The sequence below is a fragment of the Sediminibacterium sp. GW821-FHT12F12 genome (assembly GCF_058806635.1).
This window is the reverse complement of sequence record NZ_JBXAPW010000008.1, coordinates 38089-95759: the sequence shown is the minus strand read 5'-3', so window position 1 is coordinate 95759 and position 57671 is coordinate 38089. Positions and strand designations below refer to the sequence as shown.

At 39.3% G+C, this 57671-nt stretch carries 40 protein-coding genes (1 of these 40 running past the window's edge); 24 read left to right on the top strand and 16 right to left on the bottom strand.

What is annotated here, in order from left to right:
• From AC1RNB_RS12420 to AC1RNB_RS12395, 6 genes are all read left to right on the top strand, one after another.
• Positions 1 to 468: the 3' portion of a hypothetical protein gene (locus tag AC1RNB_RS12420; RefSeq protein WP_493083222.1), read on the top strand. The gene continues 921 nt to the left of window position 1, outside the view; 468 of the gene's 1389 nt are visible here — the last part of the coding sequence; the start codon falls outside the window, past its left edge; the stop codon is at positions 466 to 468.
• A gap of 34 nt (positions 469 to 502) precedes the next feature.
• Positions 503 to 1351, top strand: a complete 849-nt coding sequence (locus tag AC1RNB_RS12415; RefSeq protein ID WP_493083220.1) for a caspase family protein — start codon at positions 503 to 505, stop codon at positions 1349 to 1351.
• Positions 1352 to 1561: 210 nt separating this feature from the next.
• The gene (locus AC1RNB_RS12410; protein WP_493083218.1) at positions 1562 to 3799 is read left to right on the top strand and encodes a hypothetical protein; all 2238 of its coding nucleotides are present in this window, start codon (positions 1562 to 1564) and stop codon (positions 3797 to 3799) included.
• 18 nt (positions 3800 to 3817) lie between these two features.
• The gene (locus AC1RNB_RS12405) at positions 3818 to 4765 is read left to right on the top strand and encodes an RES domain-containing protein (protein ID WP_493083216.1); all 948 of its coding nucleotides are present in this window, start codon (positions 3818 to 3820) and stop codon (positions 4763 to 4765) included.
• Between the two features lie 19 nt (positions 4766 to 4784).
• Complete coding sequence (locus tag AC1RNB_RS12400) at positions 4785 to 5438, top strand: hypothetical protein (protein ID WP_493083215.1); 654 nt, start codon at positions 4785 to 4787, stop codon at positions 5436 to 5438.
• Between the two features lie 324 nt (positions 5439 to 5762).
• Positions 5763 to 6224: a hypothetical protein gene (locus AC1RNB_RS12395; protein WP_493083214.1), complete on the top strand. Its 462-nt coding sequence runs from the start codon at positions 5763 to 5765 to the stop codon at positions 6222 to 6224.
• A gap of 12 nt (positions 6225 to 6236) precedes the next feature.
• Here AC1RNB_RS12395 and AC1RNB_RS12390 read toward each other — a convergent pair whose 3' ends face one another.
• From AC1RNB_RS12390 to AC1RNB_RS12380, 3 genes are read right to left on the bottom strand one after another with little or no spacing between them, the layout of a single operon-like run.
• Positions 6237 to 7148 (bottom strand): hypothetical protein, encoded by a 912-nt coding sequence (locus AC1RNB_RS12390; RefSeq protein ID WP_493083212.1) that lies wholly within the window; start codon positions 7146 to 7148, stop codon positions 6237 to 6239.
• Between the two features lie 31 nt (positions 7149 to 7179).
• A complete protein-coding gene (locus AC1RNB_RS12385) occupies positions 7180 to 7854 on the bottom strand; it encodes a hypothetical protein (RefSeq protein ID WP_493083210.1) in 675 nt (224 codons plus the stop codon).
• Positions 7855 to 7912: 58 nt separating this feature from the next.
• The gene (locus AC1RNB_RS12380) at positions 7913 to 9256 is read right to left on the bottom strand and encodes a hypothetical protein (RefSeq protein WP_493083209.1); all 1344 of its coding nucleotides are present in this window, start codon (positions 9254 to 9256) and stop codon (positions 7913 to 7915) included.
• A 158-nt stretch (positions 9257 to 9414) separates the two neighbouring features.
• Between AC1RNB_RS12380 and AC1RNB_RS12375 the strand changes: the two genes are divergently transcribed.
• Positions 9415 to 10848, top strand: a complete 1434-nt coding sequence (locus AC1RNB_RS12375) for a hypothetical protein (protein WP_493083208.1) — start codon at positions 9415 to 9417, stop codon at positions 10846 to 10848.
• Positions 10849 to 11114: 266 nt separating this feature from the next.
• Here the strand turns inward: AC1RNB_RS12375 and AC1RNB_RS12370 are convergent, their stop codons facing one another.
• From AC1RNB_RS12370 to AC1RNB_RS12340, 7 genes are all read right to left on the bottom strand, one after another.
• Complete coding sequence (locus AC1RNB_RS12370) at positions 11115 to 11834, bottom strand: hypothetical protein (RefSeq protein WP_493083206.1); 720 nt, start codon at positions 11832 to 11834, stop codon at positions 11115 to 11117.
• A 670-nt stretch (positions 11835 to 12504) separates the two neighbouring features.
• Positions 12505 to 12765, bottom strand: coding sequence for a nucleotidyltransferase domain-containing protein (locus AC1RNB_RS12365; RefSeq protein WP_493083204.1), 261 nt, complete (start codon positions 12763 to 12765; stop codon positions 12505 to 12507).
• A gap of 270 nt (positions 12766 to 13035) precedes the next feature.
• On the bottom strand, positions 13036 to 14448 hold the full coding sequence (locus AC1RNB_RS12360) for a TlpA family protein disulfide reductase (protein ID WP_493083203.1): 1413 nt from the start codon (positions 14446 to 14448) through the stop codon (positions 13036 to 13038).
• 223 nt (positions 14449 to 14671) lie between these two features.
• The gene (locus tag AC1RNB_RS12355) at positions 14672 to 14932 is read right to left on the bottom strand and encodes a hypothetical protein (RefSeq protein WP_493083201.1); all 261 of its coding nucleotides are present in this window, start codon (positions 14930 to 14932) and stop codon (positions 14672 to 14674) included.
• A gap of 171 nt (positions 14933 to 15103) precedes the next feature.
• Entirely contained in the window at positions 15104 to 16543 is a 1440-nt protein-coding gene (locus AC1RNB_RS12350) for a TolC family protein (RefSeq protein ID WP_493083199.1), read from the bottom strand.
• A gap of 78 nt (positions 16544 to 16621) precedes the next feature.
• A complete protein-coding gene (locus AC1RNB_RS12345) occupies positions 16622 to 17932 on the bottom strand; it encodes an HlyD family secretion protein (protein WP_493083197.1) in 1311 nt (436 codons plus the stop codon).
• A 1-nt stretch (position 17933) separates the two neighbouring features.
• Entirely contained in the window at positions 17934 to 20183 is a 2250-nt protein-coding gene (locus AC1RNB_RS12340; RefSeq protein WP_493083196.1) for a peptidase domain-containing ABC transporter, read from the bottom strand.
• Positions 20184 to 20508: 325 nt separating this feature from the next.
• Between AC1RNB_RS12340 and AC1RNB_RS12335 the strand changes: the two genes are divergently transcribed.
• The gene (locus AC1RNB_RS12335) at positions 20509 to 21219 is read left to right on the top strand and encodes a response regulator (RefSeq protein ID WP_493083194.1); all 711 of its coding nucleotides are present in this window, start codon (positions 20509 to 20511) and stop codon (positions 21217 to 21219) included.
• Between the two features lie 351 nt (positions 21220 to 21570).
• On the opposite strand, the gene AC1RNB_RS12330 is transcribed toward AC1RNB_RS12335, so the two are convergent.
• Positions 21571 to 22869, bottom strand: a complete 1299-nt coding sequence (locus AC1RNB_RS12330) for a TlpA family protein disulfide reductase (protein WP_493083192.1) — start codon at positions 22867 to 22869, stop codon at positions 21571 to 21573.
• A gap of 74 nt (positions 22870 to 22943) precedes the next feature.
• Entirely contained in the window at positions 22944 to 23111 is a 168-nt protein-coding gene (locus AC1RNB_RS12325; protein WP_493083191.1) for a hypothetical protein, read from the bottom strand.
• Between the two features lie 607 nt (positions 23112 to 23718).
• Here AC1RNB_RS12325 and AC1RNB_RS12320 point away from each other — a divergent pair.
• Positions 23719 to 23943: a LuxR C-terminal-related transcriptional regulator gene (locus AC1RNB_RS12320; RefSeq protein ID WP_493083363.1), complete on the top strand. Its 225-nt coding sequence runs from the start codon at positions 23719 to 23721 to the stop codon at positions 23941 to 23943.
• A gap of 45 nt (positions 23944 to 23988) precedes the next feature.
• On the opposite strand, the gene AC1RNB_RS12315 is transcribed toward AC1RNB_RS12320, so the two are convergent.
• Positions 23989 to 25617 (bottom strand): vitamin K epoxide reductase family protein, encoded by a 1629-nt coding sequence (locus AC1RNB_RS12315; protein ID WP_493083190.1) that lies wholly within the window; start codon positions 25615 to 25617, stop codon positions 23989 to 23991.
• 567 nt (positions 25618 to 26184) lie between these two features.
• Between AC1RNB_RS12315 and AC1RNB_RS12310 the strand changes: the two genes are divergently transcribed.
• From AC1RNB_RS12310 to AC1RNB_RS12275, 8 genes are all read left to right on the top strand, one after another.
• Entirely contained in the window at positions 26185 to 26451 is a 267-nt protein-coding gene (locus AC1RNB_RS12310; protein WP_493083188.1) for a hypothetical protein, read from the top strand.
• A gap of 166 nt (positions 26452 to 26617) precedes the next feature.
• A complete protein-coding gene (locus AC1RNB_RS12305) occupies positions 26618 to 27808 on the top strand; it encodes a TlpA family protein disulfide reductase (RefSeq protein ID WP_493083187.1) in 1191 nt (396 codons plus the stop codon).
• Positions 27809 to 28094: 286 nt separating this feature from the next.
• Positions 28095 to 29702, top strand: coding sequence for a vitamin K epoxide reductase family protein (locus AC1RNB_RS12300; RefSeq protein ID WP_493083186.1), 1608 nt, complete (start codon positions 28095 to 28097; stop codon positions 29700 to 29702).
• 200 nt (positions 29703 to 29902) lie between these two features.
• Positions 29903 to 30307 carry an RteC domain-containing protein gene (locus tag AC1RNB_RS12295; protein ID WP_493083185.1) on the top strand — a complete coding sequence of 135 codons (405 nt, stop codon included), beginning with the start codon at positions 29903 to 29905 and terminating at the stop codon, positions 30305 to 30307.
• A gap of 90 nt (positions 30308 to 30397) precedes the next feature.
• Positions 30398 to 30907, top strand: a complete 510-nt coding sequence (locus AC1RNB_RS12290) for a hypothetical protein (RefSeq protein WP_493083183.1) — start codon at positions 30398 to 30400, stop codon at positions 30905 to 30907.
• A 25-nt stretch (positions 30908 to 30932) separates the two neighbouring features.
• Positions 30933 to 31322 carry a hypothetical protein gene (locus tag AC1RNB_RS12285; protein ID WP_493083182.1) on the top strand — a complete coding sequence of 130 codons (390 nt, stop codon included), beginning with the start codon at positions 30933 to 30935 and terminating at the stop codon, positions 31320 to 31322.
• Between the two features lie 856 nt (positions 31323 to 32178).
• Complete coding sequence (locus tag AC1RNB_RS12280; protein WP_493083181.1) at positions 32179 to 32916, top strand: sensor histidine kinase; 738 nt, start codon at positions 32179 to 32181, stop codon at positions 32914 to 32916.
• 254 nt (positions 32917 to 33170) lie between these two features.
• Positions 33171 to 33803 carry a response regulator transcription factor gene (locus AC1RNB_RS12275; protein WP_493083180.1) on the top strand — a complete coding sequence of 211 codons (633 nt, stop codon included), beginning with the start codon at positions 33171 to 33173 and terminating at the stop codon, positions 33801 to 33803.
• A 41-nt stretch (positions 33804 to 33844) separates the two neighbouring features.
• Here AC1RNB_RS12275 and AC1RNB_RS12270 read toward each other — a convergent pair whose 3' ends face one another.
• Positions 33845 to 34702, bottom strand: coding sequence for a sensor histidine kinase (locus AC1RNB_RS12270; RefSeq protein WP_493083178.1), 858 nt, complete (start codon positions 34700 to 34702; stop codon positions 33845 to 33847).
• A 1040-nt stretch (positions 34703 to 35742) separates the two neighbouring features.
• On the opposite strand from AC1RNB_RS12270, the gene AC1RNB_RS12265 reads away from it, so the two are divergent.
• The 7 genes from AC1RNB_RS12265 to AC1RNB_RS12235 all read left to right on the top strand — a co-directional run bounded on the left by AC1RNB_RS12265 (position 35743) and on the right by AC1RNB_RS12235 (position 54618).
• Positions 35743 to 47751 (top strand): DUF8696 domain-containing protein, encoded by a 12009-nt coding sequence (locus tag AC1RNB_RS12265; RefSeq protein WP_493083176.1) that lies wholly within the window; start codon positions 35743 to 35745, stop codon positions 47749 to 47751.
• Between the two features lie 5 nt (positions 47752 to 47756).
• A complete protein-coding gene (locus tag AC1RNB_RS12260; RefSeq protein WP_493083174.1) occupies positions 47757 to 48680 on the top strand; it encodes a type IX secretion system membrane protein PorP/SprF in 924 nt (307 codons plus the stop codon).
• 2 nt (positions 48681 to 48682) lie between these two features.
• Positions 48683 to 49336, top strand: a complete 654-nt coding sequence (locus tag AC1RNB_RS12255; protein WP_493083172.1) for a GldL-related protein — start codon at positions 48683 to 48685, stop codon at positions 49334 to 49336.
• Between the two features lie 2 nt (positions 49337 to 49338).
• Positions 49339 to 50760, top strand: coding sequence for a hypothetical protein (locus AC1RNB_RS12250; RefSeq protein ID WP_493083170.1), 1422 nt, complete (start codon positions 49339 to 49341; stop codon positions 50758 to 50760).
• A gap of 2 nt (positions 50761 to 50762) precedes the next feature.
• Positions 50763 to 52955: a DUF6089 family protein gene (locus tag AC1RNB_RS12245; protein ID WP_493083168.1), complete on the top strand. Its 2193-nt coding sequence runs from the start codon at positions 50763 to 50765 to the stop codon at positions 52953 to 52955.
• Between the two features lie 115 nt (positions 52956 to 53070).
• Positions 53071 to 53715: a response regulator transcription factor gene (locus AC1RNB_RS12240; protein ID WP_493083166.1), complete on the top strand. Its 645-nt coding sequence runs from the start codon at positions 53071 to 53073 to the stop codon at positions 53713 to 53715.
• 171 nt (positions 53716 to 53886) lie between these two features.
• Positions 53887 to 54618: a sensor histidine kinase gene (locus AC1RNB_RS12235; protein WP_493083164.1), complete on the top strand. Its 732-nt coding sequence runs from the start codon at positions 53887 to 53889 to the stop codon at positions 54616 to 54618.
• Between the two features lie 167 nt (positions 54619 to 54785).
• On the opposite strand, the gene AC1RNB_RS12230 is transcribed toward AC1RNB_RS12235, so the two are convergent.
• Positions 54786 to 56282, bottom strand: coding sequence for an FG-GAP-like repeat-containing protein (locus tag AC1RNB_RS12230; RefSeq protein WP_493083162.1), 1497 nt, complete (start codon positions 56280 to 56282; stop codon positions 54786 to 54788).
• Positions 56283 to 56314: 32 nt separating this feature from the next.
• Positions 56315 to 57671, bottom strand: a 1357-nt coding sequence (locus AC1RNB_RS12225; RefSeq protein WP_493083160.1) for a beta strand repeat-containing protein, incomplete at its 5' end; no start/stop codon positions are given.

Genomic DNA, 57671 nt, shown 5'->3' with positions numbered 1-57671 from the left:
ACCCTATATTTTGAAATGCTCGGAGATCCTATAGGCATAGTTGACTGGTCAAGGTTTGGATATGAATCAGCCATCAACCAACATTCATTGGGAAAATTAACCGTTGATAAATCAAAAATTCAATTGATTACTGAAAATAACAGCGATCAATTCTTTCCGGCCTTATTACTTCCGTATCGTGATAAAGACGAGTTTACAATGCCGGCTTCTCACCACGACAACATGATTGGTTACCTTTTTCACATTGAAACAATTTTTATCATTGGATGGAAAGGAAACGAAGCGGCCTTTAACCGTGTACTTATAAAGTATGGAACAAATATCAAAAAAATAGTAATTGCTGATCCCAACCCCGATGCAATAAAAAAGAATCTGCAACCACTTCTATTAAAAAATAATATTGAGGTAAAAGTTTATAATGATTTTGAGGATTTTGTACTCAACGGTTTGGAAGAAGAGATAAAATAATATTTTAAGTAAATTACAATCATAAAAACCATTCATGTATCAGCCGATCAGGAAAGTCCTATTAATAGGTGCACCGGGAACAGGAAATAATAACCTGCCCGGCGTACCCTATGATTTGTATAACATGCGTGATTTCCTGCAATCTCCACGCGGTGGTGCCTGGTATCCAAATGAAATAGATATACTGGATAATCCTGCTACTTTAACCGTTCAGAATGCCATTGGTGCTGCAATTGCTGATTATGTATTTATTTATTTTTCCGGGCATGGGTATATGGACAACTGGAACAATAATGTATTGTCCCTGAAAGATTATGGCATCTTCGATTATTCACTATTCAATGCCGTTAGTCCAAGACAATTAATTATTGTTGATGCCTGCCGCGCATATTTGCCTACGATCAGCGGCATACCGGATGAAATTGAAAAATGGCAATATGCAGATGGTTATTCAGAAGCAAGGGCACTCTTTGACAGGTATATCATCAGTTCTCTTCCCGGAAAATTAATTATGCATTCTACTTCCGGGGGACAGTTTGCCTATGATGCAAGAAATGGCAGAGGCGGGGAATTTACGCTTGCATTGCTAAAATCCATTTTTGCAGCAAAAGCTTACCGTGGTTATTTTCCACTTTCGGTTGATATGGCTTTGCAGGATACGAAAAGACATTTATCAGAATCTGACGAACAGCAAGTACCCTGCATCACTTACCGGGAAGGAAATTTGGAAGTACCGCTGGCTATTGTCTCTGCTGATTTTCTACCTGTGGCCAATATCGAGCGGCAGTCACCATCACCTCCAAAACTCCGAAACAGTAACCTTGAAAATGCCGGAGCAGCCGCCTTGCTTCTGCTCTTTTTAGGTGCCTGCCTTTCAGATTGAGTAAACCATCAATTCATTTTGTTCAATAATTACTTAATACTCAGCAGATAAGGAAAACCTGTTTGAACTACTAAATATTTTAGTAATATTACAGTCTCATTACCTTTTATGATCTCATCCGCAAAAACCTACATAAAAACAACCTGCAGACACAATAGGTTGCTGATATTGGTAAGGGATGATATTGCCAGGGATAAGCTAATCTCTATCATGGAAGCTAATCAGCATATCTGGGGAGGAAGGTATAATCCGATTGTGCCGGTAACTGATGGAAAGATTCCAGATGAATGGCAAACGATGATCAGGCATTATGACCCTGATTATGTTTCATATCCGCGTGATCTAAACATAGATGCGATTAAAGAATTGTCATTTTTACATCCAAAGGAATTTATTGATTACCCGTCTGATATATTAAAGGATTGGTTTGCAGGAGTAAATATTCATTGCCTTATGCACCATGCTATGGGTCGGCAGTTGAGCGTTGACAAATTGTGTGTGCTGAAAAATAAAATGAATTGGAAAACGCCGGTAATAGCCAAGTCATTTTACACAATGAACCTTGGTTTCCAGGACTTATATATGGGAGAAGATAAGTGGTTGAAAGATATTCCGCAGGTTTCCGTCACTGATAAGACCGCGCATTTGATCAATCAGATAATAAATGAGAAAGCGCCGTTTTTTAAAAATATACTTTCTGCAACTCATATTACAACATGTTTACTTGATACAGGTTCAAGCTACCAGATGGAACAGTTCGAGTGGATTGTTTATAATGAAGAGAATTATCTAAATGACCTGCTATACTATTGGAACCGCCAGCAATATCTAAAACCGGATGACCGCATACAACAAATCATTTCAACAACAGGAGAACTTGATCTATTGATTAAAGATTCCTATTTCTTTGGAACACTCGGACATTTGGCATATACAAGTTCATTCTCTCTCGTTTCAAGAAGTCTTCCTGAAGCAGAACTAAAAGAATTAAGCGATGCAATAAAAGAGAAAAACCCAAGATTCGATCTGCGCAGGCTTGTGGTCAACGAATTTCCATTTACACCTTTCCGGCTAAATCATATTTCGGCAAAATATTTTTCACCAGTAAATAATTTGATAGTTGGATCAGAGGACTTTCTGAAATTTCAGCCGCTATCGTTTGAAAGTGGAAGGCCTGTTAACGAAGGGGTATATGCTATTGATACTATCATCCAAAGAACAGGCGAGGAATCCAATGAAATTAAATTCCCTTTTGAAACGCCGCTTCATCATCTTCTCTGTAAAAGTAAATGCCGTGTCAATGCACAACGTAGAGTAACGCTATTTGCGAATGATAAAATGATGGGTACCGAGATAAAAATATCGTCTGATTTTGAGATTGTCCGAGGTCTGCTAAATGCCAGGGAAAAGTATGGGGAATATATTTCTCTTCCCGTGCAATATGTCTCCTTAAGTAACAGTGGTCAGAAATTATCTGCATTATTTAAACTGCTGGATGAAAAATGGGACAATCTGCAATCCTTCTTAGAGGAACGTTTTTGGGTTGACTTATTCAGGTATGATTCATTATTAAAAGGTAGTGCCATCAAGACTGGCAAAGGGGTATTCAGCTTACAGGATTTAAAAAAGGAAGTAGCTGGCTTATTTGTAAAATACAAAACCAATGTGGCAGAGCGAATGAACATTCGGGCCGAACAAAATCTGGATGAAGAAACAGTGGTCAGAATAATTGAAAGGGACATCCGAGAATCTTTTGAATTGTATATTAATCCGAATTTGAATTATCTCATCAAAAAAAGCGGGTTACTCGTTGGAATGAAAGTGAGTTGTAATATATGTGGCTCCAACAAATGGTATTCCCTCGCAGAACTCAGTCAGGAAGTTAACTGCAAAGGATGTTACAACAAAATATTCCCGGATCTGAATAGCTCTGTTTACTACAAGTTAAGTGATGTTATTATCAATAACTTTCTATGCGATCAGACTAAGAATGCAAAAGCCTTTGATGGCAACTACGTTGTCCTTAAAACGCTGTTGCATTTGAGAAACCATATGAATTTTAGAAGCGACAGTTTTATTTGGTGTCCTCCGCTTGATTTTACGGCAGGCCATCGTCAGGAAAGCTGGTCGAGCGATCTTGACATTGTGGCTATTCAAAATGGCCGTTTTATATTGGGCGAAGCAAAAGCGAATGCAGAATTGTTTTATACCAAGGATATTCGGCAATTGATCTGGGTTGCAAATACGTTCAAACCCGATATTCTTATGCTTGCTTGTGAAACAGGAGATTTGGAACCCAAGATCGAAAAAATTAAGGCGGGTTTAACTGCAAAATGTGAAGTAATTGCTTACAACTGTTCAAAACCATGGTATCATTTTCCTGGTCTCTTTGGCTTACCTAATGATAAGTTTGAAAAAGATGAAAATGAGACAGTACAAGCAGTGTAATCAAACAAAACATTGACCATGCCCAACGACTCAAACATACAAGATGTGATCACCGATGAAGATTTTTACCAATACCCAGACCTGGAAACCTTTCGGGAAAAACTTGAAGAATTAGGAAATTTCGATTTTACAGGATTTGATCCCCACAAAATTTCGGAGACCATTTTTTCTTACCTGACGGTTATTCCATCTCTGTCAAGTAACTATAATCCCGATAGTTTCAATACGTTCAAATTCTATCGCGCGCGATTAAATATCGATCATAACACAGAAGATGAAAGGTTGATCCGAACATATTCCTATCCGCCTCCTTCTGCTTGTGCACAGAATGGCCGGGCCAATTTAAAGAACAGAAGTGTTTTTTATTCATCAAATTCAGCGCTTACCGCGATCATTGAAAGCAAACCGAAAGCAGATGATATTGGTTACCTGAGCGTATGGAATGGTTTCACAGACCGGGAAATAAAATGTGGTTTTTTGTTGCCAAGGGATTTAACCCAAGAAAATGAGTGGTATGTCCTTGCAAAAGATATATACGCTTATGCTGCGCTGCAACATGACCGAGGTTTGGTCAGGAGAAATGGTTTCTTCCATGAGGCGCTGGATTTTATTTCATCACTGTTCCTGACAGAAAAAATTCCCTATTCAATTACATCGTGGATAGCTACCGAATTATTGTACGGTACGGCGTGGAAGGATTTTATCATATACCCAAGCGTGGCTAATAATGCATATTCTTCAAATATCGTCTTCCATCCGAATGTCGCGGACCAGTACCTGAAATTTGAAAAGGTAATCAGGTTTAAAGTTTTGAAATTCGATGAGCCAAATATATCCTTATCAGTCGGAAAGGTTGGCGAACTTTTTCAGAATAATATCAAATGGAGGGATGCGACCGAAGAGGAAATGGATTTCGCCAGTTTTCCGGGATATTCCACAGAGGTCACACGTATTAAAAACAATTAACGGCAGATAAAGTAATACTATGAAAGAAACACATACCATCAAATGCTTTCTCAAATTTGGAACAGAAGAACATCTTCTGCAATTGCGGGATAAAGGCATTATATACATGAACCCGCTGGAGTATTTCCGTAACCTGGAGGATGAAGATTTGCGGGGAGACAATTATGAGGGAGTGACCGGCGTTTACAATTTACCACCCGGGGAGTTTGAAATTCCTACGTTACAGTTCAAAGGCAACCACGAGGGTATGCATTACTGTGAACGGTGGGAAAATCTTAATGGAAATATTTTCAGTTTGTATTGTGTTTCGTCACATGGTTTCCCCGATCCGCGTGAGTTCAAGGTCGATCCCAAAATGACCAAGTTCGGTACGCACGTACTGCTGATCAAGGACAACCCTAAATTCCTATCCCTGATCAAAAAAGAATTGCGGAGAAAAAAAATAAGTTTTGACGATGGATTTATCGAATACTATGACCGTTACGCGATCAATGGTAAAGTAAGTATTTTTCAAAAACCAAATGAGTTTACCTACCAAAAGGAATTCAGGATCTATGCCTGGCGCAACGGCGCAAAACCACTGGTTTTGGAGTTAGGTAGCCTTGCTCACATGACAGAGCTTCTACCTATGGAACTCGCACTGGAAATGAGTTTGGAACGGGAAGCCATTTAATTATTTCGCAATGATGAATAAACACGAGCATGTACAACATTTTTTCACTTCGTTATAGCAGGATATTTCCTGCGATATTGAAGTGTCTGTATATGCTCAAACACTGAAAGCTCTGTATAGAAAAATTCAGTTGATAGATCGTATCAAGAATAGCCTGGTCAAACTGGAAGAAGAACACTATTGTTCACAGATATTGTTCAGGAGTTTAGTTGAACACTACCTACTGGCCTATTTTTTTTTCTAAAATGTACCATAGACAGCACAGACAAAACCGGAGAGGATTATTATGACCGGTATGCGAATTCCGATTTTTTTAAACAACAGATGTATGGCATTCACCTTGACGACCTGAAAAAAAGGCAAAAGCGTAAAATTACGATAGACACAGTAAAAGAACTCTATCCCAGTCTTACCGATATGACCGATGCGGATCTCCAGGAGTATCATAAGGGTGCAACACAATTCACGGACATGAAAAAGATTGGTGACTACCTGATTGCCAACAAAGATTTTCAACCCTTCATCGGTGCAGTGAGTGAAAGCATTTTCAATCTGCTGGAAAGGTATAATGTTCTTTCTTCCTTTGTCCACGGAGGGCCTTATGCAGAGCGGCAACAATTCGATCCCAAGCATGCCGACCCGGAACCTTTCCGCCATGGAACACCGGTCGAATGGGCCTATACGCTTTCTGCCGTCGCCAAGACTTTGTTGGTATTAATTTTGAGAAACGAGTTCCCTGGCAAATATGCGCAGCATTTTACAAACATGTACTCGGGCAATGAGTAGATACATTGCATTTCAATTCGGAGATTTTTTTCGCCTTGCTTCGTTCTCTTTTTTAAGCCTCCGGTTTTCAAGGAAAGTATAAAGCCGGCCCACCACATTGTAATAGAGATATGAGCGCTGATCAGCCAACATTGTTTCTTTTTCATAACGGGCATATGCCTGTTGAACATTCTGATTGAAATCTATCACTTCAAAAGAATCAAAATGCAATTTTCCTTGATCAACCAAAGCTTGAATATGACTCTGAAATACCTCCCGGCTGGCGAGTGCGTCCTTAGTTAATTTGAATTGGTCTGTCCATGCAAGTTCTTCATCCCCTTCTTTAAACGATACAACGTGTTTCTTCCCGGTCACCGTAAAAACAAGAAGGTATTTCACATTAGGCCCATAACTCTTCCCATCATAGCTAAGGTATTGAGGGCTGATGATCGCCGTTAAATAGTTCTTGAAAAAAGCATAGTGTGGCCGCCAGTGTTTCATCCCGAATTTGACTGTTTTCTTCCCTTCTGTTGTTGAAACGATCAGCCTGCGTTTGGATTTAGGGCTATTCAATAACGTATCAATTTTTATGCGCTTTACGCCAACTTCATAGAATAAAGGCGGGTCATAGGATTGGTGGTATACTTCAAAACCCCCAAGGATCAGTGGCTTATTCGAAAAATCATCTAATTGCAAATAATACCCGTGTCCGATCCTTATATAAATTTCAAAAATAACCGCTGGCCTGTCTTTAAGATTTTCCAAAGTCAGTGAGGAAACATATACATCGTTGCATTCCATAGAACTGGCCGTTGAAATGCTGCACCTGAATTTATGTCCCCGTTTAAGCAGGTAGGTTTGTGCAGTATAGACAAGCGCAATAATGGATATGATTGCAGATGCCAGTGCAATTAATAGGTTGGTTGTTTCTGTTGTAAGATGCATAAGCCAGGCTTAAATATTTAAAACTAATGTATTACTGGACTGCACTTCCCGGAAGTGGTATGTTTTGATTCGGGTAGGCTTCTTTTAATTTAATGTAAAAACGCGCCTGGATAGATTTTTTCAAAGCACCACCTTCACCTTCCGTTCGATCAAAGACTTTATCAAATGCATCCGAAGCTTCGTCAATGGCGTCCGAAAGAAGTTCGAAGTGCTTGTTCAATAATGCATGTTCCGCGGCTTTTTCTTTTTGTTCATCAGCCAGTGCAATTTCCTGCGCTATTGTATGAAGTACCCTTTCAATACACGCTAATATTTTTCCATAAAAATTACTGAAAGCAGCCCGGTAGGCACTTTCCAGCAATGAAGGTGCCTCTCCATAATCAATATCATTATCCAATTCGAGGTATGGCTCTATCCTTTTTTTGTTTTCCGTGATATCCAGCACACCCATCATGGTATCAATATCACTGTTATGCATCAATTGGTTCCTGATCTCCATAAATATTTGCAGGTCTTTACACTCTTCTTTGGTCAGTTTACCCAAATCAAACAGAAAATCAACTTTTGATCTAAGTGAAAATGCAGTTGATTTATTGCCGATGGTTCTGGATTCCATTTTAGGTATCCGCATCAAAATGCCGATCAGGTCGCTGAAAAGCGCTTCAATAGTCAGGCTCATATCGAGCACCTCCGAACGAAGTTCCATTCCCATAGTATTATGTTTCTGAAAGTTAATCTTTGAAATCATTACGAACCGCTTCGCTTTACCGGCTAAGTCTGTACAGAAAGTAACATGTGTTCTGCTTCGCCTCAGCCCTGGGTTTAGTTACACCCTGGTACATTTTATATAAGAGATTAATACCCGTTAGCATTCCTGACACTGGTTCGTGCGAAGCCAAAATCGCTGTAAGATCAATACTTGCGGGGATGAGATCCATCCGAGAAAATTTAAACCGGAACCTGATCCTGTTTTTAATCTCTTTTATTTTGGATTCATATTTGGCAGAAAGATCCTTTGAAAAAGAGTCCAGTTCTTCTTTTGAACCCGCATTCCTCAATGCAATAACGTCATCCGCCAGTTGCTTTCTGAAATTATTGAATTCCTCGTCAAATGCTTTTCTGACTTCCATGACATTCTCAAATGAAGTGGATTGAATAGAAGGCATTGATAAATGCGTAGCAACTTTGACTGCCCTGCTCTCTACAGTTGTTGTATCAACGCCTAAAACAGAACTGAAGAAATCGTCCTCAAAGCGCGATTCGGTAGATAAAATTGCTCCGAACTTTATGCGGTATTCATTCTTTGCTATAATTGCCTCATACCGGTCTCGAATGGATTTGATAATTTCTTCTGTTTTCCAGGTTTCAAAAGCCTCAGATGATGGAACGACATCTTTAAGAACATAATTGTTCGTTCCCGGCTGCTGTATGATCTCCCGATAGGCTGGCAGAAAGATTCCATAGTCTTCATCATGAAGGAAGGAAATACCCAATTTATTACAAGGGCCATCCAATTCAACAATCTGCTGGCTTTCATCGACTTTTCTTACAGTAGTGCGTTCTTCAAACCACTTATAAATTTCGGGGAACTCGTTGGGGAATGACAATTCAGGGATCTGGATAAAATGTAAAAACTCGTTGGTCGGTGCTTTACTTAAAGGATAAAACTTTATGTATTCCACATCTGCGTTCACTCCGGCAACAAGCGATTTGATATACTGTGACTTTTCCCAGATCTCATTCTTTATTTCACTTTCAGTAGTTGGGGATAAACCTCTTAATTTCCTGTCTTCGTTGATTATCCCCATGTTTTTATGTGACGTGCTATACAAGGGATCATCAATAATGAACTTATTGATGAATAAAGATTTTGCTGTGATCTCTTTATACTTCGGGCGATGATCTGTACTTCCGAAATCAGATAATAACGCAGACTCATCATCATCTGTTAAGCATTCCTCCTCCAGCTTGGCTGTATTGGAATTTATGAAATCCCGGTACCTGTCCAATTCATTTTCCAATTCAGAAAGTGATCTGGCATTAAAAGATTGACGCATATCTGTCAGCAGGAAACTATTGGCAAGGAAATTCAAAGAGGTATTTGACATTTAGTTAGTTTTTACAGTATTGAATCCAGTTCACCATACTCATATAAAGATAAAACATTATATTCGTAAGTAATCTGAAACTTACCGCCTTGACTGAATCCATTTTCATACAACCCTACCAGGAGATCAGGGACCACCAATATGACGATGTTGTTCTTATGTTACAGGATGCGCCATTTGCAGGTATCCTCCCGCGCGCCGGACAAATCGTTTTCACTTTTATTGGATGCAGATTTAATTCCATCAACATCAGCAATAGTAAAGCAGTAGTTTTCGATGATATAAGTATTGCGTTTGAAGGTTGCATTATTGGTGAAATAAAAGATCGGGAAATCGAAACCAAAAATTTGTCGATACATTTTCTCAGTTGCATTTTATCCGGAAATTTTAAAAATCCTAAAATACATTCGGTCAGTTTTAATAATTGTATCATCCGTGACAGTTTCTTTCTGACGGATATTAGCAGAATCGAAATAACGTATACTGAAGAAAACATTTATGTTGAAAAATGGGCCTGGCTGATAGAATTGATGCATACCGATAGTCAGAAAATCCTTCGCTATTTCCAGAAATATTATATATATAATCCTGGTAAAGTTTATTTCAAAATCAATGAAGTTCAAAATAAAAAACCTGGATTTTACCGTGATCCGGCGGTATTGGGCGGACGGTTAAAGTATAGACTTACTGCCACAGAAAAGAAACTCTTATACCTGAGTCTTTATATTTCGCTGAGTGAACTAAAAGAAACCAATATTAACTTAGAAACTTCCTACCTGAAATCCCTTTCGATAAATAAAAAAGGAAAAGGCCAGATAAATGTGGATCAAACAAAAATTGATTCTCTATACATGCACGATTTTTCTTTTGCAGGAAAAGTAAATTTCTTTAAGCTTTCTCCTTCCACCAATGAAATAAAAGACCAGAAAATTGAAGTACACAAATCAAACCTGGATTCGGTGAAATTTGAAAACGTGAGATTCAACCGGTATAACATTGTTTCTTTTTACCGGACCAATTTTGAAGGGGCACAATTCATTGCATGTGATTTCCCCGATAAAGCCGCTGATTTTGATAAATTCAAGGCACTGGCTAACGTACATTACCAGGAAACCGTTTCAGAAAATTATTACAAGGACCAATATGAAATATTTATACAGCTAAAATCGATACTCGACAAAAATGGAAATTTTCACGAGGCCCAAAAGCTGAATGCTATTTCCAACGAGGCCTTGAGAAAGACAAACGATATAAATGCATGGGATAAAAGTATATTATGGATCAATAGCCACTCTAATTATCATGGGTTATCAGTAACTAAACCCTTTAAAGGTTTAATTGTCTTCTCCATCATTTGTTACATGCTGTATCTCGCAAGCATTGGCAGGATTTTCACTCATGAAGATGTGGATTGGACTTTGTTCGGTTATTATTTCAGTTTCATTGATATAACACACAAAATTGATTTCCTGGTGGATAAAACTGAATTCAATGGCTGGACATTAGCAATTGATTTTCTAAACAAACTCTTTGTTGGGTTTTTCATTTATCAATTCGTCGCGGCTTTTCGCAAATATGGAAAAAGCAGATAGTGAATAATAATCGTATACTGAACATCCCGGGCCGTTGCTTCAGGCCGCGCATTTGTTTTATATAGCGATGGGAACCTTCCTGATTTTTACTTGTTCGGATTTCACAAATATTAAACAGAAACTTTTCATAGGGGTCAAGCACAAATGGTATCCGAGGTACCGAAATAGTGGTATTTCCAGTAATGGGACTAGAGTGAATTTCGCTTAAGAGCAAATATAGGAATTAACAGATTTTGATTTAGTTGTAAGAGAATTGAATAAACATTTCAGAAAAATTTAGCTTCCAATTCTTTTAGCCTTTCAATCCCTGCACTAAATTCTAATGCTTCCAAATAATCATAGGTCTCGGCAAACCGGTTTCGGATTTCCGTTATTTTTCTGGCTGACATATTTTTTCTTTTGGCCGTTCCCAAAATCAGCTCGAGGTTCTTTTTCATACTTCCAGAATCAACTCCATACAACTTTCTAAGAAGATTGGCTGAATGATCATCGCAGGAAATTGCATTGAGGCTATTTGTTTTGGTCAATACATAGAAGAAAAGAGCCAATGAAAAATTGGATAACTGAGCTTGTCGACATTTTTCGAACTGTTCAATTTGCTTTTTCTCATAAGCTTCTTTAACAGTTTCAAGATGGGGTAAATAGGTTGAATTAAATTCGGGGCGGTACTGAAAAAAGTACAATACTAAATAAACGATAGGACCTGTTACAAACACATTTACTAAGAATACACCAGGTTGGCTAAATCCTCCAAACATCAAAAATAAGATTCCGGCAGGCAATCCAAATAGCACTGCAAAATGCAAAATCACATGTGTAGACCAATAGTAAGAGGCCAGTTGCTGACGGGTAGCTTTTGTGCTCCATTCGTCTATTTTAGCCTGTCTTTTGAGATGTGTTTCAGAAAATTGTAAACTGATTTGTTGAGCCTGCAGGTGAGTATCGAATGTAAGAAAGTCAATCGCTCTGCTCATTAGATCTTTCATCACTTATCCTTTTTTTAAAGATACTATCTCAAAGGAAAAATTGAAGAAAGTATGGGTATGGAAAATGTGAAAGAAGTGTTGTTATTTATTTATCTTTATGAAAGTAACCAGTTCTTATAAAGAAAACAGATTTGCGAGCGTAATTCGTGGAGTTATTATTTTGCAGATCTTAATTAATTGATACTCAACGCATGAAGAGATAGGTTCATATCCCTTCCTCTCTGCTAAATTGGTTTTCTGTCTTGCTTGTTTCAACAGGAAATAGTAAGAATAATTCTTCAGAAAGATGCTTAGCGTGTTTTCTTAATTTAAATAGGTTGTGAGTCTTCGGTTTGTAGCCAGTAAATACCAGCAGTGTTGCATAGTATAAGCTTTCGGTAACCTGGTGGAGATAAAAGACAGAATTTCTAAAACTTTTTCTCTAGAAGGCATTCTTGGAGTCAATAAGAAATTCTACAGATCGGTTAAACCAAATATCATAATACCGCTGCGCGATTTCTTTTTCCTCCTCGGGCATCAGCTCTCTGGGTTCGGCAAAATCGACGACGGCGGTGTCATATAATAATACACCCTCCTTCACTATATCAGCAAAAAAGTACTGCCCGAACTCCAGACCCTCATTGATGTAATCAATTTCGTGGATTTCCAGATTGATAGGCTGCTTAAAATGCTAGGTCCGGCTGTTTACAATATCTTCCAGCTCATAGTGTTGAATATCATTGTGTAAGGTGACTACCAGGAAATCATAATCGCTGATATACTCATACAGAATCCCATCCTTGCCTATATAGCGGTGTTCCACATATTTTCCCTTTGCATAACTTCCAAACAGAATGATCTTTTCGGGAGACACTACTTCCCTGATAATTTCCACGATTTCCAGGATCTGGTTTCGTTTGCTGAGGGGGAGGTGGTTGAGGGAAGATTTCATTATTGTAAAATTATAGATTAATGAACATTTCCGAACAACCCTTTTTTGGAGCATTAAAAACTAACGTTATAAAAGTGATTATTTCATAATAATCGGATCAGAATATTAATACCTTTGAAATAGTCCATAAATCATTGAAGTGCATCATAAGTGGCATATTTGTGCCGCAATAGTAATTTCCATTGAGATTCGAATGAGGCTGTAATCGATAAACTATCATTGCATTTAAGAATATACAGAGGCATCTGTAATAGGCTAATCGGTAATCTCTTATTGACTCTTTAATAATTTCGAGATCGCTCTCCTGATCTGTGGGGACCCAGGTCGGTCGGCATCGGCATCAACTACCTCTCCTAGCTTGTTAATAAGAACATATCTGGGTATAATAGAAAGATCAATTTGTTTTATAATAGAATCATTTTGTTCCATACTCAATAGGAAGCTATTGGGATAGTCAGACAAAAATTCCTCCTTGTTTGCAGAATGCCAATTTGTAATAACCTTATCAATGGAAAAATAGGCAAACACTACATTGCTGTCTTTATAGTGATTTCTTAGTTCCCTTGACGCAGGCATTTCACCTCGGCATGGCGAACACCAACTTGCCCAAAAATCGATATACACAACATTTCCAAGCTGCTTGCTTAACCAATTTTTAAGCAAAAGAGGTGGCGTTGTTGCTAATTCACTTATTAGTTGAGCTGAAAATCCGCTTGAAGGGCTTTTCTCCGCATTAATCCTCACATATTCAATATACTCCGTATTGTTGCAAAGCTTGAAGAACTTTTCCTTGTACGCAATGAAATTTTCCGATGTTTCTTTTTTAAGCTCTTTTAAAGCCAGCAGCAACATATAATCCCTTGCATTGACAACTGGCATTGCCGCAATGAATGCAAATTTCGCATTTGCTTTAGTTAAATAATTTCTTTTGCAAAGGTGATTATAATATGCAAAAACAAATTGCCTGTAACTTACAAGTTGATCCCCACCCTTTAATTGTAAATATTTATCAATTAAAGCCTGTTCGGTGGGAGAAATAGTGGTTTTAAATTGGCTAGCTAATTCAATTGTATTTGAAAGAAAAACTAGTTCCGATAACTGTTTATAAACAAAGTATATTTCTGGAGAAATACGGTTAATATTTTTCAAACTGTCAAGCATATGTTTCGACCTAGAAAGCTGCCAATTCAACACATTTTTTTTCTGGTCTAGCCCACTTAACTTTCTAACTTGACTGTTCCATTGGAACTCAAATAAGCTTTCATTGTTTTCAGAAAGCTCAGCATATAAATCAAGATTATCAGGATCTGATCTTTGTTTAAAACAAGCTGTACCATTGCTTCTAAAATAAACATCTATTACATCACCGGGCTTTACATATATCATTGAATGTCGGGGAAGAACAAGGTATTCAATAATTACGGGTTGTTTGGTTTGAATAGACCTTCTCAAGATCTTGTTACTTTCTTCATTGCCTATTAAGTCAGCTGGGCGAATTATATAATGCTGCTGGTTGAAGATGTCAAAATAGAATAAAGCTGGAATTGATCTTTTCTCAAAGTGAAAATTGAAAATAATACTATCGTTTTGTAAAACTTTTTTTTGGTTAAAAGCAGTATCACTTCTGGCGAAAGCTACAGTAGTAATAAATAGGAAGCTAAGCAAAGAGAAATATAATTTCATAAATTTTAAAGTGGGAGAAACGACAGCAGTTTATACAAAGTTTGCAATAGGTAATCTAATATAATGAATTTTTGTATCTATGTGGTTGTTTAAAGGCAATGGTTGATCCCATATGGTAAAACAGGGAAGGATTTTTAGAAAAGGCTGTAGTAATGAAAACCAAACAATAAACACAATAGTGAATAACGGTATTGTAATTTCACAATACCGTTATTCCTGTGAACTAAAAGGTTTCGAAATTAGCACAACTTGCGCAACACCAGTTATAGCCGAGTTCAGCAGCTTTCCGAATTGCATCGTCTTTTGTAAGACCGTCGCCGTTTTCATCATACGCGTATGTCACATACCGTACACCGTTATAAGGAAATACTACACCGCAAGAGCCTGTACCGCCGCTTTCATCATACACTCCACCGATTACTTTTTTGAGTTCTTCCCTGCTGAGGATTTTTACTCCTTGTAAATCAACGTTTAAATTTTTCATTGAGTTTTTTTTTGGGGTCCCTCGGGACCGTGATTAAAAAGGTTTGCTAATAAGATAATGATAAATGGAATGTACTACGTAAAACGGTAAGCGAATAGGGTGAAAAGCCCCTGGAATCTGATTATTTAACACATTTTTAATATTGCATTTAGTATCAGAAATTAATTAAAGTCAATGATCAAGAGGTATGCCAGTAAACGATTGGAATTGATAATAATTTTCCCAAAAGCTTCGTATGGCACTTATATACGACCTCCTTGCCGTTTCTTTAGCGAATTCAGAGGATTGGAAATCAAAAAGTGATATTTTTCCTGCAATATATAATCTGTGTGCAATCGCGTACCTTTTTTCGGCAATCGTGTTTAATTCTTGGGCTATTATAATATTTTGTCGCAAAATCGGAATATTAAGCAAAATGCCAATAGCTTCATTAAAAAAGGTGGTTTCCTCTGAAATATTATTTAGTTCTACCTGTTTTTCCAAATTGTTTGCTAAAGATAAGCTCTGCTTTCTTTTTCCCCAATCGTAAATAGGTATAGAAAGTCCTATACTTAATCTTTGCTGTTCATTTGGTTGTTTATATATAGATTCGATTTGATCTCCTGCTTTGCTTAATCCATAGTTAACAATCAAACTTACCTGTCTATTAGTGGATTTGGTTTTAGCCACATTAAACTGGGCTTCTTTAAGTTTCCTTTTGTTAGAAAGGTACATGACAGAATTCTCCTTAATTTTTGCAATAATAGCCGTCTGATCAAATTGAATTAAAGGAATTATTTCAGGGAGGTTAAGTTCCAGATTCGCAGTGTCAAGGTCTGGAGTATAAACCAGTAAATTTGATAATGCATTTCTAATGCGTAAATCTATACTTGCAATAGATTGTTGTATGACGAGAGATTGCATTTTCAATTGTAGTATTTTGTCTTCTGTCGATTGCCCAAGTTCTACTTTTCGTTTCTCTATCAAGTAATTCGCATTATTTATTTGCAAATTGATATTTGATATTGATTTTTCGTTTCTTGCTTCTATTACTTCGAAATATCTATTACATACATTATAGGCCAGAGCATTCATTTCCAGCTTAAATTCAAGATCGGACTCAAGTATTTTCATTAATTCAATTTCCTTACTCCATTTGAATTCATTAAACGAAAAAAGCGGCTGTGTATACTGTATATAAATTGGGATCCCGTTATACTGAGTTGAACTATTGATAAAATTATCCACTCTGTATAATTCTGTATTAATTGAGAAGGTTCCATTTGTGGATGTTATAGGTTGAGTAAAACCAATACCCAAAAAGCTTTCATTTTGACGGCGTCTTAAATATTTTATATTTCCATCTGGCTGAATTACCTGGAAATTGTCATTATTGAATCCAATTAAATTACTATTTAATGAAATTGTAGGTTTTTTTTTAAGCTTAAAAATAGAGTAATTCATAAATGCTGCATCTTTTCTTAGTTTAGATAACCTATAATGAACAGATTTAGCTTGTGCATCTTGTATGACTTCCGATAAAGTTTTGTTTTGTTGCGAAAAAGTATAATCTATTCTGATTGTAGCCAAGAAAGTTATAAGTAGAATAGCCCAAGATGTATTGTAAGTCATCTGAATTAGTAATTGAAATATTTTAGAAAATTATCGGTATAACCTTTTGGGTAAATGATTCAAATATTATTTTTATTTCTATTTTTTCATTCCTTCTAAAATATTGTTATAAAACCTTTGTATTAGTCGCATGTCTCGAGTTATTACGAGAGCATCTGCGGTTAAGCCTGAACGATATTCGATTGATTTGGAATGATTGGTAACTAGTCCTTTGGGCAACTCGAGATAAGATAGATATCCACTATCTGTAGGTATCTGTGAAATATAGGTAATTTTTGCAATTACATGTCCGTATTCAGCAAAGGGATATGATTCAAATTGTAATTGTACCTCTTGCCCTTTTTTTACTTTACCTAAATTTATTTGCGGAAGATTTATCTCGGCAATATACTGTCTTGTCCTGGGTATAACATACCCCAGAATCATTCCGGCAGATAGCATTTCCTGTTCTTGAATGGGATGGGTTAACGTGATGATTCCAGTTATCGGTGCCTGAAGAATATATTTTTGCTTCCAATTTATTAGTTGGCTCTGAAAAGTTAATATTGATTGTCTGAAAATGAGTCTTTGTTGTGAATATGTATGATCAAGTTCAAAAATTTCCTTATTCTTTTCCCTTTGCTGCATTTGGTTAGACAATAAACTAATTTCCATCAGAGGCTCACTAATTCTCTTTCCAAGAAGTTTACTTTTTTCATTTCGAAAATCTTGTGTCGAAATAATCCTATCATTAAAGAGAGAGTCATTGGAGTTATAACTTTCTAAAGCTAGATTTAAATCTTTGCGCATAATTTCCTGCTGTTGTAAAAGAAATTTATAATTCTTGTTTAAATAAGTAATATCCTCTTTTATTATTTCTTTTTTTCTGGCATAATATCCATTTGACATATAATCAACATATGTTTGGAATGCGAGTATAAAGTTTTGAAAATGGGGCTGTAATTCCCCTAGGTTTGATGATAATTTGAATATATCACTTGGAATTTCCACTATCTTATTTTTATCGGATAGTTCGAGTATTTTTTCTATTTGAAGAGACAATTTCAATATCTCTTCGTGATTAGCAGTATTTTCGATATAACCAATAACCTGTCCTTTTTCAACTTCTTCTTCATTTTTAACTGATAGCTTAGATAGTCTTCCTTCTTGCAAAACACTAATCGATTTAGGGGAATTTATTGCTGTAAGTCGTGCCCGTGTTTTTACTAATTCTGGATAATGAATAAAATATGTTGAGCCGATCAATGCTACAAGAACTAAAAATGTTATTGGAAGTGTCCATCGAGTAAGTGCGTCCGGGTAGTTTGAAACCATTTCGGACATAGCTTCGCTTCTTAATTTGCTTTCATTGATATTAAACTCAATATTAGTAGTATTGATTTCTGCCATATTAATTCCCTAATTCTAGCTGGTTTTTAACGAGTTCATAATATTTACCTCTCAAATTTGTCAAAAATTCATGTGTACCCTGCTCCGCTATTTTTCCGTTGTGCAGTACTATTATATTATCCGCATGTTTTACTGTACTTAATCTGTGTGCTACTACCACCACTGTTTTACCATTTATAAATTGCTTAAGATTTTCGACAATAACTTTTTCATTGTTGGCATCTAGGGAATTTGTAGCTTCATCTAAAAAGAAATAGTCTGGATTTTTGTATACAGCCCTTGCTATTAGGATACGTTGCTTTTGACCTTGACTTATACCAACTCCATCGGTACCCAACCTAGTTTGTAATCCGTTTGGTAAACTGTCAATATACTCCTGTATATTAGCTATGTGACAGGCATTTAATAGCTTTTGAGTGTCAGGTTCTTCATATCCAATTGCAATATTTTTGGCAATGGTATCATTAAAGATGTATCCAGTTTGTAATACTGAACCACAGTGCCTACGCCAAAAAGATGGACTGATATTTTTCAAGCGAACGCCTAAAATATCCTCGGAATTACTGTCTTGTTTCTCTCCAATGATAATTTCACCTTCATAATCCTCATAGAATTTTAAAAGAAGTTTTATAAGTGTTGTTTTACCACTGCCGCTTGCTCCTATGATGGCAGTCGTTTTCCCTTCTGGAATTTCAATATTTATTTTGTCCAGTACAGGTGAATTACCCGCGCCAGGATATTTATAACTTAGTCCAGATATAAACATTGAGCGTTCTAATGGAATATTTTTTGTATTATTTAAATCAGTATTTTCAGTTCCTTCTTCATCTGGTAAATTATGAATTTCTGTTAAACGTTCAAGGCTGATTTTTGCATCTTGTGCATTTTGTATAAATCCCACAAACTGTTCGATGGGGCTGTTTAATTGTCCGATGATATATTGTATGGCCAACATTGCGCCGAAAGTTAGCTGGCCATTAATAACCATGCCAGCGACAAGGAATGTAATAAATTGGTTTTTCCCTTCGTTAATTAATAAGGCCCCGGCTTGTTGTAATTGACTATAGGATAGATTTTTATAATTAAGCTTAAATATTGAGGACTGAATATTTTCCCATTCCCATCGTTTTAGTTGTTCTGCTCCATTCAATTTTAGTTCTTGCATTCCTTGAATTAGCTGCAGAGATGCCGAATTTTCATTTGAAGAAAGATGAAAAGTTTGATAATTGATTTTTCTGCGTATCCTTAAAAATAAATTTACCCAGATCACATATAATATACTGGCAGCGGTAAAAACAAAAAAAAGTTGCGCATTGTACATGATTAGTACGATAGCAAATATTAAGAAATTGAAAATTGAAAAGAAGGTATTTAAAGCTGTGCCTGTTAAAAAAGATTCAATTTTTTTAGTATCGCCAAGTCTCTGAATTGTATCTCCGGTATGATATCTGTCAAAATGATTTAAGGGTAATCTTGTAAGTTTGATCCAAAAATCTGAAAGTAATGAAAAATTTAAGCTTATTGAAATATTTAGTAATATTCGGCTCCTTATAAAATCAATAAATGTTCTGCTGAAAACCAGCATCAACTGCGCGATAAGAACTATTGTAATGTATTGAAGGTTTTGAGTGTTGATCCCTACATCTACAATGCTCTGTGTAAGGAATGGAAACAATAGTTGAAAAAGAGATGTTAGTGCAAGTGTTATGAAGATTTGTGTAAAACGCCATTTGGATTTTTTTAAATATGGTAGGAGCATACTATACGTGGCTGACTCCTTTTTATCTTCAGGTGTTTCGTAGAATTTGTTTGTGGGTTCGAGTAGAAGTGCTGTGCCCATGCTGTTTTCTTCTTCTTTGCGGATTCGTGTTAACCAATGGGCACAAAATTCGTCCTTTCGCAAGGTTACAATACCCTTTGCAGGGTCGGCGATTTTGATTTTCCCTGATCGCCTTAATACATTTGTCAACGGAAGCAAAACCACAAAATGATTCTGATCCCAATGAAGCACAGCTGGTAATGCTGCCTCTGTTGTGAGTGTGGTATAATTTAGCTGAACTCCCCTTGTTCGAAAACCTAGTATTTCAGCTGCTTCAGATAAGCCTAGTAAGCTGACACCTTCTTTGTCGAAACCTGCCAATTTCCTGATGCGCTCACCTGTATAATATTTTCCATAATACTTGGAAATAATTCTAAGACATGTTGGACCGCAGTCCATTGCATTCAACTGCTTGTAAAAGAAGTCTTTCATAGACTAGTAGCTATTGCAATTCGTTGGCGAATTCAGTTAATTTAAATTCTGGTTAAAGTATAGTGATATTTATTCCTTCTTTAGACGTTGAAGGTATTGGCCTTCGAAAGCACGGGGGGATAGTTTCGAGTGTCAATATTATTGTATTTTAATCAAATAAATAGTTGGTTCATTGTTCAGACTCGATAAATACACTATTTTATTTTCAAAAAAATAGGGTGTTTTACCCCTATTTTTTATTTATTTAAATTGTATTTTCACTCGCTGTATACTTACTCTCCCCCCACCTGGACTCTTAATATTAATATTTTACAAAATTTTGGAGATGACGTACATCGGCTTGGTTGATGATCACATTGCTATGCGGTCGGGCTTAAAATTTCTTCTTGAAACGCAAGGATCGTTAAAGGTACTTCTTGAGGCTTGCAATGGTAAAGAATTGGTTACTGCTTTAGAGTGTTCTGATAGGTTACCTGATATTATTTTGCTTGACATTAATATGCCTGAAATGAACGGACAGGAAGCTATTGAAGTGCTTAGAATTAGGTGGCCGCAAATTAAAATCATTATCTACACTTTTTATTCCGAACCCGACACCGTGATTGACATGATCAGCAGGGGAGCCTGTGCTTACATTAATAAAGGTTCAAAACCAGATATTCTTGTTAATGCCATTTTTATGGTTCATAAGAACGGATATTATGCTGGAGATCTTGTAAAACGTGATTTTTTCAAAAAAAGCAAACCACATTCCTGCAAAGAAGGTTTTTATTATGGGAATGTAACTTTAACATCTAAAGAAGTGCAATTTGTAAAACTTTCTGCTACCGACTACACATACAAGGAAATTGCTGAATTAATGGGTGTAAAACCAAAAACAATTGAAAACTACAGGGACAATCTTTTAAAAAAGCTTTTACTTAAAAACAGGATTTCTATAGTCATTTATGGAATTAAAACTGGTCTGATCAATGTTAATGACCCCGTTACGGAGTTCAGAGTAAGAAAATCATTTGTCCAGAATAAAATGAAATAATAATTAAGCAGCCCATGCATTTCACTTGCAGACAGTTGATATTCTACTTGGACGTAAACAATATTATTAGTTATAGAATAGAAATTTGATTCACTAAAATATTCAAAAGATAGTAATAAATTCTATTTTTTATTCATCATAAATATTTAATCAAAACGATTAGTTAGAGTTTGAAATTTTAGAAATCTGTTCATGCCTTTTGCGTCTATATATAAAGAGGACTTTTGACATGCTCGTATAGAATATTCTTTGGTTTAGTAAGTTGGATAAACAAGTTTATTTTATATAATTATAAATAGATATATTTCTTACTAATCTGATCTCCTTTAAATAGCTAAATTAAATTTGGTATCAATTTGCCTCAATCTTTTTCAAGATTTTTGAAAATAGATCGTTTCCTGATTCGTTGGCAAGAATTATTCCTTGTTCATCAATCAAAATAAATGTCGGGAAAGAAGATATTTTGTACTTTTCGATTAACGTATTTGCATCATCCCAGTCAACAAAGGCCACTGGCCATTGAAGTTGATTGTCATTTAGATATTTTTGGACCTTTTCCGGGTTGTCGTCGTAAGCAATTGCAAGAATGCTTAATCTGGCTAAATTGTGATGTTTTACCAAAGAGTCAACATCTTTTGATATTTCCCTGCAAACTGTGCACCATGTACCCCAAAAATATAGCAATACTTTCTTACCTTTCTGTTTATTTAAGATGAATATACTATCATCGAGTTTCCTTATTGAAAAGTGATATGCTGTTGATCCAGGTGTTACATCTCCCAGAGGCTTCCCAAGTCTTTTATATGCGGACAAAAGTGTGATGGACTGCCCATATAAGTCGATACCTTTTATTTTAAACATTTTATTTCCTGCCATAAAATAATCGCCGACCTTGTACTTTGTTTGATTAGTGGATAATTCCTGATTTTTCGTGGTCTTTTCCTGGATCATTATTTCTAATTCTTTCGATGGTCCCAGCACCCAATGAGGGCTTGGATAATGAACCGAAAATTTTAAGTTCTTCTGGTTTATAACTGCATCACCAGAATAATGCTGAAATACATTAGCAAATATAGATAGAGAATCTTTGGAATATTTTGGTGGATATTTTCTATAAAACTGAAAATAATTCCACGGGATGAGTTGTAATTCAAGCCTTTTGTAGGCACCGGAATTATTAATTTTAGTATTAAGCTTTATAGTCGGTATATTATTTTTAAGTAAAAGTAATTCCTGATCACTATATAATAATGTATTAACATAATTTATTGCGCTATCATCGTCAAAGCGACCGTTAAAATTCTGATCTGGGATAAGAATGAAGTGGTTTCCAGAATCTATGCCTACCCAAACTAGAAGCCTTTCATCTGTATTATCTCTTTTTGGATGAGACTGGAAGGATTTTTTAATGATTGTTTTCGTTGGGTGAACTTTATGAAGGTTGAAAGATACCACTCTATGCTTCAAGAAAATATAATGAGGTGCTTTGAATGGCACCTCATTATTGACAATTATAGCGGGAATATTATTCGTGGGAAAACCGGCATTACCAGTATACCGTTGAAGCTGAATTTTGATTTCCGTTTGACATATTCCGTGAGTTATGGCCATATGTAGCAAAACCAAACTTAATAATATGTTCCACTTCATTTTGAGTTTTACTATTTCTGGCTACAAGGTATAACTTTCTGGCAATTTGTTGGAAAATGATCTTTTCTCGTTTGTTACTTTGCCTTGCAGAAACCGTGATTTACTCCGCCGCAAGGTAATTGTTTGCAAACTTCCTTTGAACCACAGTCTTTGTCTTCTACGCATTCATCTTCACATGAAATCGGATCACCTTCAACACCACCTAAGATTAATTTTAATTCTTCTCTGTTTAACTGTTTCATTAACTTGTTTTTTATTTTTTTGAAATTAGTTACCTACAAAATAATTTAACAAACTAGAAAACTTAATGGGTACATTTTCACCTCATAGTTTCTAATACTTAAAGATCAGGTTTTTTTATTTCAGGAATAGGGTGTTTTACCCCTGGATTGAGATTTAAATTTTATTTTCCTGGTTTACCCAATATATTATTTCATGATAAGTGTTATGATTTGTGATGACCATGGAATTTTTCGCGCATGCATTAAAGAAATTATTCTAAATAAAATACTATAGATAGTCAAAGCCAAATTTAGCCAGGATAGAATAGCTATTGATTCGTTTGATATTGGTTAGAATCCAGATATTCTCTGGCTAGTTATAACTAAGCCTCTTAGAATGAATGGATAGGAGGTCGCTAATTATATATCGCGTAAACACCGGCATATCAAAATACTAATGACTTCAATATATTTTATGAGGAGACTATTAAAGCTATGTTCAATTATAGTGTGAAGGGATTTAAAATTTAATGTACAACTCGCGAGGCGTTGTTAGACGCAATTGATAAATTAACTAAGGGGAACGTTATCTTGAACTTAAAACAGTTTAAAAGCGAATCCAAAATATATCATTGGAAAACCATTTAATCCGCTGGTTAGTTTATTAACGTACCGTGAATTGCAGTTCAGAATGCTCTTGTGCTATTCGACTAGTTTTAAGGAAATCGCATACAAGTTGAATTTCTCGTATTGTACATTTGAAAACATAAGAGTAAGACTATTCAAGAAGATTAATGCTACATCTAGATTTGAAGTAATAATATTTATATTCAGAACTGGCTTCATGAATTAGATACTATAGATTGTGTTAAAAATATACCATAAGCAATTTCCTAGATTATTCTTTTAAAAGATACTCAAGATCTTTTATATTGTATTCGGACGGAAGCTGAAAGCCATTTATAAAGATTGCAGGTGTAAAGTTTAGGCCTTCGCTTCGACACCATGCAGACATGGCGTTCAATTTATCTCCCTGAAGCTCTTTTACATTTGAAGGATATGATAGCATAAATGCGGAAATATCTTTCACAGCTAATGAATACCATTCGCTTAAGATTCTATGCATTTTCTCTTTTGTATTAGTTTGGGCAAGTGCCATAAAATGATTGACTGCTTCATATCCCCAAGCAATTGGATCGTTTTCTGAGGTGTAAATAATTCGCACATTAATATTAGAATTATTGTGTACAAGATTATCGAGAAAAGTTTGCGATTTAGCGCTGGGGCCGCAGAGTGGGTTACATACTTTTATAATTTTGTATTTTGCATTTTCATTCCCTAGCAATATTCCAATATTGTCAGGAATTATATTCAGCTTGCGTTGTGTTGATACAACCGCTTTGAAAATTTTATTGTTAAACTTTAATTTAGCTAATGTTTCTTTACTTTTTTCGCCAACAATCGAATTTTGTATCACAGGTTTTATATAGTACCATGAAATCACGGGAATACTTCCTGAGATCAATAGATGATAGATGGATATCCAACTTAAACCAAAATTAATTTTGTACAAATTTGATGATATGGCTATAATAATCTCGGTTACTAAAAGAGCCTGCACAAATAAACAGAGGGTACACCATTGTCTTGCAATCTTCCACTGGTAGTAAATCGAATAAAACACAAAGGGCAAGGCTGTAATACTAATATAAGATAATAGAGATTGATATTGAATATTTAGAATACCAAATAATAAGAAGATAAATCCAGTTGCAAAATAAAAAAAGCCAACTTCACTCCAACTTAACCAGTAGGTCAATTTGGCTGCTGGAGATCCTAAAATTGCATTACAATTGACTTTGGTCGTAGCTCGACAAACATCCTGAACGGCAGGGTTATATCCGTCAGTATCAATCCATAAAAGAAGACCTGATATATATATGCCAATCAACTTTATTATGAGTAAAACAACTGCTAATAACCACGTGGAGCTAAGTATGTTATCATACCTGTAACTGGTTACAAATATTAATAGTAGTACTAGTGCTACAGGTGCAATTTTTAATATCTTTTTCCTTCGTTCAATTTTCAGTTTTTTATTATATTCTGGGTCACCCGATAGTTTATTGATTTGTGGGATTACTACTATTCCTGTAAAAATGTCGTAGAACTGTGAATGTGTTATTTTTCGCCAGGAATCTCTATTGAAATCAGAGACACTGATATGGGATTCTGAAATTTCTTTAATAGCAACAAAGAAGTTGTTATTGTTTTTTTTAACATGTGCTAAGAATGGCACTCGAGTTTCAAATAGGTTTTTTTTTTCTATCTGCACGGCCGAGTTGCTTATTTTCAATCCATCTAGCATGTCACAAATACTCAAGAGACTAGGATAATCGGGGTGATCTTTTATCCGTTTCTCTATCGTTCCTTTTGTAACCTTGACTTTTAAGGCTTTTAAAAGGCAATTTGTTGCATTAATACAATTCTCTTCTTTCTTTTCTAGTAGTGGATTTAATATTGACATATAAATATTGTTTACTCTATAATCCTAAATTTCAAATTCAAATTAAAAGAACTCGTATTAAATTAAAATATATAATGACCAACTTCGTGGCATTTAGAATTATATAGATCTGTTTTGGAACGAGATCTGTTTACAATAAATTTCTGAGATGGATAGTATCTGCTTTAAGATAACATTTTCGTACAACTTAAATTAGTTATTGTTTGACAATAGAAAAACATCATTTGAATTTGAAAATATTTTGTGCGGCGAAATAAAGATAGGAAATGGTATTAATACATGAATGAGAATAGTTTGAAGGTATTCGGTCTCAAAAATATTTCATGGGTTTAGTTTATATAATATTTTTTATTCAATAGATTTTAATATAGGGGCTTTTGCCCCTGTATGGTTACGGATTTGAATTTTAAATTCGATTTGAGACATTCGGACAGCTTTTTATAGATGTTTTTATAAGGAAAGAAAAATGGCTATTTATTTATCTAGTATTTGATGTTTTTATTGCGCAATAAAGGTGAAGCGTTTGGTACCTTAACCCAAACCTAATACTAATTTAAATTTACCAAAATGAAAAAATTCGATTTGTCGAAAATGAATTTGTCAGGGTCGGAGATTCTGGACAAAGTGCAATTGGCAAAAATTACCGGTGGAGTTATTGGTGATCCAAGCTTTTGTGCAGCCGATGGTACTGTTTGTTACACGGAAGGAACAACAAAGTACACTTGTTCAACTAATTGGACAGCAGGAGGACCCGAGGATCCAAATTCACAAGAGGAGTGCTGTTGCGGGCACTATATGGGAGACTCTGTTTGCGATACAGCGAGTGGGGGCTGATAGGTTCTAAGAACTGAGCATGGAGATACTCCAGCTCAGTTCTTAGTGTATTTTTATTCTGAATTTAGTTTTAAATTGTAATTATATTTTAATTGGGAAATATTTTTTTACAAATAAGTTATTTTAATACGTTTTTTTAGTTCGTACTTTGTTTCAATGGGGTAATATGAAAAGATACTCTCGCATACTGGGTTTTATTGTGTTCAGTTTATTTTGTCCGTTTTTATATGGGCAATTTACTTTCAAAATTGATGGAATTATAGCCGATGGTAATAATGGAATTTCTATTCGGCTATACACCCACGCTATGGATTCAGCATATGCAAGTGCCCGGGATTCAGTAACGATTAGTATGGTTAGAACCCCCTTACACGGAAAATTTAATTTTTCAGGAATGCTGAAAAATAAGTATGAATTTGTCACCCTTATGGTAATGCAAGGTGAAAAATGTATTAAATATTGGGACTTTTTCATTTCCGATACGCCTGCATTCATCAGAATATTAACTCTCAAATCAAATACACTTCCAGATATTCAGTTTAAAAACATTCCTTTCAGGAGTGAAACACTGGAATACGAAGCTGCTATAAATAACGAAAGGAACGCACTTCTGTATTCGTATTCTGCAGCAACACAAGGGCGCGGAAAGGAAAGAGATAGTTTGTTGGCAATTAAATCACTCGTCGCTAGACGTTTGATGCTTGCAAGGGTTAATTATATAACCTTACATCCCAACATCTATTTTTCAATGTATGTTTACGACAGAGATATCATTCGAAGTATACAGGGTATAGTAATGTCTGCTGATTCATTGATGAGAATATACAATAAATTTAGTGATGAGCTGAAGAATACAAGATTAGGTAAACATATTTATAAAAATATTAAAAAACGAGATGGCTATTCTATCGGACAAAAATCTATTGAATTTTCATATATTTCCAGTGATAATCAACCGTTTAGATTTCCGTCATTAGCAGAAAAAAAATATACCTTGTTGTGTTTTTGGGCCTCCTATTGTGGACCATGTATTCGTAGTATTCCCATTTTAAAAAGAATAGATAGCCTCTACGGTTCGAAGGGACTACAGATTGTATCTGTATCGATTGACAGTTCTGTAAGTCTATGGCAAACACTCTTGCAAAAGTACAAAATGCCCTGGATTCAGACAATTGACACTCCGCCATATATAAGCAAATCCCAAAACCTACAAGATTATTTTGATCTAACTTATATACCTCAATATTTCCTCGTGGATGAGAATCGTTTAATCCTTTATCAAAATGTGCAGTCTTCTGATTCTGAAGACCATCATAAACTATATGCTGTTTTGGAAAAGCTATTGAGTAATCAATAAGCTTAGAGATAGATAATTATTTATTCATTGATTCCATTATTTATTGAATTAATTAAATTATTAATGTAGGTGGATTTTGCAAAAAAATATTTAAAAATAACACTATAGAATTTATTTCAGGTGATTATCTTCTACTCTTTCCTGCAGAACTTACAGTGAGTGAAACAAATACTATTGGTTTTATTATTATGCATGTTATAGTGTCTTAATCTATAAGATAGATGCTCAATAACATCTTTTATGAATAAATTATTTTTATTAAAAGAGTTAATATCTAATTGCTTTTATGAGATTGAAAAACCTATTAGAGAAGAAAAGTTCTAATAATACAACTATAACTACGATTAATCTTGTGGAACGCCTAAAGGTCCGCGTTACTAATACTTCGATAATTGAGTTTTTGGAAACTCATCCTGCTTTCCCAAGCCTACTTAGTATTAGTGACTGCCTCAACAATCTAAATATTTCGAATATTTCTTTGCGAGTCGATCCCGAGAAACTAATGGATTTGCCAACACCTTTCATTGCACATTCAAAAGTAGGGAAGGGTAATTTTATGCTTATAACTTCAATAAATGAGGCTGTCACTCTTATAGATGATAAGGGAAGTACTATATTGAGAGAAAAGTCGGAATTTCTCCGGATGTGGGATAATGTGGTATTGCTTGCAGAGAAAGGCCCTTTAGCTGGCGAACCCAATTATAAACAGAATAGGCGAAAAGAATTAATTAGTCAAGCAGCTATTCCATTTATAGTAATTTTCACAGCTTTCCTTTCCTTTTCATCAATTTATATAAATGCTCATTTAGTACTTTTCCCTTCTATCATGATTATTTGTAAATTAGTTGGTACAATTATTTCCGGGTTATTGTTGTGGTTTGAAATTGATAAAGATAATGCTACACTAAAATCTATTTGTACTTCGGGTGGAAAAACGAATTGTTCCGCCGTATTGGGATCTCAACAAGCGAATCTATTTAAGGTAATCAGCTGGAGTGAGATAGGATTTGTTTATTTTGGCGGAGGACTTCTTTTTTCTTTGATAGGTGATCAGCCTTCAGTTTTTTATATTCTGAGTTGGTTAAATATATTTGCTTTCCCTTATACTGTATTCTCTATCTACTACCAATGGAAAATCGTTAAACAGTGGTGCCCTCTTTGTCTTGCAATTCAGGTAATTTTATTAATTGAATTTATTAGTGGGCTTAGAGGCTACTGGTTGCAAGGTAGGACAACTTTATTTCCTGACGAAGGCCTATTCAGATTTCTAATTAGTTATTCGCTGCCATTATTTTTCTGGATTGCAGTCAAGCCAGTTTATAAATTAGCTCAAATGGCCTCTATGGCTAAAGCCGAATTGGTTAAATTCAAGAATAATGGAGATGTTGTGAATGCTTTACTTCAAAAAGAACCGCGGTTTAGTAATTCGCCAATTGGGCTAGGTGTTGTCTTGGGTAACCGCGATGCTAACAATGTAATTGTCAAGGTCTGCAACCCCTTTTGTAAACCTTGCGCTGAAAGTCATTCGTTAATTGATGAACTTTTAGATTCAAGTAATAATCTAAAAGTACAGATATTATTCACTAGCTCTAAAGATGATACGAATGTGGAAAAAAAGGTTGTTATTAAGCATCTGATGTCGCTTTATAAAACATATGGTAGCGAAAAAATGAGGCATATTCTTGATGATTGGTATGTCCATACAAATCGTAATTATACGCAATTCATCAATAAGTATCCGATAAAAGATACTACTGAAGATGAAGACTTGAGTTTTGATGCCATGAACGAATGGTGTGATGCTAATGAAATATCATATACACCGACATTCTTTTTTAACGAACATAGGCTTCCTATTATTTATACTGTCAAAGAGCTTAAAACTGTTATATGAGATACGTATCGCTGACGTAATTTTCTATTTTAAAAATCTGACTCCCTTATGAATTGCTGCTAAATAGAGTATTAAAATAACTAAACGGACAACAAAAATTAAAATAGTTAACGTTTTAATATTATAAAATACCTCCCGATGCAGTGGATGTAATACATGTGTTTTATTGATCTTGGTGGCATTTTATATTAATGCGTCCTATGAAAAAAACTGCTGCTTTAACAGCGGATGACAATCATTTTCCTATCCTGCGGGAGATTCTTATCCGTGTAATTGCTATTGAAGATTTATTACATTCTCAGGCTGACTGTAATCTATTAGCTTATTCTTCAAATGCATTACCCGCTTTAAGCTGGACGGCCAGTAAAACCGATCTGATCGAACTGATCTATGGTCTCTATGCCAACAGGGTATTTAATAACGGAAAGACTACCATAAAAGATATTACTCATTTTTTCGAGGAAGCATTAGGTGTACAACTGGGGAATACCTCACTTCGTTTTCAGGAAATATTACGCCGTAAAGATTCGATAGCCTTTCTGGATCAGTTGCGTGATGCATTAGAAACTTATATGACCCGGATCGATGATAAAACAAGAACCTGATAGGTTCTTAACAAATTATTTTGAAAAATTCCTATCAGACTACGAATCCGACTACGAAATAGGCAGTGCTGATCATTCCACATTTGTGGTATGAAATCAATCTACTTTCTTTTTCTGCTATCTGGATGTTTTACTGCTAGGTCCCAGGCGGTTGGGTTTTTTGGCGGCAAGTCCCTTTTGCCTGCCGAATATATGGCTATTCAATATTTCCATCCTTCTAATTATCCAGTCCAGTTTACAGTCAAGTTCTTTGGTGAAGCTTCCAAACGCAATAGCCTGCGTTATGTCTCTTATGGGGCCTGTCTTGGATTCGATTATTCATCTACTCAGTCGTCAATGGAACCTCCTTTTTTGAGTTACCGATTCTTGCTGGGAGCCCTAATTCAAAGAGAACAAGAACGCTGGGTACAGAACAATCAGCAGCAACAAGCCAGGACTGGTTTTGGATGTATGGGGGAGGTAATGGGTACCTGGCATCTTTCCTCTGCTTTTATCCTCAGCGTTTTTGGTCAACAAAGATGGATGTGGAAACCCATATTGGGTAAACAAGAATTTGTATTGGGGCTGGGTTTTATCTATCAATTGAATACTGATTATTGAATTGCATTGATGCTAAATCTATCTTATGAAAAAAGTACTGCTGTTATTGTATTTATTACCATTTTGTTTTGACCTTGTTGCTCAGGGAAATTATTCCCTGAGTGTTAGTTCTGATAGGACGTTCTATTGTTCACCCGGTCAGGTTGCCAAAGTGAGTGGACAGGTCAGATCCTTCAACGCTACCTTATATACTGGTATTAAGTATCACTTTTATTATTATATATCTGGTTTCTACCAAGAGATCGGCTATTATTCTGTCAGCTCCGTAAGTGGTACTCTATATGGTAGTTATGGTAATATTCAACCCTCTTATTTTGATGGTAGCCAGTTGGGTAACCCGCAGCTTGTTATGGGAGGAGGAAACACTCTCTGGATCAACATCGATGTTCCTTACGGTGGTTTTTCCAGAAAGTGAGAATACAGCCCTCACGACTTTCACAAGTAGAAAAGTGGAGTAATTTCTATTTTAATTCCTTACATTTTTTACAAATGAAATGAAATCTCATGCTACCTTTATTATAACCAAGACAGTTTTCAAGGTTACACGTTCGGTGACACTGGAATTTGCAAGCTTCAATTGATTGAAAATCATATATTTAGAGGGTTGGTTCAGTGCCCTTCCTCTCTGCAAGAGATATTTATATGTAAACCCCTGTACTAATATTTGGCAGGGGTTTTTTAATGATTTTAACCGGAGACGCTGTTGGATCTTGTAGAGTGTCAGGCCGCAAATCTTTCTGTTCTTTTTTCATCTCCGGGCGAGCACCAGGTTATCCCGCCCAGGTAGAGGGCATAGTCAACGGAGGTATGGTCAAGGAAATAGCGATAGGCTCCGGAGGCCGTAAACCGGATGTCATACTCTGCGATCACCACCGATCTAATTGTTGTTCGTCAGCTCATGCAACGGCCTGGTGATGCGCGGATGCTACTCCTTTATAAGTAGGCGTTCCAATTATCTCAGACCAGATTCGGTAATTGGTGATTGCCCGGCCTTCCTATCTCATGTATACTGCTTATCCAGAGGAGTTGGCAGACTGTACAGGTATCAATACAAAACTGATAAGTCATACTGTTGGGTACAGGTTAGCAATCACAGTAAATTACAATTATTTGAGCGGAAATGACCGGATGTTGACGATGCTTGTCGGCATTTTGCTAGGGGGGATAGCTAAAAGGCTATTTAGATTTGCGATAACTGGTTAGGGACTATGTTTTTTTACTGAAGTATTTTTAATCCGGATTTCACGATTGGGGTCCCTAAAAACAGCCTTATGAAGAATGACCTCTTGCAGGCCACCATCAGTAAGATATCGGGCCATGAGTTCCGAACACCCATGAATGCCATTTTCGGATTTGCGAATCTGATACATGATTCGGCAGGGTCGATCTCTGCGGCCGAACAAAAAGAATTCAGTGAATACATATTAAACAGCGCCAGGCAATTAATGAATCATTCTGAGCGATTATACAGGTGGTATCATTACAAGGATGGCATGCAGACTGGCGGCGTTGCTGAAAAAATTGCTGTTGAAGAACTGATTAAGCTGATAGAAATAGCGGCAGAAAAGTATACCGTATCCGGTGAATTATTTATGTTTTCGTCTAACAGTAATTATATCAGTATCCCCGGAAAAAAGGAAGTTTTTTTTGCGTCTATCTCTGAACTGTTTGATAATGCGTTCAAATTTTCTGCTAAACATACCATACCTGGTTTCTCTGTAGTGGTAAGTCATGCAGGTAACCTGTTGATTACAGTACAGAATTATTCAGATAAAGCTTCCTCTGCTGATCTGCGGAAGTACACCGCATTTACGCAATTTAACAGGCAACAATATGAGCAACAGGGCTTAGGTCTGGGGTTAGAAATAGCCAAATTGGGTATTCTGCATTGCGGCGGTCTGGTTAGTATTCCGGAAATGGCTGACGAAAACGGGTATAAAAAAATCTGCATTCAGGTTTCGATCCCTGCGGTTTACGATTTATCTGATCCGGGTCAGATAAAGAATTAGATATGTTAAATTATAATTATATATGATTATACTTCTTGTTGTCCTTTGCTCATTATTCATGATGATGATGATCAGCTAACCTAACCCTCTGTTTTACCGAAGGCTGATGAAGTTTTAATGCAGCCACCCTCTTCTATAGCCTGTTGCTTTTTGTTGCAGCCGCAGTAAAATTTATTGTTTCCCTAAAACTTATGGGCAGAACCGTTATTTTTGTTCGGAACTAACTGGGTTTCAAGGAAATAATGCTTTTGACCATGAATTTTTTGATAATAGATGATCATTCGATGATCCGTGCAGGCATAAATATTTTGCTCTCCAAAGAATATCCGGGCATAACTTTTTTTGAGGCTGCCAATGAAAAACAAGCCTGCAGGCTTATCGCAGAAAAGAAATTTGACCTGATTATCATGGATTTAAACATGCCGGAATCGGATCCTGTTCGGTTATTGCAGTTTATTAAATCGAACCAGCCCGAGTCGCCGGTGGTGGTCTTAACCATGAACGAAGAGAAGAGTTTTGCCGGCCGCTTCTTTAAAATGGGTATTAAAGGGTATATCAATAAGTCAGCCGATAATGACGAGATACTGAATGCTGTTCGTATTGTTTTACAAAAGGGTATGTATATGAGTAATGACTTGAAAGATTCTCTTTTATATAGTTTTGTAAGTCAGCGAACAGATAACCCTTTTGAAGCACTCAGTGACCGTGAATTTCAGGTAATCAGAGAGTTGTTAAGGGGTAAGTCAATTGCAGAGATTGCAGAAGAGCAGGGAATTAATATTTCTACTGTTTCTACCTATAAGGGAAAAGCCTGCGAAAAATTAGGGGTAAAGCGTAATAATTTCATCGAACTTTTGTCACTCGCTAAAACCAATGGTATCATTTAACCGGTTCTCCGGAGTAGTATCGCTATTGTGGAATAGACCTTTTATTTTGGAAGAATCACCGTTATGGACGTTCCTCCAGATGCATTTTTTTGAATTTTTATTTTCCCGTTCATTTTTACTACCATATCGTACACGATTCTGAAGCCGATCTGGCTGCTTTCATTTGTTTTTTTCGTGATTACGCCATATTCAAGCTCCATCGCTTTATCGTTACTGATACCTGTTCCGGTATCAGCAATAGTCATATATTGATTTAAATCATCCGCATAACCATGAATGCTGACAGCCCCCTCTTCGGTGTTTTTGATGGCGTTATCGAGCAGGTTTCTGATCACTATCTGTAAAAGATTAAAATCGGCCCTTAGAATGAAGTCTGGCTTTGCTTTCAGCTCAAACTGCAAACCTTTTTTCTTTGCTATTTCTGCATAAACAGCACATTTATTAAGCAGAAAATCGTTGAATGGTTTCATGTCGGTCTGTAATGAAAAATTAGTATGGTTGCTGTTTAGCCAATCCAGCAAATCGTTTACAAAACCAACAATCTGGTAAGTAGTATGACTCATTTCTGCAGTAAGTTTATCCAGTTCCGGCTGAGACATTTTAGCATGCGAGAGATGGAGATGGTTGATGATCCGGTACAAAAATGAGAGCGGAGATTTTAAATCATGCACCACTATGCTGATGGCTCTTTCACGGAATGCCAGACTGTTTTTCAATTCCGTTTGAGAAGATTCCAATTGAAGCATAGAATATTGCAGTGCTTCTTTTCTTTCCTGTAACTCTTTCTGCAGGGCTGATATGTCTGATCTATACTTCCATAGAACATAAAAAAGAATAGACAGCAATAGTACGATAAGTAACCAGAGAAAAGCGGCAGGCTGTGTCAGGAATTTTTCCATTTGATTAATCGTTAAGAATAGTTGATCTGTAATGTATTGATTATTCTAATAACGTGTTCTGCTATAAAAAAATCGATCACCCTGCAATCCGGAATCAGGTGCCGATGGTGGTTGCTGCATAACCAGGAGCCCTTTCCTTTGATCCCGCCGATGGCGTAACGGGTTTGACTACAGATCAGCTCCAGGGGTTGCAGGTACTGATTAGCCATCATCCATCAGGCACCCTGCATGTCGGGATTTTCAATTGCTCAATAACACAATGCGCTATATTATTAAAATATGATTAAAGAAGACATTCGTTTATCGTGCTTACAGATGAATACTGTTGCAAAATTAATAATTCCCTTCATCCATACATTAGTGTAAGGAGTATCGGGATCGGAACTGCGGGCCCGTACTCCCATTCATCTCAGGTTACGGTAATCTCTACAACAGCACGGATAATTTTTTTATACCGATACTAACGGTTAACTGCCAAAAAGCATGCTGTCTTTTCCGGCATCGTTATCTGTTTGTGGCGCTGCTACTACATTGATAGCCTCTTTTTAAGGCTGTTTTTCATGCAACCAAGCAGATTAGATCTCCGAAATGCTACCAGCAAACTGCTATAAACAGACAGCAGCAAATGTTCAAACGGGCATGGGATTTCTCTTTGTTGCACAAAAAAATCTGACTGGATCAATGGCGTAGATTCAATGCTGATCTAAGTTTGATAGTATTGGCTTAACCAGGTGATTTTCCTCCTCCTGTGATTTTCTTCAGTTAGCGATCGGTGGTAAACCCATTAAAAAGCCGCTGTGTCATTTTTCAGCTATCAGGCATAACGATTTAGCTATTAAGGATAGTTAAAAAGCTACTTAAAGTCCTAAACGATAGTTATCGACTCTGAACCTGAAATCAGCAACCTTTGAAGTGGTTCTACTATATCCTTGTAGTGATATTATGTGTTGTATCAGTGATTTTCGGATGAGTGCTCAAAAATTACCTGTCTTGTAAAGCCAGGTAAGGATTCAGGAAACAAGAATGATAAAGTAATGTATATGCAGATAGCTTTCTTATCCAGCCGTTTAATGCAAACCCGGTTTTTCAGTAGTGCAGCTAAACGTTGTTTACTTGTGGTACTGTTTCTTTGTTGTATTTCTTTGCTTGCGCAAAGCCAGGCCCCTGCCAATATTACGTACAATGGAGGCCTGCAATGGGTTACCCCGTATCCTAATCGTGGAATTCCCTTAAACCTTGTTCCATCAGCCGGTACGGGTGGTGCCCCTACTTCTTATAGTGTAAGCCCAAGTTTTCCGGGTGGGGTTGCTTTTAATACCACTACAGGTGTCATTTCAGGAACAAGATCTGCCATTCTATCGCCCGCCATTTACAGGATCACGGCGAGCAATGCATCTGGCAGTACCTTTTTTGATCTTGCTTTAGGGGTAGATGATGTTACCAGTTTCAGTGGGATAGGCATAGGAACAGTGGTTCCTGCTGCGGTTTTCAGTTTACGTAAGGTTAACAGCGGTTACAATGGATTTGCGATGCTGGTACGCAGGAAAAGCGATGATGCAACCCGGCATATCGGTTTCACCGCGGGGGGAGACCTGGATACGGTAGCATTAAAGAGCTTTGTGGGTACCAGTGCTACTGATTCGGGCTTTGTGCAGGTATGGTATGACCAGAGTGGCGCTACCACCAAAATAGATTCTGCCCAATTAATTCCTTTTCGCCAGCCGATAATAGTTGGAGCAGGTAAGGTACTTCGCAGTGGAACCAATAACCGGCCTACCCTGGTATTTGATGGGGGCCGTTGGTTAACGAGTAAGGCAAATGTACCCATTAATGGCTTGAGTACCTTCAGTGCCAATGCGGTGGCTGCTGTAAGCAGCACCGGTGGTGTTTATGGGCGTATCGTTTCAGTCCGTTCATCAACATCAGCTAATGATGAGGGTTCTATCAATAGTGGTTCACTGCTTAATGTGCATGGAGGCAATAGTTATCTGGGTTCCATCCGGGGAGGCAATTTTTCCGGCGATGGGCCGTCTACTTTCACATTGAATACATTGTTTACTGCCATGACGATGTTTTCTCCCAATTCGTCCGGGTTTACGGATTCAATTGTGAGTAATATGCGCCCCATATCGCGGGTAGTAACTACCAGTTCGGGGGGCAGTGTTCTGGGGTCTAATATGATCCTGTCACTTGGCTGGAGTAATAACAGCACATTCCCTACCAATAACGGTAATCCGCTGAATGGTAATATATCGGAAGTATTGTTGCTGCCTTCTATATTACCTTTTACGTCCAGCAGTAATCCAAGGGTTGCTTTACCGAGCAACCAGGCCAGTTATTATGGTATTGCTGTAAGTGCTCCTTCGGGGATCAGTTATCCTTCCTTTAAGCATTATTTTACAACGAGTAAGGCTCTTTATTTAGCACCTTCTAATAGTACCGGAGGCGCTGCTACTTCCTTCAGTATTTCTCCGGCTTTACCTGCAGGTTTAACTTTTAATACGACTACCGGTATTATCACCGGTACTCCCACGGCAACATCTGGGCTAACAACCTATACCGTTACAGCCAGTAATGTAAGTGGTAATCAAACAACAACATTTTCTATGGCGGTCAATAGTGCACCTGATTTCGGTGCTATCGGCTTAACGGGTGTGAATGCCACTGCCATGTACAGTATGCGTAAACTGAATGCTTCGTATACAGGACCTTCCATCAATATTATGGTGAAAGCCACAGGCAGTGCATATAATTCTACCACATTGGCGAGTGGAGATATTGGTTTTGATGCGAATGGCAATCTGGATACGACAGCCATGAAAACACTGGTGAACGGAAGGGATGCCTATATCAATTTCTGGTATGATCAGAGTGGTAGCAACAGAACCATGCAGGCTTACCCTGGCGGTGCCAATGAATACCCCCGGATCATGTCGGCAGGTACTATACAGACCTTGAACGGGTTACCCGCATTGGATTTTGCCTGGAGTGGCAGAACCGTATTATATACGAATGAACTTACGGTAGACAATGCAGCTTCTGCGTTTGCCAATGCGGTACTTACAGCTGAGGCGGCCGCTACCAATGGTGCATTACTCAGCAGCCTGAGCAGTACCGCTAATGGTACCGGTATGCTGCAAAGAACTGATCTCGGTTACAATGCGAACGGTTTTTTGACCAGTACTGGGGGTGGGGGAGCATATATAAATGGAGGTACTTTTGCAAACCCCGGCACTATACCTGCGTATAGCAAGCCTTATATAGCCACTTTTAAGCGAGGTAGTACCGGTACGAGCGGTTATGAACTTACCGGAGGTATGTATATCGGTCGGCAGGTGGGAGGCGGGCATGGGGCTTTTGGTGGATATTTATCAGAATTGCTGGTACTGCCTTCGATTACTGATGCACAGCGTACTGCAATGGAAGCGAGTCAGGCTGCTTTTTATTTTAACCAAAGCATGACGAGCCCTACTACCACGAGTGCATGTAGTGGTCAGGCATTGTCGTACACGGCTACGGGTAGTATAGCAGGAACTTTTACCTGGTCGAGAGCTGCGGTAGCGGGTATCAGCAATGCTGCCAGCCTGAATAATGTATCGGCGAATATTACAGAAACGCTGGTGAATACCACGGCAGCTGCCATCGTGGTTCCCTATACCATCACTTTTGCCGGTACCTCTACCGGAATTCTTACTACGGCAACCTTGTCTGTTACCGTAAACCCTAGACCTCAGCTGAGTGCAGGCACCGTAACTACCTGTAGTGGGGTAGGTTTTAGTTTTACGCCTACGGGTTCTATGGTACCAGTGGGTACACTTTATACATGGAATGCTCCGGTAATAACGGTTAGTTCAGGAGCTATTACCGGTGGAGCCGCTCTGTCGGGGCAGTCGTTGGTTACCGGATTATTAAACAGCAGTTCTACCGCTAATGGTACGGCTTTGTATACGATAAGTCCTGTAGCACCGAGTGGTTGTACGGGAAATAGTTTTGCGCTAACGGTAACCGTACAACCGCCCATTACCAATAATACCATCAGTACTACCACACCCACTATCTGTAGCGGTGGTACACCGGCCGCATTTACTGCGGGCAGCCCTGCAGGGGGTAGTGGCAGTTATACCTATTTATGGCAGAGCAGTACAGATGGCAGCAATTTCTCTACTGCATCCGGAACCAGTAATGGGGCCACTTATGCTCCGGGGGCACTTACACAAGATACCTGGTACCGGAGAAGGGTGAGCAGCAGTAATTGTAGTAACAGCATTTCTGCTTCGTTCAAAATTACCGTGAGTTCCACGCCATTAACCGTGGCTACGCAGCCGACTGCAACACAAACGATCTGTAATAATACGAGTACCAGTTTAACGGTAGCGGGTACCGGTGCATCGGGCAGTTATACGTACCAGTGGTTCAGCAACAACAGTAACAGCAATACAGGCGGAACCAGTTTGGGTAGTGGAGTGGGAGCGCAAACGACCACGTATAGCGTACCTGCCACGGCAACAGCCGGCGCCCGTTATTATTATGTGGTGATAACGGATGTGGTTTGTGGTGTATCTGTCAGCAGCAATGCATCCACTATTACCACGCGGGCAGCACTTACGGTAAGTACCCAGCCCGATGCAACACAAACGATCTGTAATAATACGAGTACCACATTAACCGTAGCGGGTATTGGTGCATCGGGTAGTTATACTTACCAGTGGTACAGCAACAACAGTAACAGCAATACAGGCGGAACCAGTTTAGGCAGTGGAGCGGGCGCGCAAACGGCCACGTATAGTGTGCCAGCCACCCCTACGGCGGGCGACCGTTTTTATTATGTGGTGATAACGGATGCTACCTGTGGTGTATCCGTCAGCAGCAGTCCATCAATTATCAATACAAGGTCTGCGCTTACGGTAGGTACACAACCAATCTCTAAGTTCATTTGTAACAATACCAGCACCACTATATCAACTGAAGGGGCTGGAGCGATTGGTAGTTATAGTTTTCAGTGGTACAGCAACAACAGTAACAGCAATACAGGCGGAACCAGTTTGGGCAGTGGATCCGGCGCACAAACGGATACGTATACAGTACCTGCCACCACTACGGCTGGAAATCGGTTTTATTATGTGGAGATAACAAATGCCACTTGCGGGGTAACTGTTAAAAGCAATGCCGTATCTATAAATACATTTGCGGCAATTGGTTTTGCTACACAACCTACCGTTTCGCAGACTATCTGTAATAATACAAGCGTAGCGCTGACTGTGGGGGGGATAACAGGTGGTTCGGGTAATTACGGCATACGTTGGCATAGCAATAACAGCAACAGCAATACAGGTGGTACCCCAATTGCTCCTGGTTACGGCTCCGGCACAGTGACTTACACTGTTCCGGGTACCAGTACAGCCGGTGACCGGTATTTTTATGCGGTGGTAACAGATAATAACTGTTTGGTAAGCAACAGCAGTGATGCGGCAACAGTAACAACACGCAGTGCATTAACGGTATTAACGCAACCTACTGCTACACAAACGATCTGTAATAATACGAGCACTACATTAACCGTAGCGGGTATTGGTGCATCGGGCAGTTATACATACCAGTGGTACAGCAACAACAGTAACAGTAATACAGGTGGTATCAGTTTGGGCAGTGCAGCGGGCGCGCAAACGGATACGTATACGGTACCTGCCACAGCAACAGCGGGCGACCGTTTTTATTATGTGGTGATAACAGATGTTACCTGTGGGGTAAATGTTAGCAGCAATGCTTCAACAGTAACTACTCGCAGTGCATTAACGGTAGGTGCACAACCTGTAAGCCAGAAAACCTGTAATAATGTTACTTTTGACATTCAAACGGCCGGTGCTGGCGGTTCCTTAAGTTATACCTATCAATGGTACAGTAATACCAGTAATCTTAATACTGGTGGAACGGTTATTTCGGGAGCTATATCTGCTACGTATACTGTACCTGCCAGTACCCTTATACAGGATCGTTATTACTTTGCTGTTATTACCGATGCATCCTGTCTGGTGAATATCAGTACCCAGGCTGCCAAAATAACTACCGGGGAGATACTGGCCATTCTCTCTCAACCGGTTTCACAAACTGTTTGTAACAATATCGCCGTAGATGTGTCTACTATTGCTACTGGCGGTTCCTTAAGTTATACTTATCAATGGTTTAGCAATAGTAGTTTGAGTAATACCGGCGGCAGTTTAATTGTGGGAGCTACTGATGCTACCTATTCCGTACCAGGTACTTCTACCGGCGGGGATCGTTACTATTATGTGGTTATTACGGAAGTCAGTTGCGGACAACAATTGGTATCGAATCCTGTAACGATTACTACGCGTCCATTACTAAGTGTGGGTGTTTTACCTGGAAATCAAATTATCTGTAACAATACGACCGTTGATATTCGCACAGCAGGGGCTGGTGGATCAGGGGTATATACCTACCAGTGGTATAGCAATACCAGTAACAGCAATACAGGTGGTACCCATCTGGGCGGGGCACAGGGGGCAAATACAGATACCTATACGGTACCTGCTACCACCCTTGCCGGTAACCGCTATTATTACGCAGAAATCAGTGATATTGGTTGTAGTCAGGTGATCAATACCAGTGCCTTTACCGTAACCACCAGTTCAATATTGGGTATACAAACGCAACCCCAGGCGCAGACCATCTGTAATAACAACACTGCCAACATCAATGTGCAGGCATCCGGGGGTACGGGCGCGTATACTTATCAGTGGTTTAGTAATACTGTTAACAGTAATACCGGTGGTAGTAACCTGGGTAGTGGTTCAGGGGCACAGACCTCCGTTTATACGGTGCCGGCAACTACCCTATCGGGCGACCGGTTTTATTATGTGGTGATTACAGATGCGAGTTGCGGTGCAAGCGTAAGAAGTAATGTGGCAAAAATAACAACGGGATTGGCTTTATCGGTAGGTACGCAACCGCTATCGGGCACTATCTGTAATAATACAACCGTTACGATCAGTGCAGCAGGTGCAGGTGCATCGCTAAGTTATACGTACCAGTGGTTTAGTAATAGCAGTAATAGTAATACCGGAGGAACGATTGTTACAGGAGCGACTTCTGCGGATTATACCGTACCTGCTACCGGAACAGCCGGCGACCGTTTTTATTACGCAGTTATTACGGATGCCAGTTGTGGATTACAGGTTAGCACCAATGTGGCTACGGTAAATACGCGCGCGCCACTGGCTGTGGGAACACAGCCTTTATCGCAAACTATCTGCTATAATACAGCGGCCGACCTGACAATAGCAGGATCTGGCGGGTCACTTTCTTATACTTATCAATGGTACAGTAATACGAGTAACAGTAATAGCGGGGGTACGAACCTGGGCAGTGTATCCGGTGCCAATACGGCTACCTATCGCATACCGGCTGATTTAGTATCAGGCAACCGTTATTATTATGCAGTGATTACGGATGCTGTTTGCGGAGTTTCTGTAACCACCGATCCGGCCACTATTTTTACCAGAACGGCGTTAACCGTTGTTACGCAGCCCCAGGCATTACAAACGCTGATCAATAATGCTTCTGCCAATATTACAGTGGCTGGTGGCGGTGCATCGGGTACGTATAGCTATCAATGGTATAGCGTAACTGCCAGCAACAATTCAGGTGGCGAAGCAATTGCCGGTGCTACTGCTGCTACGTATGCGGTGCCTGCTACCGCTACTTCCGGCAGCCGTTATTTTTATGCCGTGATCACCGATGTGGTTTGTGGAAACGCCGTTTCTTCGGCAGTGGCAGAAGTAGTTACCACTTCGTCGCTTGTGATTGCTGTGCAACCGCTTGCGCAAACAGTATGTAATAATACCGGAACAACACTATCTGTTCAGGTTACTGGCGGCAGTTCCACTTATAGCTATCAATGGTATCGTAACTCGGTTAACAGTATGGCTGGTGCCACTTTGTTAGCGGGTGCAAACAGCGCCACCTATGCCGTGCCTGCCACCGGTTTGGTTAACGACAGGTATTTTTATGTGGTTGTAACGGATGTAAATCTGGGTAATACTGTTAACAGTGATGTTACAAAAATCATCACCCGTTCGGGAGCACCGGTAATTGTTAGTACTCAACCGGCAGCTACTACTTCTATTTGCGTAAACGGTACAGTTACCTTACGGGTAGCTGGAAATGGTGGTGCATCGGGTACGTTTGTATACCAGTGGTATAGAAATACGGTTGCTTCCAATACAGGGGGTACGCTTATTGCGGGCGAAACCGGTACCACTTATACCAGTGCATTGGCAACAACCGGTACTTATTATTATTATGCAACAGTTACAGATCCGGGTTGTGGCAGCGGTATTTCAAGTAATGTGGCCACTGTGGTAGTAAATGAAATGCCAACGGTATCTGTCAGTCCCAATCAGCAAACGGTATGTCAGAATGCAGGGGCTATCACAGCCGATGCTGCTATCAGCGGGGGTACCGGTACCGTAACCTATCAATGGTATTCCAGCAATACGAATACCAATACCGGTGGTACGAATCTGGGAACGGATAATGGTGCGCGTACTGTATCCTATACACCATCTGCTTTTTCGCTGGGCACTCTGTATTATTATATGGAAGCCAGCTTTTCGGGTAATGGCTGTGGGGTAGCAAAAAGTAATACCCACCAGGTAAATGTTACCTACGTATCGCAGGCCGCTGATATAGTCATAACTACATCCACGCCAAATCTTTGTAAAGGACTTTCTGCCAGTTTGCAGGCAACTTTGTCTGCGGGCAGCAGTATCCAGAATCCTGTATTTACCTGGTACACGGATGCGAATTTTACTGCCCAGGTGGGTACCGGAGCTAATTTTAATACCCCTGTGCTGAACAGTTCTACTACCTATTATGTAAAAGTAAGCGGAAGTAATGCCTGTGAAAACCTACCTGGTAATGGACAGTCTCAAACCATTACAGTAACCCAGCAGGCACCTGAGTTGGTGCAACCGGTAAACCAGACCTATTGTGCCGGCATAACCAGTTCGCCGATCACATTTGCCTCTTCTATTCCCGGAACCACCTATTCGTGGAATAACAATACTACTGCTGTGGGACTTCCCGCAAGCGGTAATGGAGATATTGCCTCTTTCCTTACTGTGAATAACGGTTTAGCCAATACGGTTGCGAGTATTTCCGTAACACCGTTTGCTAACGGATGTGTGGGTGTATCCAAATCTTTTACGATAACCGTTGTTCCCAATGCCCTGGTAAACGATACCTCATTTACGGTCTGTAGTGGTACGCAGTTGAGTTATATACCCACTAATGTTCCGTTGGGCAAACAATATAGTTGGGTGGTTATGTCTGCACCCGCTGCCATATCCGGGGCTTCGGGTAACGCGGTACCGGCCAACTCATTTACACAAACACTTACTAATTCCAGCGGGTTAGCTGTGCAGGTTGTTTATGCGGTAACACCTGATGGCTGTAGTGCAAGAACATTTACGGTTACGGTTACGGTAAATCCGGTTCCGCAGATCAGCAACCAAACGCTTGCGAGTGGTATATGTAATGGAGCCGGATTTAGCTTTGCCGATTTTGCAGGCATTGTGCCAAGTGGTACGTTATATACCTGGGCCTTACCGTCTTCTAATCCAATAAGTGCCATTGCCGGTGGAAACAGCCAGCCCAATAAACAGTCAGTGGTAAGTGAAAATAATCTATCTCATAGCAGGTCCGATGTTACCAATGCCTTGTATCTGATTACGCCATATAGTTCTGCTGCATTCGGGAGTTGTACCGGTCAGCCATTTACTTTAACAGTGCCTGTTAATCCCAAACCGCTTCTTGTAGCTACCAGTGCGGGTTCTATTTGTAATCATACGGCAGCTGTTTTTAATCCTTCTTCTCTTACTGCTGGTGTTTCGTATACCTGGAAGAGAGCAGTGCAACCACAGATATCCAACGCTGCAGCCAGCGGTGAGAATGGTTTTTCTGAAGTGCTTCACAATACGGGTACATTTCCTGTATTGGTAGACTATGAATATACACTTACGGCCAATGGATGTAGTAATACCCAGATTGTACAGGTGCTGGTTAATCCGGACCCTGTACTGAGTTCTCCAACCAGCCTGAGTGTATGTTCTGGTGCTTTGTTGAATTATAGTCCATCCAGTTTAACCAACGGTACTTTCTATGCATGGTCAAGGCAGGTGGTAGCTGGTATTAAAAACACGGCTAATTCCGGTACGGGCGATATTTTTGAGGCGTTGGTTAATACCACCAACCTGCCTGTTGTGGTAAGTTACCGGTTTACGCTTACAGCCAATGGTTGTTCGCATAGTGAGGATATACTGGTGACTGTTAATCCCATTCCGGTAGTAGCTGAATCTGCAGAGCAGCTGGTTTGTAACGGCTCGCAGGTGCAGGTAAATTTCAGTGGTTCTTCTATAGCCGGAACGGTGTATACCTGGACTAATACGAATAGTAATATCGGGTTAAGTACTTCGGGTAATGGTAATATATCATTTACGGCAGTGAACAGAGTCAACCAGGTACAAACGGGATCTATTTCCGTTATACCGGTGGCTAATGGCTGTTCCGGTGTAGCGAGGGGGTTCAATATCCTGGTTAAACCTACACCATCGCTGAGCAGTAGTACCACACCGCCAGCCGTATGCAGTAATACAGTGTTTACCTATTTCCCCGAAAGCAGTACTGACGGCGTAACCTTTAGTTGGTCGAGGAACCTCGTTACCGGTATCAGTAATGCAGCGGCTACCGGCGTGGGAACGATACGCGAAACACTGGTGAATACTTCGAATTCGGCCATTCAGGTTCCTTATGAAATTACGTTATTGGCGAATGGTTGCTCTGCCAAAAAAGCGATTATCGTGACCGTTAATCCCACACCTTCGATAGTGGATGTATCTAATAAGGTATTTTGTAATAATAGTATTGCTGTTGTTAATTTTTACGGCTCTGCGGTAAGCAATACTACTTATAGATGGACCAATGATAATACGGCACTGGGCATTTTATCTGAGGGAATTAATGACATGTTCTTTGTAGCTGACAATAAAACCAGTAAGCCGGTTGTTTCTTCTATCAGTGTAACACCTGAGGCGGGTGGTTGTAAAGGTGCAGCTGCGGCATTTACCATTACCATCAGCCCTTCGCTGAAACTGAAAAGTGCTACTACGTTACCTGCAATATGCAGCAATAGTTTGCTTACCTATGTACCGGTGGTTGATGGAGATACCGCTGCCACCGTTACCTGGTCAAGGGCATCCATTTTTGGTATTTCTAACAGGCCTGCCAACGGTACCGGATCTATCAGTGAACAATTAATCAATACAACTTCATCACAGATATTGGTAACGTATGTGTTTACGATCAAAAACAAGGAATGCAGCAATACGGAAAACGTTTATGTACTGATAAATCCTTCTGTCAATATTACCAATACGGGTACCGGGTTCTCTGTATGCAGTAATGAATTATTTCTGTTCTCCCCTACTTCCAGTGTAACGGGGTCGCAATTGGAATGGACAAGGGATGCAGTTGCAGGGATATCCAATGCTGCTGTGGCCGGGAAGGGTGATATAGCGGAAGTGTTAATCAATACTACTTCATCGCCTATTGACGTGTTGTATAAGTATAGTATACTACAGAGTTCTACCTGCAGTAACGACCAGTATGTAAAAGTTACAGTAAAACCATTGCCCAGATTAACCAGTGCCATCAGCCTGACAAAATGCAGTAACGATCCGGTTTCTTATAATCCGGTAAGTAATATTTCCGGAACCAACTTTATCTGGAGCCGTTCCATCGTAAATGGCATTTCGAATAACTCTGCCAATGGACTCGGAACGATTGGCGAAAGTCTGGTTAATAAAATCAGCCAACCGGTAACAGTTACTTATCAGATCAGTCTGGCTAATACAAATGGTTGTTCTAATATGGATACACTGCGGGTATCTGTAAAACCTAACCCAACAGTAAAAGTATTGGCCGACCGATCGGTTTGTAAGGATATGGTTATACAAACCATTCAGTTTACAGGTGATCATCCGAATACAGTATTTAACTGGACTAACTCTGAAACAGGAATAGGGTTGGCTGCCTCCGGAACGGGCAATATCGCTTCTTTTGTTGCGAGAAATAGTGGAACAGCTTCACTGTCTGGTTTGATTGAAGTGGTGCCTGTGTTAGATGGCTGTTTGGGTGCAGCAACCCCCGTTTTGAAAGTGAATGTTAATCCGGGTATAAGTTCTCAGTTTATTGAAACAGCCCCTGCTACTTCCTGTCCCGGCCAACTGGTTGGTCCGTTAGTGGCAAGTTATCCTAATGGCGGCGATGGAATCAGTTATGCTTTTCAATGGATGATTTCCAATGACGGTTTAAACTATGCGCCGGTTTCCGCCAGCGGATCAACCAATCGCAAGTTTTATGCCCCGGCTCAAACAAGGGATAGCTGGTATAAAATGATGGTCAGTTCCGGTGGATGTTCCGCGTATACTGATTCGGTTAAGGTGAAGCTGGGGGTTAACCCGGTAGTTACTGTGAGTAACCGTGATAATTATACAATCAGTATCGGTAACGCTACACAGGTAATTGCCGAAGGAGCCAGTATTTATGAATGGTCGCCCCGTGCCTATGTAAGTGATCCTTTTATCGCTAATCCGTTTTTGAGCCCGGTAACCGATAATACCAGATACATTGTAAAGGGTACCAATTCAGATGGATGTTCGGATACGGCCAGTGTAATCATCAAGGTAGTGCAAGGATATTCTATAGTACCCAGAAATATCCTTACCCCGAATGGAGATGGCTATAATGATACCTGGGAGATAAAGAATATTGAGCACTATCCTACTAATAATATTATTATATATAACAGGAGTGGGGTGAAGGTATATGAGGGCGAGAACTATACCGGAGGCTGGAAAGGTACGGCTAGTTCGGGCGCCAAATTGGCTACTGATGTTTACTACTATGTAATCAAAATCAAGTCCTCCACCGGAGAAGTAGTGGTAAAAGGATATTTAAATATTTTTAATTAATTGCCATGTCAAATAAATTAACCTGCCTGCTGATAGTACTGGTTATTGGTGGTTTATCGGTGAGTTATGTGAATGCCCAATCCAATTATTTCAGTACCAGTGTTTTTAATAACAAAGTCAGATTTAATCCCTCTCAGGCGGGTATGGCGAAGGGGTATAATTTCGACGGCAGTGTTAAAACACCCCGTGATAACTCTCAATCGGGTTTGCCAACTGAGTTTGCTTTTTCTGCTGATATGCCGGTGTCTGAATCGGCAGGGATTGGGGTTGTGTTTCAAAGCCAATCGGGAGGACTGCTGAAACAAACGATTTTTAATTTCTGTTACGCTTATGGCATCCAATTTAAAAAGGATCTTCATCTGCGTTTTGGTATTGCCGCAGGGTTTAAAAATGTCAGAGCCCAAACATCTGCTAATCTCGGCAATATCATTGGCGACCCGAATGATCCTGCCATTAGTGCTTATAACAGCATTCCACCGTCTTTTTATAATGCGTTCAGTTTTACCCTGCATTCTGAAAATCTGGAGTTGCAGGTGGTTGCCCCTAACCTTACAGCCGGTTTACAGAATAAAAACCTGCAGTCGATGGATTACCTGCAATTGCAGGCAGGTGCTACTTATCAGCGTAAGGTGGGAGGTGGCCGGTTACTTTCTGAAGATTCTTATATAAAACTTTTTGCTGGCATGATGAAGTATAAAGAATCCGGCTCTATCATTACAGGTGGAGTTTTATTAAATGCCAACGGTTTTCTTTCCGCTAATCTGCAATATAATACGGCTGGTGTAATTACGGCCGGTATCGGGATTCCGATTGAAAAAACCTATAACATTTTTGTTAACTATTCTATAGGGGGGCTTTATTCAAAAGCCATCTATGGTGGTGGCGGTGTTGCTGAAGTTCATTTCAATTGTTCATTTAAAAAGAAATAATCATGTTTAAGAAAAAGGTGGATGTATTCAATTTTTTTTACAGTATCGGTGCCGTGATTATCCTGATCGGGGTAATTGCCAAATTCATGGAATGGAAACTGCAGGATGCATTTCTATTAACCGGTCTGGGTGTGGAGGCGCTGGTATTTACCATGTCATCTATTCAGTTTAAAAGTGAAGAGAAAGAATACAAGTGGGAGCGCTTGTTTCCGGAGTTGGTGGATAATGCCGATGTTCCCAGCGGATTGAAGGGGATTCAGGAGAAAGTGGAAGAGCTTTCTCAACGCTATTTTAAAGGTATGTCGGAATATGTTGAAAAGTTTGAGACATTGAATACGGGTATTGTTAAGGGCAGTTCGCAATACCATGAGTCGCTGGAAATGATGTCTGGCCATCTGGCAGATTCTGCCGTAGCTTTTACTGCCTTCAAAGACAATGTATCGAAAGTGACGGCTTCCTTTATTGAACTGCATGCCATCAGTGATGATATCCGTGAATTACAGATCAATTTACAGAAAATGGCTGCTGTGTCTATTATATCCGGGGATAAGCTGAATCTGTTTCAGGAGCAGCTGGAAGGCCTTAATGATGCCATCTACCGTTTCAATAATCTTTCATCGGGTATCATCAAACAGTTTAAACAGATAGGAGAATAACCATGGCTGCCAAAATTAACAAAAACCGGTACCGGCTGATTACATTGCTGTATGTGATTTTTGTGTGCCTATCGGTATTAAATATCCCTTTCAGCCTGCTTGACTCCAATTATTACTGGATTAAAACACTTGAGTACCAGGAACGTGAACGTTTGTTACAGGTTGATTTTGCCAATAAGGTTATTGCTACTCACCGTGACCAACTTAATAAAGATACCACCCTTGTGTACCTGAATATACAAAGTCGGCTGCACAGAAGTTACGAGTGGGTAGATAGCCTGGATAAAATTATTCTGAAGGGTCTTGAGAAAATGGGCACGAATATTAAAGATGAGTTTCAGGATAAACGTAAGATTGAAGAAATCCTGGTGAAGGATTCCTTGATTTATCGGTTCAAAGAGGAAATGTTCAGTCTTAATAGTTTTATCAGGTCTCAACCTTACCAGATTGACAGTGCCATCGAAAACCTGCTTCCGGTAAAAGATACTTTGCGTACTCTTTCTAATAAGGAGGTTTCCTGGGAGCGTTACCTTTTTTTGCATAAACCCACTGCCATCAGTTATGTACAGATCAAACGGATCAAATTATTATTACTGGAGAACGAATATGTATACCAGGCAGCGGCTTTAAAAACCATTGACTATCTGCCAGCCTTCTTTTCGAGAAAAGAGAACCGGGTTTTTATTGACAAGAAAGTAGATGAACAGGTTCAGTTACAGAAAAAACCGGAAGTGAAGGAAATTAAACCGGTTTTGCCTGTCAATAAGTTATCACCCGCAGTAAGTGAGCCGGCTGCACCGGCGAAAAAGACGAAAGACAATGAATACGATAATCTGTTTCAGCAGATCATAGGTGCGATGTATGCAGAAAACCTGTATGTAGGGGTGTCGAATACTTTTATCAGGGAAATAGATGAAACTACCCGACGTGGTTTTTCAGTAAGTATTGACCCAACGGCCGACATCAGTCAATCCGGAAATAATTATACAGTCATTTTCCGCAAAAGCGGTGATTTTACATTCCGTTTCACTGATACCAGAAATAATTCGGAGAAACTTCTTTTTGAGAAAAAGGTACATGTATCGCTGCTTCCTAACCCAACGGTAAAGCTGAATATAGATAATGCTACCAAGGATGTTTTGAGTGTAAAGGACCTGTTGACGCTGAATCGAATGATCACTACTGTGGACATTGGATCACAGCTGATTCCCGGCAGGTTAAACGGCTTCCGGTTTACGCGTATTCCCAAAACAGGTGAACAGCGGTCTGTTTATAATTATGGCGAAATATTCCGTGGCCCCATGCAGGAACTGATTGGACAATTGCAAAAGGGAGATGTAGTGTTTTTTGATAACATTACGATTTCACTGACAGACGGAACTACCCGAACACCCAATCCTATTCTATATAAAATAGTTGAGTAAAAATGAAAAATATTGTGAAGGTTTTTTTATTTATTCTATGCCCGTTCACTGCTTTTGCACAGCAAGATACGCTGCGTGGTAACTTTTCCGGTTTGCATCTGGTTGAAAAAACCTATTACATTGCTGAAGTGATAACGGTTACAGATAGCCTGGTAGTGGATGCCGGAGCCAGCATTATTTTCGGAAATGGCATGTCTATTGTGTGCCTGGGTAAGTTGCAGATGAAGGGTGATGCTGCTAAAAGAATTATAGCGAAAAGTGATGCCGGGGCAACCGGACAGGGTTTTGTGATCATTAATAATGCTGAGACTGACATTTCTATCAGTTATACCCGTTTTGAAAACCTGCTGTTGCCTTTGAATTTTGAATATGGCTGGAGCAGACCCTCTGTAGAGTTAACTCAAAATGAGTTTATAAAAAATGCAGGATCAACGGCTGTATTGCAGCTGTTGAATCCGGGTCTGACGGGAGATGCTGCTTCCAGGAAAACAGTTTTTGTAATAAAAAAGAACCTGTTTGCAGAAAACCTTGCTCCATTGTATATCGAAGACCTGGTAAGCGACCGTATGCAGGTGATACTGGAGTCCAATGCTTTTGTAAACAACCGGATAGCCGAATATGGCAAGTACACTTTTTCCAGTAATTTTCTTTTTGGAAGGATGGATAAAACGGCTACAAAATACAAAGCCATTATAGCCGGAAATAGTTTTGTAGGTAATGTTTTGTGGGACAATAATGCTGATACCGTGTTGCATGCAGCGAATATTGGCTTGTATGGCAGTTTTGATAGTTTGCCGGTTCCGGGCAATTATTGGGGAGCCGTAACCGAAAGAGATATCCGTAAAGGAATTTATGATTATACGGTAAATTATACTTCTCCTAAGTTGATTGTAAACAACTTTCTCACTGAACCATCTGACAGTGTACCTCCGCATGTATATAAGATTGAAAAGTTGCCGCCCCGCGAAACTCATAGGGCCAGTTACCGGATGCGTGACGGGCGATGGAAACAGGTAGTGGATAGTGTGGGTACTGCCATCAGTGATAACTTTGCATTGTGGGGTGGACTGCAAACACTGCAGGTTATGCCCAACCGCCCTCTTTTAATTGATAAGCAGCAGGTCAGGTTGGTGTACCTGAAAGACTCTCTGAAGATAGCTGATACGGTTTTTATCAGGACCAGAATGGAAACCACCTATGATAAAGAAGGGCTGATATTTGATTTTGATTACCGGACTGATAGTATTTTCCGCGCCAAAAGGGGATACCTGACCATTACTGATCTGCAAGGTACAGACGGGGGATATATACCGGAGATCCGGGTAGGCTATGCCGCTTTTTTACGATTTTACGAGACGGAGAAACTTGCCTATGAATTGCGGGCAAAGAAAAAAGATAGTCTGGATGCCCAAAATAAAATCAGTATACCACCTGTTGTTAAAACCGTTTCTTTTAAGAAACGCTATGAACTCGGCTTTATGGGGGCATACGCGATTTATTATGGAACCTTATCCAATAAAAAATTGTTCAGTAATGATTTTAATTCCTTTGCGGGCGTACAGTTCCGGTATAGTTTGAAGAATCATGTGTCGCTCAGTTTATCATTAATGAAAATGACATTAACGGGTGCCGATGCGCGGTCTGGGGATACGGTTAAGATGGCCCGAGGATTTTCGTTTACCACGCCGGTAACCAATATCAGTTTTCAGGTGGAGTATGATTTCTTTGATAACCGCATATATTCTTCCCGGAATAAAATCAGGCCCTCTATCGGGTTTGGGGTAGACTATATCAAATTTGCCCCTAAGGGAGAGTTTCTTGGCGAGTTGTACGATCTCCAAACACTGGGTACTGGTGGACAGTATTTGCCAGGTGCAGAGAATGCGCCTTATGCGCTCTCGAGCCTGGGGGCACCTATCTCCATACAAGTCCGGTATTTGCTCAATAAAAATCTGATCTACTCCCTGTTTGCGAGTTATCATCTTGCTTTTACAGACTACCTGGATGATGTGGGGCCCGATCCTTATCCTGACGTGGTTCAGTTGGCGGCAGCGAATCCTGCATTGGCAGATGCTGCTGTGTATTTTTCAAATCCCACCAAAAAGTTTGTTGGCAAAAATCAATTAAGATCCGGAGTGGCAAGTGGAGCAGATAGTTTTTTCACTTTTGGATTTACATTGGCATATCATTTTTAGTAAAGATGCGATTTCGTCTCAGGTGATTTTGCTTTGGCAGGGATTGTAACAGGGAAGGTGATGTAACTATATCCTGATTCAGGATAAGAGGTTTTTAATGTAAACTAATTTTAGTATGAGAGCGAAGAATTCTTTTTTAATTGCGGATGATCATGCCGTTGTGAGAACGGGTATTTCCATTACCATCAGGGAAGCGGTTGTTTCTGCAGAAATTACCAGTGTTGATAGTTTTACAAAGGTTTTGGAACAGATATCACAACATCAGTTCCAGATGCTTGTTCTGGATATCAGTTTGCCAGGTGGTAATAACGTGGCAATGGTCAGGGAGGTCAGAAAAATTGATAAAGGAATCAAAATTCTGATGTTTACTGCTTTCAGTGAACTTACGTTTGCTCTGCGGTATTTGCAATCGGGGGCAGATGGTTTTTTGAGTAAAAGTGCGGATAATGAGGAAATTAAGACTGCAATTCGTACTGTTTTGGCAGGAAAACAATATGTGAGCGATAATGTGAAAGAATATTTATTTTCCGCAATGGTTCAGAATAATGGTGTGCAACAACCGCTCGACCTTTTATCTACGAGAGAAGCAGATGTGCTGCAATATGTGTTAAGCGGAAAAACGATTTCTGAAATTGCTGCATTACTTGCTTTGAGTCCAACCACAGTAAGCACCTATAAAAACCGGATTTTTGAAAAACTAAAGGTTAAAAACCTGGTTGAGTTGATTAACAAAGTTGGGCAACCCAATCAGCTTACCTGATTACCGCTTCCTTCCACAGGAGCTACTTAAACCACTTTTAAGCTCAATTTAATTGAATTTTTAATTTTTTCCCATACAGATTAAGCCTATTTTTATAGGCAGAACTATCTGATAGTGAATCCAATATGTGTTTTCATATTGGATTTTTTATATTAAATGCCTTAGCTTGACATGATGGAAGAAAATGAAATTGAAAATAGCGCCGCTTATACAGAACTACTGGAGAAGCATACAGATTTACTTGCGAAATATGAAACGATAGTAAAGGTTTGCAAGATTGTAATGCATGACATACGTTCACCCCTCAGGTTTTTAAGTGATGTTGCGGAGAGCCTTACGCTGGAAGAATTACGGCAACCTGAGCATGAACAAAGGCAACATTTCAATTTGTTGGTGGAAACGAGCAGGAATCTCAGTCTTTTCGGGAATAATGTACTTGACTGGTTCGTCAATAACAAAATCGAAATTTCCTTACAACGTGAAATAATTAATATCTCTGACATCCTGCATGAGAATATTCAGCTTTATGAAAAATCGATTAACGCAAATAACAATCAGCTGGAACTTGATTTTGCCGATGGAGAATATGTTACTTCTAATAAAGAGATATCGTCTATTATCATCAGGAATGCCATTGATAATGCCAATAAATATACAACCAACGGGGTCCTGAAAATTGCTGTTACTAAGAGAGATCAAACCGTATTAGTATCTATCATTGATAACGGAAAGGGATTCGATTCCGATAAGCTGCTGGAGAATATTAAAAATAATGTGACCGTATCACATAACCTGGGTTTCAGAATCATCCACGATATGGCTAAACAGGTTGGACTGGAATATACCATCTCCAGTAAAAAGGGGGTCGGTACAAATTTCACTTTAATGTATACCCAGGCTTAATACCCGTTTAACCTTTTCTGCCGGTTGTAAAATCTTCCGATACCTGACACTTGCCGGACTGTTGAAATTTATCTTTCAGGCATGTTTGTGTTACAAAAAGCCAAAGTGAACTATATTGAAACCCTTCTTTGTCCTCTCACAGGCATTGTAGAACCTGGATCTCTGTTTTAAAACGGCATTCGGCTGAAAAACATTTTTGTTTTACTAATGCTTTTTGTTATGGTGAAGCTGCTGGCATTGGCAACGGCCATATCCGGTTTTCCATCCCCGTCAAAATCACAAAAGGAGAGAAAATTCGGTGATGTATCTGTAGTAAGCGATACACGGCCTCCGAGACTGATCGTGCCGGATGTGGAATTATTGCGGAAAATATTAACGGTATTATTTCCTTTAGCCGTTACAGCAATATCCGGTTTCCCATCTCCGTCTATATCGGTCATTACCACACAACTGGGGGTAGTGGTGCCCAGAGGGGTTCCCGACCTGGCTGCAAAGTTGATTGTTCCGGATGTGGATATATTGCGAAGGGTGGCGATATTGTTTCCTCCCGTGTTGGTTGATACGAGGTCGGGTTTACCATCTCCATCCAGGTCTCCGGCTGTAAACCAGAAAGGACCGGTACCTGCTGTAACGGAGACTTTGGTTTGCACGAGAATATTACCTATGGAGCTTATATTTCGATAGATATCTGCTAAACCGTTACCACTGTTTACCCAGGATATATCAACCTTCCCGTCCTGGTCATAGTCGGCAAAAAAAATATTTTTCGAAGAATGGGAGTTCAATACTATATCGGATGTAAAGCTTGTTGAGCCAATGGTAGAATTATTGATAAAACCATGTACAGTGGTTGTGGAGAGAATGAATTTAATGTAGAAGACATCTATCTTACCATCGCCATCCATATCACTTGTGGCTAATTCATCTACAGTGTTTGGGATTGGTGTGGAATAATCCGCTTTAGCGGCAAAACTGATTGTACCGGTTGTAGAAGTATTCAGGATCACAGAAAAAGTTTTGTCGCCACTATTCCCCACAACCAGGTCATATTTCCCATCTCCGTCCATATCGTCAATAGCGATGGAAGTAGGGGTAACCCCGGTGGGGATATCTACCCCGGCAGCAAAGCTGAGTGATCCTACGGAGGAAGTGTTACGAAGAACAGTTACTGTATTGGCTGCCACATTTAATAAAACCACATCCGGTTTCCCATCACCGTCTATATCTCCCACTTTAAAATAGGGTTTGGAGGAGGAATAAGCTAACGTATAATCAGCAGAAGTGGAAAATTGCATAGCACCTTCATTATAAAAGGTAGGGATAAAGGGCTCTTGGGAGTAGGCTGTGGCCCTTTTCTCTGTTTCTTTGTTCAATACGCTCAGGTATTGATAGGTGGTTCCGGTGGGAACGTTGACTGTTAGCGTAGTAGCTGTTGCTGCAGACGGAACCACAGATACAGCACCAAAGAATACAAGATTATTAGCCGGTGTAGTACTAAAGCCCGTTCCGTTAATGGTGATGGTTGTAGAACCCTGTAAACCCGTTGGCCCGGAAACAGGCGAAAAGGAAGTGATGGTTTGTGAAAATGCAGGAATGGATCTAAGAAATAGTATAGCCAGATAAATGCAAACAGGTCTGTATTTAAAAGATAGTAAACGCACCATTATTTATTTGTTTGTAAGTGACTGCATTACTGTTAGAAATTTAACGCATAAGTGCCGTAATAATTGGTTCCATCCCAGATAAGGCTGATCAAATCGGTTTTCCCGGTTGCACAGGTTAAAGTGGGTGCCGTATTACTGCTCCACTTTACAGAAGCAGGCCAGGTAACAGTATATGCTGTTGCTGAACTATAGGCTATTTTAAAAACAAAGGAAGCTGGTTTAGTGGGGGCATTGCTAAAGGCAAGAATGGTACTGGTAGTAAGCGGAATGGAGACAATATTGCCCAGACTTAAATCTACAGTTAAATTGGCGGCAGCTACTACGTCATTCATATTGGTCTGATAGCTATTGGCCTGAACTGTTGTTGCAGTAATATTGGTTGCACTAAGTGTACCTGCTTTAACGGTTCCACTGGCTGCAATGGTAGCTGCTGCAATATTGTTGGTCACAGTCAGGTTCTGCACATTTGCCAGACTGGTAATTGTATTCTGGGCCGAGCTCGATAGCGTACCACTGAAAGTACCTCCTTCAATAGTACCGCTTACAGAGAGATTGCTTAGCTGACCAACGGAAGTGATATTGGGCTGTGCAGCAGTGTTAAGGGTGCCGGTAAGTGATCCGCTGAACGTACCTGCGGTTACGGTTCCACTGGCTGCAATGGTAGCTGCTGCAATATTGTTGGTTACAGTCAGGTTCTGCACATTTGCCAGACTGGTAATTGTATTCTGGGCCGAGCTCGATAGTGTACCGCTGAAAGTCCCCCCTTCAATAGTGCCACTAACAGAGAGATTGGTTAGCCGTCCTACGGATGTGATATTGGGCTGTGCGGCAGTATTAATTGTGCCGGTAAGGGGTCCGTTGAAACTACCTGCTGTTATGGTTCCACTGGCGGCAATGGTAGCAGCAGAAATATTGTTGGTCACGGTGAGGTTCTGCACATTGCCCAGGCTGGTAATTGTATTGAGGGCTGAATTGGATAGTGTACCGCTGAAAGTACCCCCTTCAATAGTGCCACTAACAGAGAGATTGGTTAGCCGTCCTACGGATGTGATATTGGGCTGTGCGGCAGTATTAATTGTGCCGGTAAGGGGTCCGTTGAAACTACCTGCTGTTATGGTTCCACTGGCGGCAATGGTAGCAGCAGAAATATTGTTGGTCACGGTGAGGTTCTGCACATTGCCCAGGCTGGTAATTGTATTGAGGGCTGAATTGGATAGTGTACCGCTGAAAGCCCCCCCTTCAATAGTGCCGCTAACAGAGAGATTGGTTAGCCGTCCTACGGATGTGATATTGGGCTGTGCGGCAGTATTGATTGTGCCGGTAAGGGGTCCGTTGAAACTACCTGCTGTTATGGTTCCACTGGCGGCAATGGTAGCAGCAGAAATATTG

Excerpts from the sequence above, each read along its gene's own strand:
- AC1RNB_RS12415 (WP_493083220.1), top strand. The coding sequence starts at position 503 with ATGTATCAGCCGATCAGGAAAGTCCTATTAATAGGTGCACCGGGAACA.
- AC1RNB_RS12410 (WP_493083218.1), top strand. The coding sequence starts at position 1,562 with ATGGAAGCTAATCAGCATATCTGGGGAGGAAGGTATAATCCGATTGTG.
- AC1RNB_RS12405 (WP_493083216.1), top strand. The coding sequence starts at position 3,818 with ATGCCCAACGACTCAAACATACAAGATGTGATCACCGATGAAGATTTT.
- AC1RNB_RS12400 (WP_493083215.1), top strand. The coding sequence starts at position 4,785 with ATGAAAGAAACACATACCATCAAATGCTTTCTCAAATTTGGAACAGAA.
- AC1RNB_RS12395 (WP_493083214.1), top strand. The coding sequence starts at position 5,763 with ATGTATGGCATTCACCTTGACGACCTGAAAAAAAGGCAAAAGCGTAAA.
- AC1RNB_RS12390 (WP_493083212.1), bottom strand. The coding sequence starts at position 7,148 with ATGCATCTTACAACAGAAACAACCAACCTATTAATTGCACTGGCATCT.
- AC1RNB_RS12385 (WP_493083210.1), bottom strand. The coding sequence starts at position 7,854 with ATGGAACTTCGTTCGGAGGTGCTCGATATGAGCCTGACTATTGAAGCG.
- AC1RNB_RS12380 (WP_493083209.1), bottom strand. The coding sequence starts at position 9,256 with ATGTCAAATACCTCTTTGAATTTCCTTGCCAATAGTTTCCTGCTGACA.
- AC1RNB_RS12375 (WP_493083208.1), top strand. The coding sequence starts at position 9,415 with ATGTTACAGGATGCGCCATTTGCAGGTATCCTCCCGCGCGCCGGACAA.
- AC1RNB_RS12370 (WP_493083206.1), bottom strand. The coding sequence starts at position 11,834 with ATGAAAGATCTAATGAGCAGAGCGATTGACTTTCTTACATTCGATACT.
- AC1RNB_RS12365 (WP_493083204.1), bottom strand. The coding sequence starts at position 12,765 with ATGAAATCTTCCCTCAACCACCTCCCCCTCAGCAAACGAAACCAGATC.
- AC1RNB_RS12360 (WP_493083203.1), bottom strand. The coding sequence starts at position 14,448 with ATGAAATTATATTTCTCTTTGCTTAGCTTCCTATTTATTACTACTGTA.
- AC1RNB_RS12355 (WP_493083201.1), bottom strand. The coding sequence starts at position 14,932 with ATGAAAAATTTAAACGTTGATTTACAAGGAGTAAAAATCCTCAGCAGG.
- AC1RNB_RS12350 (WP_493083199.1), bottom strand. The coding sequence starts at position 16,543 with ATGACTTACAATACATCTTGGGCTATTCTACTTATAACTTTCTTGGCT.
- AC1RNB_RS12345 (WP_493083197.1), bottom strand. The coding sequence starts at position 17,932 with ATGGCAGAAATCAATACTACTAATATTGAGTTTAATATCAATGAAAGC.
- AC1RNB_RS12340 (WP_493083196.1), bottom strand. The coding sequence starts at position 20,183 with ATGAAAGACTTCTTTTACAAGCAGTTGAATGCAATGGACTGCGGTCCA.
- AC1RNB_RS12335 (WP_493083194.1), top strand. The coding sequence starts at position 20,509 with ATGACGTACATCGGCTTGGTTGATGATCACATTGCTATGCGGTCGGGC.
- AC1RNB_RS12330 (WP_493083192.1), bottom strand. The coding sequence starts at position 22,869 with ATGAAGTGGAACATATTATTAAGTTTGGTTTTGCTACATATGGCCATA.
- AC1RNB_RS12325 (WP_493083191.1), bottom strand. The coding sequence starts at position 23,111 with ATGAAACAGTTAAACAGAGAAGAATTAAAATTAATCTTAGGTGGTGTT.
- AC1RNB_RS12315 (WP_493083190.1), bottom strand. The coding sequence starts at position 25,617 with ATGTCAATATTAAATCCACTACTAGAAAAGAAAGAAGAGAATTGTATT.
- AC1RNB_RS12310 (WP_493083188.1), top strand. The coding sequence starts at position 26,185 with ATGAAAAAATTCGATTTGTCGAAAATGAATTTGTCAGGGTCGGAGATT.
- AC1RNB_RS12305 (WP_493083187.1), top strand. The coding sequence starts at position 26,618 with ATGAAAAGATACTCTCGCATACTGGGTTTTATTGTGTTCAGTTTATTT.
- AC1RNB_RS12300 (WP_493083186.1), top strand. The coding sequence starts at position 28,095 with ATGAGATTGAAAAACCTATTAGAGAAGAAAAGTTCTAATAATACAACT.
- AC1RNB_RS12295 (WP_493083185.1), top strand. The coding sequence starts at position 29,903 with ATGAAAAAAACTGCTGCTTTAACAGCGGATGACAATCATTTTCCTATC.
- AC1RNB_RS12290 (WP_493083183.1), top strand. The coding sequence starts at position 30,398 with ATGAAATCAATCTACTTTCTTTTTCTGCTATCTGGATGTTTTACTGCT.
- AC1RNB_RS12285 (WP_493083182.1), top strand. The coding sequence starts at position 30,933 with ATGAAAAAAGTACTGCTGTTATTGTATTTATTACCATTTTGTTTTGAC.
- AC1RNB_RS12280 (WP_493083181.1), top strand. The coding sequence starts at position 32,179 with ATGAAGAATGACCTCTTGCAGGCCACCATCAGTAAGATATCGGGCCAT.
- AC1RNB_RS12275 (WP_493083180.1), top strand. The coding sequence starts at position 33,171 with ATGAATTTTTTGATAATAGATGATCATTCGATGATCCGTGCAGGCATA.
- AC1RNB_RS12270 (WP_493083178.1), bottom strand. The coding sequence starts at position 34,702 with ATGGAAAAATTCCTGACACAGCCTGCCGCTTTTCTCTGGTTACTTATC.
- AC1RNB_RS12265 (WP_493083176.1), top strand. The coding sequence starts at position 35,743 with ATGCAGATAGCTTTCTTATCCAGCCGTTTAATGCAAACCCGGTTTTTC.
- AC1RNB_RS12260 (WP_493083174.1), top strand. The coding sequence starts at position 47,757 with ATGTCAAATAAATTAACCTGCCTGCTGATAGTACTGGTTATTGGTGGT.
- AC1RNB_RS12255 (WP_493083172.1), top strand. The coding sequence starts at position 48,683 with ATGTTTAAGAAAAAGGTGGATGTATTCAATTTTTTTTACAGTATCGGT.
- AC1RNB_RS12250 (WP_493083170.1), top strand. The coding sequence starts at position 49,339 with ATGGCTGCCAAAATTAACAAAAACCGGTACCGGCTGATTACATTGCTG.
- AC1RNB_RS12245 (WP_493083168.1), top strand. The coding sequence starts at position 50,763 with ATGAAAAATATTGTGAAGGTTTTTTTATTTATTCTATGCCCGTTCACT.
- AC1RNB_RS12240 (WP_493083166.1), top strand. The coding sequence starts at position 53,071 with ATGAGAGCGAAGAATTCTTTTTTAATTGCGGATGATCATGCCGTTGTG.
- AC1RNB_RS12235 (WP_493083164.1), top strand. The coding sequence starts at position 53,887 with ATGATGGAAGAAAATGAAATTGAAAATAGCGCCGCTTATACAGAACTA.
- AC1RNB_RS12230 (WP_493083162.1), bottom strand. The coding sequence starts at position 56,282 with ATGGTGCGTTTACTATCTTTTAAATACAGACCTGTTTGCATTTATCTG.